This is a genomic window from Verrucomicrobiia bacterium, from assembly GCA_035577545.1.
In the GTDB taxonomy this organism is placed as follows: Bacteria; Verrucomicrobiota; Verrucomicrobiia; order Palsa-1439; family Palsa-1439; genus Palsa-1439.
Map to the genome: position 1 here is coordinate 1 of DATLVI010000022.1, position 57,021 is coordinate 57,021.

Annotated in this window: 57 protein-coding genes and 1 tRNA gene (1 of these 58 only partly in view); 20 read left to right on the forward strand and 38 right to left on the reverse strand. The window is 58.5% G+C overall.

Annotated elements, in window-relative coordinates; translation table 11 throughout:
* The 11 genes from VNL17_06845 to VNL17_06895 all read left to right on the forward strand — a co-directional run.
* A partial coding sequence (locus tag VNL17_06845) for an ROK family protein (protein HXI83792.1) occupies positions 1–815 on the forward strand: 815 nt, incomplete at its 5' end.
* A gap of 8 nt (positions 816–823) precedes the next feature.
* Positions 824–2,443, forward strand: coding sequence for an HD domain-containing protein (locus tag VNL17_06850; protein HXI83793.1), 1,620 nt, complete (start codon positions 824–826; stop codon positions 2,441–2,443).
* Entirely contained in the window at positions 2,436–4,559 is a 2,124-nt protein-coding gene (ppk1, locus tag VNL17_06855; protein ID HXI83794.1) for a polyphosphate kinase 1, read from the forward strand. The genes VNL17_06850 and ppk1 overlap by 8 nt, the downstream gene beginning before the upstream one ends.
* 471 nt (positions 4,560–5,030) lie before the next feature.
* A complete protein-coding gene (locus tag VNL17_06860; GenBank protein HXI83795.1) occupies positions 5,031–5,384 on the forward strand; it encodes a hypothetical protein in 354 nt (117 codons plus the stop codon).
* 719 nt (positions 5,385–6,103) lie between these two features.
* A complete protein-coding gene (locus VNL17_06865; GenBank protein ID HXI83796.1) occupies positions 6,104–7,549 on the forward strand; it encodes an RtcB family protein in 1,446 nt (481 codons plus the stop codon).
* The gene (locus VNL17_06870; protein ID HXI83797.1) at positions 7,549–8,193 is read left to right on the forward strand and encodes a sigma-70 family RNA polymerase sigma factor; all 645 of its coding nucleotides are present in this window, start codon (positions 7,549–7,551) and stop codon (positions 8,191–8,193) included. Before VNL17_06865 ends, VNL17_06870 begins: the two co-directional genes overlap by 1 nt.
* Positions 8,190–8,819 (forward strand): hypothetical protein, encoded by a 630-nt coding sequence (locus tag VNL17_06875; GenBank protein HXI83798.1) that lies wholly within the window; start codon positions 8,190–8,192, stop codon positions 8,817–8,819. The genes VNL17_06870 and VNL17_06875 overlap by 4 nt, the downstream gene beginning before the upstream one ends.
* A gap of 1 nt (position 8,820) precedes the next feature.
* Positions 8,821–9,240 (forward strand): hypothetical protein, encoded by a 420-nt coding sequence (locus tag VNL17_06880; protein ID HXI83799.1) that lies wholly within the window; start codon positions 8,821–8,823, stop codon positions 9,238–9,240.
* Between the two features lie 38 nt (positions 9,241–9,278).
* Positions 9,279–9,722, forward strand: coding sequence for a GatB/YqeY domain-containing protein (locus tag VNL17_06885; protein HXI83800.1), 444 nt, complete (start codon positions 9,279–9,281; stop codon positions 9,720–9,722).
* An 18-nt stretch (positions 9,723–9,740) separates the two neighbouring features.
* Complete coding sequence (locus VNL17_06890; protein ID HXI83801.1) at positions 9,741–11,294, forward strand: tetratricopeptide repeat protein; 1,554 nt, start codon at positions 9,741–9,743, stop codon at positions 11,292–11,294.
* A gap of 22 nt (positions 11,295–11,316) precedes the next feature.
* Positions 11,317–12,855, forward strand: coding sequence for a hypothetical protein (locus VNL17_06895; protein HXI83802.1), 1,539 nt, complete (start codon positions 11,317–11,319; stop codon positions 12,853–12,855).
* 24 nt (positions 12,856–12,879) lie between these two features.
* Here the strand turns inward: VNL17_06895 and VNL17_06900 are convergent, their stop codons facing one another.
* The 21 genes from VNL17_06900 to VNL17_07000 all read right to left on the reverse strand — a co-directional run bounded on the left by VNL17_06900 (position 12,880) and on the right by VNL17_07000 (position 31,861).
* A complete protein-coding gene (locus VNL17_06900; protein ID HXI83803.1) occupies positions 12,880–13,593 on the reverse strand; it encodes a carboxypeptidase regulatory-like domain-containing protein in 714 nt (237 codons plus the stop codon).
* 16 nt (positions 13,594–13,609) lie between these two features.
* Positions 13,610–14,041, reverse strand: coding sequence for a DUF420 domain-containing protein (locus VNL17_06905; GenBank protein ID HXI83804.1), 432 nt, complete (start codon positions 14,039–14,041; stop codon positions 13,610–13,612).
* Positions 14,038–14,661, reverse strand: coding sequence for an SCO family protein (locus VNL17_06910; protein HXI83805.1), 624 nt, complete (start codon positions 14,659–14,661; stop codon positions 14,038–14,040). The genes VNL17_06905 and VNL17_06910 overlap by 4 nt, the downstream gene beginning before the upstream one ends.
* Entirely contained in the window at positions 14,658–15,470 is an 813-nt protein-coding gene (locus VNL17_06915) for an ABC transporter permease (protein HXI83806.1), read from the reverse strand. The genes VNL17_06910 and VNL17_06915 overlap by 4 nt, the downstream gene beginning before the upstream one ends.
* Positions 15,467–16,399 carry an ATP-binding cassette domain-containing protein gene (locus tag VNL17_06920; protein ID HXI83807.1) on the reverse strand — a complete coding sequence of 311 codons (933 nt, stop codon included), beginning with the start codon at positions 16,397–16,399 and terminating at the stop codon, positions 15,467–15,469. Before VNL17_06920 ends, VNL17_06915 begins: the two co-directional genes overlap by 4 nt.
* Positions 16,400–16,411: 12 nt before the next feature.
* On the reverse strand, positions 16,412–17,269 hold the full coding sequence (gene cyoE / locus VNL17_06925; GenBank protein HXI83808.1) for a heme o synthase: 858 nt from the start codon (positions 17,267–17,269) through the stop codon (positions 16,412–16,414).
* Complete coding sequence (locus VNL17_06930) at positions 17,266–18,192, reverse strand: COX15/CtaA family protein (GenBank protein HXI83809.1); 927 nt, start codon at positions 18,190–18,192, stop codon at positions 17,266–17,268. Before VNL17_06930 ends, cyoE begins: the two co-directional genes overlap by 4 nt.
* A gap of 32 nt (positions 18,193–18,224) precedes the next feature.
* Complete coding sequence (locus VNL17_06935) at positions 18,225–19,172, reverse strand: hypothetical protein (protein ID HXI83810.1); 948 nt, start codon at positions 19,170–19,172, stop codon at positions 18,225–18,227.
* A 25-nt stretch (positions 19,173–19,197) separates the two neighbouring features.
* Complete coding sequence (locus tag VNL17_06940; GenBank protein ID HXI83811.1) at positions 19,198–19,446, reverse strand: hypothetical protein; 249 nt, start codon at positions 19,444–19,446, stop codon at positions 19,198–19,200.
* Between the two features lie 4 nt (positions 19,447–19,450).
* A complete protein-coding gene (locus VNL17_06945) occupies positions 19,451–19,651 on the reverse strand; it encodes a hypothetical protein (protein HXI83812.1) in 201 nt (66 codons plus the stop codon).
* A gap of 2 nt (positions 19,652–19,653) precedes the next feature.
* Complete coding sequence (locus VNL17_06950; GenBank protein HXI83813.1) at positions 19,654–20,010, reverse strand: cytochrome C oxidase subunit IV family protein; 357 nt, start codon at positions 20,008–20,010, stop codon at positions 19,654–19,656.
* 16 nt (positions 20,011–20,026) lie between these two features.
* Positions 20,027–20,638 (reverse strand): cytochrome c oxidase subunit 3, encoded by a 612-nt coding sequence (locus VNL17_06955; GenBank protein HXI83814.1) that lies wholly within the window; start codon positions 20,636–20,638, stop codon positions 20,027–20,029.
* On the reverse strand, positions 20,639–22,438 hold the full coding sequence (locus tag VNL17_06960) for a cbb3-type cytochrome c oxidase subunit I (protein HXI83815.1): 1,800 nt from the start codon (positions 22,436–22,438) through the stop codon (positions 20,639–20,641).
* Between the two features lie 94 nt (positions 22,439–22,532).
* Positions 22,533–23,255 (reverse strand): carboxypeptidase regulatory-like domain-containing protein, encoded by a 723-nt coding sequence (locus tag VNL17_06965; GenBank protein HXI83816.1) that lies wholly within the window; start codon positions 23,253–23,255, stop codon positions 22,533–22,535.
* Positions 23,256–23,372: 117 nt separating this feature from the next.
* Positions 23,373–26,948 carry a c-type cytochrome gene (locus VNL17_06970; protein ID HXI83817.1) on the reverse strand — a complete coding sequence of 1,192 codons (3,576 nt, stop codon included), beginning with the start codon at positions 26,946–26,948 and terminating at the stop codon, positions 23,373–23,375.
* Between the two features lie 4 nt (positions 26,949–26,952).
* Complete coding sequence (locus VNL17_06975) at positions 26,953–28,188, reverse strand: hypothetical protein (GenBank protein ID HXI83818.1); 1,236 nt, start codon at positions 28,186–28,188, stop codon at positions 26,953–26,955.
* Positions 28,189–28,218: 30 nt separating this feature from the next.
* Positions 28,219–28,998 carry a cytochrome b N-terminal domain-containing protein gene (locus tag VNL17_06980; GenBank protein HXI83819.1) on the reverse strand — a complete coding sequence of 260 codons (780 nt, stop codon included), beginning with the start codon at positions 28,996–28,998 and terminating at the stop codon, positions 28,219–28,221.
* Positions 28,999–29,004: 6 nt separating this feature from the next.
* Complete coding sequence (locus VNL17_06985; protein HXI83820.1) at positions 29,005–29,607, reverse strand: ubiquinol-cytochrome c reductase iron-sulfur subunit; 603 nt, start codon at positions 29,605–29,607, stop codon at positions 29,005–29,007.
* Positions 29,608–29,609: 2 nt separating this feature from the next.
* Positions 29,610–30,581, reverse strand: coding sequence for a HEAT repeat domain-containing protein (locus tag VNL17_06990; protein ID HXI83821.1), 972 nt, complete (start codon positions 30,579–30,581; stop codon positions 29,610–29,612).
* A gap of 9 nt (positions 30,582–30,590) precedes the next feature.
* Positions 30,591–31,055 (reverse strand): 4Fe-4S dicluster-binding protein, encoded by a 465-nt coding sequence (locus VNL17_06995; protein HXI83822.1) that lies wholly within the window; start codon positions 31,053–31,055, stop codon positions 30,591–30,593.
* 732 nt (positions 31,056–31,787) lie between these two features.
* Positions 31,788–31,861, reverse strand: a tRNA-Gly gene (locus VNL17_07000).
* Between the two features lie 85 nt (positions 31,862–31,946).
* On the opposite strand from VNL17_07000, the gene clpS reads away from it, so the two are divergent.
* Genes clpS through VNL17_07015 form a run of 3 tightly spaced genes read left to right on the forward strand, consistent with a single transcriptional unit; the run spans position 31,947 to position 32,969 of the window.
* Positions 31,947–32,255 carry an ATP-dependent Clp protease adapter ClpS gene (gene clpS / locus VNL17_07005; GenBank protein HXI83823.1) on the forward strand — a complete coding sequence of 103 codons (309 nt, stop codon included), beginning with the start codon at positions 31,947–31,949 and terminating at the stop codon, positions 32,253–32,255.
* Complete coding sequence (locus VNL17_07010; protein ID HXI83824.1) at positions 32,252–32,770, forward strand: DUF2017 family protein; 519 nt, start codon at positions 32,252–32,254, stop codon at positions 32,768–32,770. Before clpS ends, VNL17_07010 begins: the two co-directional genes overlap by 4 nt.
* On the forward strand, positions 32,748–32,969 hold the full coding sequence (locus tag VNL17_07015; protein ID HXI83825.1) for a hypothetical protein: 222 nt from the start codon (positions 32,748–32,750) through the stop codon (positions 32,967–32,969). The genes VNL17_07010 and VNL17_07015 overlap by 23 nt, the downstream gene beginning before the upstream one ends.
* Here VNL17_07015 and VNL17_07020 read toward each other — a convergent pair.
* The 8 genes from VNL17_07020 to tmk all read right to left on the reverse strand — a co-directional run bounded on the left by VNL17_07020 (position 32,966) and on the right by tmk (position 41,125).
* Positions 32,966–33,874 (reverse strand): PfkB family carbohydrate kinase, encoded by a 909-nt coding sequence (locus tag VNL17_07020; GenBank protein ID HXI83826.1) that lies wholly within the window; start codon positions 33,872–33,874, stop codon positions 32,966–32,968. The genes VNL17_07015 and VNL17_07020 overlap by 4 nt on opposite strands.
* Complete coding sequence (gene thiE / locus VNL17_07025) at positions 33,871–34,554, reverse strand: thiamine phosphate synthase (GenBank protein HXI83827.1); 684 nt, start codon at positions 34,552–34,554, stop codon at positions 33,871–33,873. Before thiE ends, VNL17_07020 begins: the two co-directional genes overlap by 4 nt.
* Positions 34,554–35,615: an ATP-dependent 6-phosphofructokinase gene (locus VNL17_07030; protein HXI83828.1), complete on the reverse strand. Its 1,062-nt coding sequence runs from the start codon at positions 35,613–35,615 to the stop codon at positions 34,554–34,556. The genes thiE and VNL17_07030 overlap by 1 nt, the downstream gene beginning before the upstream one ends.
* Positions 35,616–35,639: 24 nt before the next feature.
* The gene (gene accC, locus VNL17_07035; protein ID HXI83829.1) at positions 35,640–37,046 is read right to left on the reverse strand and encodes an acetyl-CoA carboxylase biotin carboxylase subunit; all 1,407 of its coding nucleotides are present in this window, start codon (positions 37,044–37,046) and stop codon (positions 35,640–35,642) included.
* A 43-nt stretch (positions 37,047–37,089) separates the two neighbouring features.
* A complete protein-coding gene (gene accB / locus VNL17_07040) occupies positions 37,090–37,563 on the reverse strand; it encodes an acetyl-CoA carboxylase biotin carboxyl carrier protein (protein HXI83830.1) in 474 nt (157 codons plus the stop codon).
* A gap of 112 nt (positions 37,564–37,675) precedes the next feature.
* The gene (locus VNL17_07045; protein ID HXI83831.1) at positions 37,676–39,475 is read right to left on the reverse strand and encodes an O-antigen ligase family protein; all 1,800 of its coding nucleotides are present in this window, start codon (positions 39,473–39,475) and stop codon (positions 37,676–37,678) included.
* Between the two features lie 23 nt (positions 39,476–39,498).
* The gene (gene holB / locus VNL17_07050) at positions 39,499–40,509 is read right to left on the reverse strand and encodes a DNA polymerase III subunit delta' (GenBank protein HXI83832.1); all 1,011 of its coding nucleotides are present in this window, start codon (positions 40,507–40,509) and stop codon (positions 39,499–39,501) included.
* The gene (gene tmk / locus VNL17_07055; GenBank protein HXI83833.1) at positions 40,499–41,125 is read right to left on the reverse strand and encodes a dTMP kinase; all 627 of its coding nucleotides are present in this window, start codon (positions 41,123–41,125) and stop codon (positions 40,499–40,501) included. Before tmk ends, holB begins: the two co-directional genes overlap by 11 nt.
* Positions 41,126–41,257: 132 nt before the next feature.
* Between tmk and VNL17_07060 the strand changes: the two genes are divergently transcribed.
* Entirely contained in the window at positions 41,258–41,737 is a 480-nt protein-coding gene (locus VNL17_07060) for a response regulator (protein ID HXI83834.1), read from the forward strand.
* A gap of 208 nt (positions 41,738–41,945) precedes the next feature.
* On the opposite strand, the gene VNL17_07065 is transcribed toward VNL17_07060, so the two are convergent.
* The 3 genes from VNL17_07065 to VNL17_07075 all read right to left on the reverse strand — a co-directional run bounded on the left by VNL17_07065 (position 41,946) and on the right by VNL17_07075 (position 45,703).
* On the reverse strand, positions 41,946–43,097 hold the full coding sequence (locus VNL17_07065) for a hypothetical protein (GenBank protein HXI83835.1): 1,152 nt from the start codon (positions 43,095–43,097) through the stop codon (positions 41,946–41,948).
* A 90-nt stretch (positions 43,098–43,187) separates the two neighbouring features.
* A complete protein-coding gene (locus VNL17_07070; GenBank protein HXI83836.1) occupies positions 43,188–45,026 on the reverse strand; it encodes a HAMP domain-containing sensor histidine kinase in 1,839 nt (612 codons plus the stop codon).
* Complete coding sequence (locus tag VNL17_07075) at positions 45,023–45,703, reverse strand: response regulator transcription factor (GenBank protein HXI83837.1); 681 nt, start codon at positions 45,701–45,703, stop codon at positions 45,023–45,025. Before VNL17_07075 ends, VNL17_07070 begins: the two co-directional genes overlap by 4 nt.
* A 108-nt stretch (positions 45,704–45,811) precedes the next feature.
* Between VNL17_07075 and VNL17_07080 the strand changes: the two genes are divergently transcribed.
* Positions 45,812–46,372 (forward strand): macro domain-containing protein, encoded by a 561-nt coding sequence (locus tag VNL17_07080; GenBank protein HXI83838.1) that lies wholly within the window; start codon positions 45,812–45,814, stop codon positions 46,370–46,372.
* Here VNL17_07080 and VNL17_07085 read toward each other — a convergent pair.
* Positions 46,339–47,151, reverse strand: a complete 813-nt coding sequence (locus tag VNL17_07085; GenBank protein HXI83839.1) for an SDR family oxidoreductase — start codon at positions 47,149–47,151, stop codon at positions 46,339–46,341. The genes VNL17_07080 and VNL17_07085 overlap by 34 nt on opposite strands.
* 76 nt (positions 47,152–47,227) lie before the next feature.
* On the opposite strand from VNL17_07085, the gene VNL17_07090 reads away from it, so the two are divergent.
* From VNL17_07090 to VNL17_07100, 3 genes are all read left to right on the forward strand, one after another.
* Positions 47,228–47,617 (forward strand): response regulator, encoded by a 390-nt coding sequence (locus VNL17_07090; GenBank protein HXI83840.1) that lies wholly within the window; start codon positions 47,228–47,230, stop codon positions 47,615–47,617.
* 62 nt (positions 47,618–47,679) lie between these two features.
* Positions 47,680–48,207: a hypothetical protein gene (locus VNL17_07095; GenBank protein HXI83841.1), complete on the forward strand. Its 528-nt coding sequence runs from the start codon at positions 47,680–47,682 to the stop codon at positions 48,205–48,207.
* Entirely contained in the window at positions 48,207–48,434 is a 228-nt protein-coding gene (locus VNL17_07100; protein HXI83842.1) for a hypothetical protein, read from the forward strand. The genes VNL17_07095 and VNL17_07100 overlap by 1 nt, the downstream gene beginning before the upstream one ends.
* Before the next feature lie 32 nt (positions 48,435–48,466).
* Here VNL17_07100 and VNL17_07105 read toward each other — a convergent pair whose 3' ends face one another.
* On the reverse strand, positions 48,467–49,417 hold the full coding sequence (locus tag VNL17_07105) for a UDP-glucuronic acid decarboxylase family protein (protein HXI83843.1): 951 nt from the start codon (positions 49,415–49,417) through the stop codon (positions 48,467–48,469).
* Between the two features lie 164 nt (positions 49,418–49,581).
* Between VNL17_07105 and VNL17_07110 the strand changes: the two genes are divergently transcribed.
* On the forward strand, positions 49,582–50,286 hold the full coding sequence (locus VNL17_07110; GenBank protein ID HXI83844.1) for a hypothetical protein: 705 nt from the start codon (positions 49,582–49,584) through the stop codon (positions 50,284–50,286).
* 137 nt (positions 50,287–50,423) lie between these two features.
* Here VNL17_07110 and VNL17_07115 read toward each other — a convergent pair whose 3' ends face one another.
* The 4 genes from VNL17_07115 to VNL17_07130 form a co-directional block, all read right to left on the reverse strand.
* The gene (locus tag VNL17_07115) at positions 50,424–54,047 is read right to left on the reverse strand and encodes a DNA/RNA non-specific endonuclease (protein ID HXI83845.1); all 3,624 of its coding nucleotides are present in this window, start codon (positions 54,045–54,047) and stop codon (positions 50,424–50,426) included.
* Positions 54,048–54,454: 407 nt separating this feature from the next.
* The gene (locus VNL17_07120; GenBank protein ID HXI83846.1) at positions 54,455–55,873 is read right to left on the reverse strand and encodes a sugar transferase; all 1,419 of its coding nucleotides are present in this window, start codon (positions 55,871–55,873) and stop codon (positions 54,455–54,457) included.
* Positions 55,874–55,948: 75 nt separating this feature from the next.
* The gene (locus VNL17_07125; GenBank protein ID HXI83847.1) at positions 55,949–56,734 is read right to left on the reverse strand and encodes an exosortase-associated EpsI family protein; all 786 of its coding nucleotides are present in this window, start codon (positions 56,732–56,734) and stop codon (positions 55,949–55,951) included.
* 13 nt (positions 56,735–56,747) lie between these two features.
* A protein-coding gene (locus tag VNL17_07130) for an exosortase/archaeosortase family protein (protein HXI83848.1) crosses the window boundary here: on the reverse strand, positions 56,748–57,021 show its end. Its footprint extends 869 nt past the window's final position; only the last 274 of its 1,143 coding nucleotides appear in the window; its start codon lies beyond the right edge, outside the window; it ends in the stop codon at positions 56,748–56,750.

Consider the following 57,021-nt stretch of genomic DNA (forward strand, 5'->3'; position numbering starts at 1 on the left):
TGCAGGCCGCGCATTTGGACCACCGACAGCTCAGCGCCATCGGCATCGGTTGCCCGGGTTGGCTCGACATTGACCGCGGCGTCGTTCTCAATGCGCCGAACCTTGGTTTGCACAACGTGCCGCTGAAGAAGGAACTGACCAAGGATTTCGGCTGTCCGGTCGTCGTCGCCAACGATGTCGATGCGGGCACGTACGGCGAATACCACTTCGGCGCGGGCAAGGGCATGCGCTGCCTGCTCGGTGTGTTTCCCGGTACCGGTATCGGTGGCGGGCTTGTGTATGAAGGGAAACTTTTTCGCGGCAGCACCGGTTCTTGCATGGAGATCGGCCATATCCACATGCAACCGAAAGGCCGGCTGTGCGGTTGCGGGCGGCGCGGTTGCCTGGAAACCGTCGCCAGCCGCCTGGCCATCGCCGCGGAAGCCGGGGCAGCGGCATATCGCGGCGAAGCGCCACACCTGTTGGAGCTCGCTGGCACGGACGTGGGAGGGATTCGCAGTGGAGCGCTGGCGTCCGCGATCAAGGCGGGCGATCATGCCGTTGAGGAAATCGTCACCCATTCCGCAAGAGATCTCGGGATTGCGATTGGCAGTGTTGTGAATCTGCTCGCACCTGATATGGTTGTCCTCGGCGGCGGCCTCGTCGAGGCCATGCCGGGCCTGTACGTCCAGCAAGTCCGCGCTTCGATCAAAAAACAGGCGATGCGTCCGTACACAAAATCATTGAAAGTGGTCGTCGCGAAACTCGGTGATGACGCGGTCGTGATGGGCGCCGCGGCGCTGGCCGCCGAATCCAAGCGCAACCCACGGGATTGATGGGAATCATGCCCGATCCTGAAACCAAAGCAACGCGACCGGAAATTACCCCACACACCACACCGGGCGCACGGCCCGTGGCGGTCATCGACATCGGGGCGAGCGCCATTCGCATGCGGATTGCCGAGATCGGCCCACAGGGGGAAGTGCGCAACCTCGATTCCCTCCAGCAAGCCGTGCGGCTCGGCAAGGACACGTTCAGCACCGGCCGGATCCAGGCCGCAACCATCGAGGACTGCATCAAGGTGCTGCTCGGTTTCCGGCGTGTGATGGTCGAGTACGGGATCACGCGCGATGACCAGATTCGCGCCGTCGCCACCAGCGCGGTGCGCGAGGCCGAGAACCGTTACGCCTTTGTCGATCGCCTCTACATGTCCACGCAGATCAATGTGGAGGTCATCGAAGGCACCGAGGAGAACCGCCTGACGTATATCGCCGTGCAGGACGTGCTGCAACAGGACGGCTCCCTGAAAAATGCCAACGCCATCATCGTCGATGTCGGCGGTGGGAGCACGGAGCTGGTGCTGACACAAAGGGGCAGCGTTACCTTTGCCAACAGCTACCGTCTTGGCTCGCTTCGCATGCGCGAGACGCTGGAGACGTTTCGCGCGCCGGCCGAACGCGTGCGCACCATTCTCGACCAGCACATTCATCGCATGGTGGACCAGGTCTACCGTAATGTGCCCGTCGACAAGGTCCACTACCTGGTCGCGATTTCGGGCGACGCCCAGTTTGCGGCCTCGCTGCTTTCTCCCAAGTGGGCCGATGTGCGGATCAGTTCCGTGAACGTGAAGACGTTTTCGGCGCTCACCGAGCAACTCGTCCCGGCCACTGTTGACGAACTCGTGCGCAAATACCGTATCCCCTACCAGGAGGCCGAAACCGTCGGCCCCGCCCTGCTGGCGTACTCGCATTTGGCGCGCGTGTTCCACGTGAAGCAAATCCTCGTCCCCAAATCGAGCCTGCGCGAAGGCTTGCTCAAGGAAATCGCCGCCGGGGGCACGTGGACCGAGGCGTTTTCCGAACAGGCTGTTCAATCCGCGCTCGCGCTGGGGGAGAAGTTCGGCGTCGATGAGAAGCACTCGAAGCAGGTCACCGAGCTGAGCATCCGCCTGTTTCATGAACTGCAGCCGGAGCATCGCCTCGAAAAGCGTTTTGAGCTGCTGCTGAAGATCGCGGCGTTGCTGCATGAGGTGGGCATGTTCATCGGCGACCGCAGCCATCACAAGCACTCCATGTACATCATCATGAACAGTGAGTTGTTCGGGCTGACGCGGAAAGACATCGCGCTGATCGCCCTGGTGGCCCGTTACCATCGCCGCGCCACGCCACGCCCCTATCATGAGGAATATACGACGCTCGACCGCGACAGCCGGATTGCGGTGGCGAAGATGGCGGCCATCCTGCGCGTGGCCGACGCGCTGGACCGCGACCACATGCAGCAGGTGCGGGCGATGACTTTCTCCCGCGAGCCCGGCCAGTTTGTCATCTCCATCGGCGACGCCGTTGACCTGACACTGGAGCGGCTCGCTTTGAAGGAAAAGGGCAACTTGTTCGAGGAGGTTTTTGGGATGAAGGCCGTCGTCCGCAACGCGGAATCGACGAAAGGGCTGGTCGCCGATGGCTAAGGGCGGCGAATTCTTTCTCAACCGGGAGTTGAGCTGGCTTGAGTTCAATCGGCGGGTGCTCGAAGAAGCCATCGATCCGTCGGTGCCGCTCCTTGAACGGCTGAGGTTTCTCTCAATCACCAGCGGGAACCTTGATGAGTTCTTCATGGTGCGCGTGGGTGGGCTGCAGCAGCTGCTCAAGGAAGGCAAGCGGTTGTTCGATCCCGCGGGCCTGACCACGCGCGAACAGCTCCTGGAAATCAGCCGGCGCACCCACCAGCTCGTGGCGGAACAATGCGCGTGTTTTACGCAGGACATCGAACCCAAGTTGGCGGACGCAGGAATCCGCCGCCTGTCGCCCGAGCAGATCGGACCAGAATATGCCGAGTATCTGGAACGACTTTTCGAACGCGAAATTTACCCGATCGTTACCCCGCGGGCGGTTGACGCGACCGATTTTCCGTTGTTGACCGGTCTTGGCCTGGAACTGCTGGTGCGGCTCAATCCTGCGACCGCGCGCGCGCACAAGCCGCGCTTCGCTATTGTCACCCTGCCGAAACGCCTCAGCCGCCTCGTCACGGTGCCCGTGCAGCAGGATGGGTACGATTACACGTTGCTCGAAGATGTCGTTTCGATGTTCCGGGAAAAACTATTTCCCGGCGAATCCATCAGTGAATGCATCCCGTTCCGCATCACGCGCAACGCGGACCTCCTCGTGCGGGAAGATCTGGCAGGCGATCTTCTCTCGCAAATGCGCGAGGTGCTGGATGCCCGCAAGCGCAGTGGTTGTGTGCGCCTGGAAGTTGGCCAGAACATTTCGCCAACGTCTTTGGCTTTCCTGAAACAAGCGCTGCAGGTCAATGACGACCAGATTTATCTGATCCCCGGGCCGCTCGACCTGGCCGCGTACCGCGAACTGGCGGGACGGGCCGGCTTCGAGAAATTGAAATACGAGCCATGGTTGCCGCAACCGTCCCCGCAGATCGCGCCGAACGAATCGATGTTCGAGGCCATCGCGCGTCGCGACATTCTGCTGTTTCACCCGTACGAAAGTTTCGAGCCCGTCGTGCGCCTGTTGGAGCAGGCGGCTGACGATCCCGACGTGCTGGCCATCAAGCAGATTCTCTACCGCACCAGCGGCAGCAGCCCGATTGTCGCCGCACTGGCGCGGGCGGCGGGGAACGGCAAGCATGTCACCGTTGTCGTCGAATTGAAGGCCCGCTTCGACGAGGCCCGCAACATCGATTGGGCGCGGGCGCTGGAACAGTCCGGGGTGCAGATCATCTATGGGCTGCGCGGATTGAAAGTGCACGCGAAAATCTGCATCGTGGTCCGGCGCGAGCCGGCTGGTATCCGTCGCTACGTCCACTTCGGCACTGGTAACTACAACGAGGTCACCGCCCGCCTGTATAGCGACGTGAGCCTGATGACCTGCAACGAGGACTTCGGCGCGGACGCGACACAGTTCTTCAACACGATCACGGCCTACTCGCAGCCGATCAAGTATCGACGCCTCGAAGCGGCTCCGCTCGGGTTGCGCGCGCGGTTGCTGGCCCTGATCGAAAGCGAAGCGCAACGCTCCAAGGAGGGGCAGCAGGGGCACATCATGGCCCGGCTCAACTCACTCGTGGACGCGGACATCATCGAGGCGCTGTACCGCGCTTCGCGGCAGGGCGTGCGGATCCAGCTCAACGTTCGCGGCATCTGCTGTCTGCGGCCCGGCGTGCCGAAACTGAGCGAGAACATCCGGGTCGTCAGCATCGTGGACCGTTTCCTGGAACACAGCCGCATCCTCTATTTCCATCATGGCGGTGAACCGCTCGTTTTTATTTCCAGCGCCGACTGGATGCCGCGCAACCTTGACCGCCGTGTCGAGTTGCTGGTGCCGGTCATCGACCCGGCGTCCCAAGTCCGACTGATTGCCATCCTGCGGACAGCCTTCCACGATAACGTCAAAGCGCGCCAACTCATGTCCGACGGTCGCCATGAAAGGTTGCATCCATCCGGCGACGCCAAGCCAGTACATTCCCAGCGGGTCTTCTTCGAGCAAGCCCGCGAAGCCGCCAAACAGGCCCAGCAGGACCGTTATCAAACCTTCGTCCCGCAACGACCCACCGCGCCGCCGTCTGTGAGTTGACATTCCCGCCGTCTAATTCTCTCTTGTGTTTTTCCATGTGATTTGTATCATCGGGGGTGGAGAGTCGAGACGCTCTCTCGCTGGGAAATCTCTAAGGCGAGAGGTCGCATTTAGTATGCGGCTTGGGGGTAGTAATCCGAGATTCGAGCCTCGACTCTCCACTCTTCATTTCTCCGCCCTCTGCCCTCGCCTGATCCGCCGCCTAGTACCCCATGATTCCCGCCCCTGGAATCTCCAAAAAACTATCACCCTGACACTCACCCGCCTGGGTCGTTTGCCTATTTTGAGTGAGTGTTTTGACAATGGGAACTGCTAAAATCTGATTCACGCCTTCCTCTTCCCATCTGAAATGAGCGTGTTCCCAAGTACCGGCAAGTCTCCAACCGCGAATGGCTTTAACTCGAAACTTCCTGTTTGACACCCCCTCAGTATGACCGAATACTGATGTTCTGCGAAAAGGAAAGGGCTGTCATGAAAATAAAAGGACTCGTTGTGCCCGTTCTGGTTATCGTGCTGGGGGTCACTTGGTTGCTCAATATCCTTCAGGTTCTCCCCGGAGTAGATTGGATTTGGACGGTCGGACTCGCTGCCGCAGGAGTGCTCACGCTTCTGGTTGGCGGTATAAACAAGCTCACGGTAGTCGTCGGTCCCTTCCTGATGGTCGGGTCGATTTGTTCCCTCTTGCGTCAGTTGGATGTACTGCCAATTGATCGCGAAATTCCCATTCTAACAATCGTTTTGGGAATACTCATGCTGATCGCTCAAATGCTCAGTCTTCCCGCACCTGAGATTCTCAAGACGGAGGATGTTCAAGAGAAGAAATGATTGCAGCCCGCCAAAAACCATCACCCTGACACTCACCCGCCAGGTCATTTTGCGGTTGTTTTGACTGCGTAGCCGTCGGAATTGGGCAACAGTCCCGCCGCCCAGAATAGCCGCCGGATCAACAAAAAACTGACGGGAGTGACGGGCTAGAACCCGCAACCTCTGCTGTGACGGGGCAGAGCACGAAACTAATCAATCTACACCCCCTGAGCTCTGCCCTTGGGGCGATGAGATTTCCCCGCACATATCGTTAATCGATAATTTAACTCGACACGGACGATGGCGTGGAGTAGGGTCCGGGAAACAAATGAACATTCAACGTTCAAGAGGCGGAGGGAAGACAAATACTACAGCAAACGGAGCGCTTGCCCTACAAATCGGACGTGCAGGCGCGGACGGCTGTGACAGCCGTCCTTACCGACGACCGGCAATGGCGCGACACGCTATTGTGCGCGGCTTGGGGTCCGCCTTCGCCAAGGCTTCGGCACGACTCGCGGGCCCTACATACGATTCTGCGAAACGAACCCATTTCATTTTCGCGGAGTTTTTATTGTATCGATCATGTTCACAGAAGCTTATGACGCTTGCAGGAGCGTTTGCAAATGGGTTCGTTCTGGAAAAACGAACCCATTTTGGGGGTGTTTAAAGGGGGTGAAAGGCAAAAGCATGAAGATATCCACCTCCTTGCGGGACCAGTGTGCGGAGGGTAAGTTTTTCTCGTGAATCCCCTGCATAAGATCAATGAATGTCTTTGGGAGCTGCCGGTGTCTTACAAGGCGGGGATGCGGGTGCCGGGGCGGATTTATGCGACGGAAAAGATGCTGGCCAACATCGTTGGGGACAATTGCCTGGAGCAGGTGGCGAACGTCGCGTTTTTGCCGGGCATCCAGAAGTATTCGCTGGCGATGCCGGATATTCATTGGGGGTACGGCTTTCCCATCGGGGGGTGTTGCGCGACCGACCCGAATGAAGGCGGCGTGATCTCTCCGGGCGGGGTCGGCTACGACATTAATTGCGGCGTCCGCCTGATGCGCACCCACCTCAAGCGCGAGGATGTCGCGCCGAAGATTCACGAATTAGTCGCGCAACTGTTCCGGGACATCCCGTGCGGACTGGGGCGTGGCAGCGATTTGAAAATGTCGTACTCTGACGAGCGCCAGTGCGTCCACCAAGGTGCCCGTTGGGCGGTCGAGCATGGTTTCGGCAAGGCGGAAGACCTGGATTTCATCGAGGAACAGGGCCGGCTGGCCGATGCCGAACCGTCGAACATTACCGACCGCGCGCTGGAACGCGGCAAGGGACAACTCGGTTCGCTGGGCAGCGGCAATCACTTCCTTGAAGTGCAGGTTGTTGACGAAATCTTTTACGAAGACGCCGCGGATGTGATGGGATTGTTCCTGGGCCAGGTCACGGTGATGATCCACTGCGGCTCGCGCGGGTTCGGCTACCAGGTGTGCGACGATTACCTGAAAATCCTGCGCGATGCGCCGCAGAAATACGGCATCCAACTGCCCGACCGACAACTGGTGAGCGCGCCGGTGAATTCGCCCGAGGGCGAGGAGTATTTGTCGTCGATGCGTTGCGCGGCGAATTACGCCTTTGCGAACCGGCAAGTGCTGATGTCCAAGACAGAACAGGCGTTCCTCCGCGCGTTGGACATCTCACCGCGCGAACTGGGCATGGAACTGGTGTACGACGTTCCGCACAACATCGCCAAGCTGGAGCAGCACAAGGTCGATGGCCGCGAGAAGACCGTCTGCGTGCACCGCAAAGGCGCGACGCGCGCGTTTCCACCGGGTCACACGATGATACCCGAACGTTACCGGTCCATCGGCCAGCCGGTGCTGGTGCCGGGCGACATGGGACGTTACTCCTTCATTCTCGTGGGCACGGAGGGCGCGATGAAGCAGACCTGGGGCACGGTTTGCCATGGGGCAGGGCGGATGATGAGCCGGGCCCGCGCGAAGAAGGAAAAGAGTTTCCAGGATTTACAACGGGAAATGAGCGAGCGCGGGGTGGTCATGATGGCGCAGGGACGCAGCACAGCGCTGGAGGAAGCGCCGTGGGCCTACAAAGACGTGGAAAACGTGGTCGATGTCTGTCATAATGCAGGCATTGCGCGCAAGGTGGCGCGGTTGCGGCCCATAGGGGTGGTGAAAGGCTAATGGAAAACGCGGCCAAAATTCCTGTGAATATTTCGACGGCGCGTGCGTCGAATCCGGCGCATGAACTTTCTCAGCCTGAATTCAGCGACCGCGACCTGGTCGAGCAATGCCAGCGGGGTAAACTTGAGGCCTACGAGGCGCTGGTTGGCCGCTACCGCAACAAGGTGTACGGACTCGCGTTTAGCATGCTCCGTAACGAACAGGATGCGACCGATCTGTGCCAGGAAGCTTTCGTCCGCGGCTGGCAGGCGATCCGCAAATTCCAGAAGAACGCCTCCTTCTATACGTGGATTTACCGGATCACGACCAATCTTGCCATCGATTTCGTGCGTCGCCGAGACCGACGTCCCACCACCCCGTTCGAAGAGGGAATTAGTCCTGAGACGGACGCGAGCGTCCAACAAGCGCCGTCCACAAACCCGTCGCCGGTGGACGAAGTACAACGGCGGGAATTGCGCGAGCAGATTGACGCCGCGTTGCGCGAGTTATCGCCTGAGCACCGCGCGGTGGTCCAACTCCGCGAGTTTGACGGCCTGGATTACGCGGCCATTGCGAAGGCCACCGGTTGCACAATCGGTACGGTCATGTCTCGACTACATTACGCCCGGAAACATTTACAAAAGTTGTTGAAGGAAGTGATATGAGGCATCACAACACAACGTTGGTTACCGGATTGGTGGACGGCCAACTGAAAGGGCTGCGCCTTTGGCTGGCGAAGCGGCACCTCAACAGCTGCCCGGTGTGCGCGTTGGAATATCGGCACCAGCAGCACGTGCGGCGCCTGTTGCAGGCCAACCCACCGTCGGCGACGATGAGCGATTCGGCTGAGTTTTTCTGGTCGAAGGTGAAAACGGAGATCCGTCGGCGCGGGGAGGAACCTGTCGAGGTTTCGTCGCCGCAACGGGCGCTGACTAATTGGCTGCGGCGACATCAATTTGCGATGGCGACGGCAACGGCTTTGATCATCGCCGCCTGCGGCGCGGTTTGGTTCATGCAGCCAGTTCATCGCGCGCCGGAAGTGACGGTTTCCGTGGCCACCCCGGCCACTCCGCACGCGCCCAAAGTGGCGGTTTCCGTGCCCACTCCGTCCACTCCAACTACTCCGCCGGATTTTGCCCAGGTCGAGGAAGTGAAGACCCCGGTCCCACGTTCGACCGCCACGACGTTCGATTCCGAGGAAGCTGGCGTGACTGTGATCTGGGTTTCGGGATTGCCCTGGACGCCCGACATGAATGGGATGAAGACGGAATTTGCGAACCTGGACACATAACGTGCGTTGGCTGTTAGCCGCCTTACTCGGCGTTGTTTTGAGCGCGAGCGTTCAGGCCGCGTCGATTGAGGCGCGGCTGATCCGCGCGTCCAACGAGACCGACAAACCGGACGAGCAACTAACCAAGCTTGAGCCCAAACTGAAGAAGGTTTTTGGCTACAAGCACTATCAGCAACTCGGCCTCAAAGGAGGACCGCTCAAGGAGAATAGCCAGCTTCGGTTGGATCTGGGCGAAGGCATCGTGATTCTCATCACGCTCAGGCCTCCCGAGAAAAAGCAACAAATGATGGATTTTGAAATGTATTCCGGTCGCGCGGCCCTTGTGAAGTCGAGCGTCCGGGTCGGCCAAAGTGAACTTCTCGTCAAGGGCCCCGAGGTCGGCAACACGCTGCTTGTTGTCTCCCTCGCCGTGGTCGAATGAGTTGACAAGCTGCGCGTTGCCCGCCTAGTCTTGGCCGCATGTTGATGGACAAAATCGCAGCCGACATGAAGGACGCGATGCGCGCCAAAGATGCCATCCGCCTGTCCACGTTGCGCCTGCTCAAATCGGCGGTCGAATACCACAAGATCGAGAAGAAACAGGAGCAACTTACGGACGCCGACGTTGCCGCCGTCATCAAGAAGCAGATCAAACAGCGGCAGGATTCCATTGAGGGTTTCGAGAAGGGCGGGCGCGCGGATTTGGTCGAGAAGGAGAAAGCGGAGTTGGTGGTGCTGAAATCCTACCTGCCGGAAGAGCTTTCGCAAGCGCAGGTGGAAGAGGTCGTCAAGGCCACGATTGCGGAACTGGGAGCGTCCACCAAGACGGAGATGGGCAAGGTGATGAAAGCTGTCCAGGTCAAACTGGCGGGTCGCGCCGATAACCGTCTGGTCAGCCAGATCGTCTCCGCCAACCTCGCCTAGCGCCGGCGCCCAACGGGCATGAACGAGCGTTCCGAGTCCAACAAGTTACTCTGGCTGGGCGCACTGCTGGTTCTTGCGCTCACGATTACCGCGCACCTTCGCGGGTTGCAGGGACAATTCGTCGAATGGGACGACACCAACCATATCACGCGCAACGTCGCCATCCGCGCCCTGACCGTGGAGAACCTGGGCCTGATGTTTGCGCACCCGATTGCCAAGTTGTATTGCCCGCTTACGTGGCTCTCGTTCGCCATCGACTACCAAATCTGGGGCCGCGACCCTTTTGGTTATCACCTCACCAATCTTCTGCTGCACCTCGCGAATACCCTGCTCGTGCTGGTGTTCGTGCGGGAAATCCTCCGCGACCGATTCAAATACGCAACCGCCGCAGCGCTTCTTACCGCGGTGTTTTTTGGCGTTCATCCGTTGCGCGTGGAATCAGTAGCTTGGGCAACGGAACGCAAGGACGTGTTGTTCGCGTTCTTCTATCTTTGCGCGCTGATCGCCTATTGGCGCTGGCTGGGTACCCAAAAAGCGCGGACGTACTGGACGTGCTTCGGCCTCTTCGTTGCGTCCACGCTCTCCAAGTCTACCGCGGTGACATTCCCGCTCGTCCTGCTGGTCATTGACTATTGGCTCGCCAGGCGCAAGGCTTGGGGAGAGAAGGTTCCGTTCTTCGCTGTCAGCTTGGTCATCACCGCGATCACGTTTATGGCGCAAGCCGGCGGGACAGGAGAAACCGTAGCGACCCCGGCAATCATCCCGCTTTGGGCGAGGCCGGGGTTGGCCGGGTATTGCTCACTGTTTTACGTGAAAAAGTTCTTCTGGCCCGCCCATCTCTCGGCGGTCTACCCGAGCTTCGACGAAATGGGTTGGACTCCGTTCATAAGCCTCGGGTACCTCGCGGCACTGGCAGCCGTGACGGCGATGGTCGTCATCGCCCGGCGACGCTGGCCGGCGTTATTGCCCGCCTGGTTGTTTTATCTCGTCACGCTTTCGCCGACAATCGGGCTCATTCCAGTCGGCATTCATATTGTGGCTGATCGCTTTTCGTACCTGCCGCTGATCGGGTTGGCATTGCCTCTAAGTATGGCAGTGGTCGGGGTGATGTTTTCACTGCCGAACACAACATTGCGATTTGCCATGAGCCTGACTACCGTTGTTGTCCTCGTGATATTGACTTTCCTGACAGACCAGCGCGGGACCGTGTGGAAGGACACGGGGACGCTCTTCGGCAACGCTTTGCTGGAGAACCCAAAGTGCTTGCCGGCGCACATCAACCTCACAGTATGGCACACGACCCGCAAAGAATTTGATGAAGCGATCGACCAGGGAAAGCAGGCAGTCGAGATTGCGCCCGACGGCATTCCGGGTCGCAAGAACCTCGCCTACGCGCTGATCAACAAGGGCGATCGGCGCGCGGCCGTCGGCGTCCTGCGCCCGCTCGCCCAACATGACGTTCAGGACCCAGATGTGTGGCGTGCGCTTGCCGAATGTTTCGAGGCACTGGGAGACACCAATAACGCGAAACTGGCGCGGACGTCCCAGCGTCGCTGCGAGGGTAAACTATGAGAACGCCTCTCGTGCGGCTCTCATGAATGAAGATACGCGTACGGATCGGTGGTTGTGGATCGGGGGCCTGCTGGTCGTTCTGCTGACGATCGCCGCGCACGCACGAGGCTTGGGGGGACAATTCCTCCAATGGGACGATTACGGCCATATCACGCAGAATCCCGCGATCCGCTCGCTTTCACCGGCGAATCTCTGGTCGATGTTCACGGAGCCGGCCGCGAAATTGTATGTCCCGCTCACCTGGCTCTCGTTCGCAATCGATTATCAGGTCTGGGGTCACGACCCGTTTGGTTATCACCTCACCAATTTGTTGTTGCACGTGGCAAACACCTTGCTCGTGCTGCTCCTGGCGCTCCGGCTTCTCCAGGGACGATTCAAGCACGCGCAAGCGGCAGCGGTTTTGACGGCAGCCATTTTTGGCGCCCATCCGCTTCGCGTTGAATCCGTCGCCTGGGTGACAGAACGCAAGGATTTACTCTTCGCATTCTTCTATCTGCTCGCTCTACTCGCGTACCTGCGGTGGGTTGTCCGGGGGAACCAGCGTGACTATTGGGTGTGCCTGCTGTTGTTCGTCGGCTCCGCGCTCGCCAAGTCAACAGCCGTCACGCTTCCGCTCGTGCTGGTTCTTCTCGACGCATTTTGGAAACGGCGCGTGGCGGTTTGGGAGAAAATTCCGTTCTTCGCCGTCAGCCTGATCATCGGCGTCGCAACGTTGGTTGCGCAAGCCGGCGGCAACGGCGAAACAGTCGTAGGCACGGGAGTCATCCCGCTGTGGGCGCGGCCAGGGTTGGTCGGCTACTGTACGCTGTTTTATGTGGGGAAGTTTTTCTGGCCGCTCCACTTGTCCGCATTGTACCCAACATTCGAGGACTTTGGTTGGACACCGCTGTATGCGGTTGGTTATCTGCTGGCGTTCGTCATCCTGCTCGCGGTGGCCTTTGCTCTTCGTACGCGTGCACCCCTCGTCCTACCGTCCTGGTTGTTCTACCTGATAGCACTCTCGCCAACGATCGGACTGGTTCCGGTCGGTGCGCACATCGTGGCCGACCGTTTCACGTACCTGCCGCTCATCGGGCTGGCACTGCCATTGAGCGTCGGCATCATCAGCCTGGCAAACAATCGGCGCCACGCCTGGCCGATCCTTCCCACCGCGACCGTCACGCTGCTGGTCGCGTTGGCGATCCTGAGCGCGAAACGTTCAGCTGTCTGGACAAATACCGAAACGCTGTTCCGAAACGCGCTGATTCAGGATCCGAACTGTTATCCGGCGCTCGTGAATCTCACAATCTATTATACGGAGACGAAGCAACTCGACGAAGCCATCGTGTATGGGACGCGCGCTGTCGCGATCGCGCCCAATGGGTTGGTCGGTCGTAAGGTCCTTGCGAACGCATTCACGAAAGCCACGCGTTATCGCGAGGCGATCAAGATATTACAGCCGGCGGTCGAGCACGGGATCGATGACCGCGCCGTTTGGCGGACACTGCAGGAGTGCTTCACCGCTCTTGGAGACGAGAAAAATGCGCGGCTGGCCGAAAGGCGAATGTTGCGCAGTATGTAGGATCTGCGGCGGGCCTATTGACAATCAACGCGCCGTCGAAAACAGGAAATCCGCCGTGGTATTGCCTTCACTGTTGACGCGTACCTCGCGTGCCATTGTGCCCAGCGCTTCGTGCCACACATAGATCCTGTGTGTTCCCACGGGTACGTTGTGCAGCGTGAACCGCCCATTCTCGTCGCTGAGCGCGGCCCAGGGGTGCGGCAAGACGGCGATATAGGCGGCCATCCATTCATGACCGTTGCCGGAGGTCACTTGTAACAACGTCGGTTCGCGAAAGTTAGCGAGTTGGTAGATCTTCTCGAAGCCGATGTAAGGCGTCGCGGCTTTTAAGAGTGTCCGCTGCCCGTTGGTGCTACTCATCGAATCGATGCGCACGACGTGCAGGATGGGATCGCTGTTCTTCAGGATCAACGGCGCTCCAGTGCGGGCGATCTGGATGCGCGGAACGAACTCGCAGTCGCGTTGATCGAGAACGATGGCATCGTTGGTCCCATTGCCGGGGCTATTCTGTGCGTAACCCGCCAGGTACACGATGACGTTGCGGACGGCCTGGTTTGCGCCCAACAACAGTGATTGTGTCGGTCGTGCCACCGAGCCGCACATATCGAAATCCATCCTGGGCTGCACGGTGGGGATGCTGGGAGGAGGACCGACCAGGCGGATCGTACCCGAGATGGTGCCCTGGCCGCTCTCCGCGCCCGTAGCGATCGTGGTGAGAGCCACGAGAGCAGCCAGCATCAAGAAAGGGATCGGCTTACGCAGGCGCATACCAGTGGTAAAGCATGAAGTAGATCAGCACACCGGTCACCGATACATAAAACCAAATCGGCAACGTCCAGCGCGCAATCCGTTTGTGTTGGTCAAATCGTTCGCGCAAAGCACGAACCAGCGTGACGGGCGCCAGGTAGAGGGCCACAACCATCGCCAATACGGTGTGTGTGAAAAGAATCGTGTGATACACCGGCTGGGCCAATCCCTCGCCCGTAAAATGTTTCCGACCAGCGTGCGCATGGTATGTAACATATGAAATGAGGAATAGCACCGACACGACCGTCGCCACAATCATGCAAACGCGATGTGCCGTCACTCGCTTCTGACGGATGAAACCATAACCCAGCCCAAGAAACACTGCGCTGGTTGCATTCAGCGTTGCGTTAACGGTCGGTAGATCTGACAAACTGATCATGACCGCTCCGCCAGCACCTGTCGCACGTCGCGGATGAGTTTCTGCATCTCGATCGGATCCGAGCTGTCGTAATAGCCGCGAATCGCGCCGCCGCGGTCCACCAATACCAGCTTCGTGCTGTGCAGGATCGGCATTTCCTTCGTGGGATCAGCGTCCAGGGCAGCCAAATGGAACCCATCGCTGGCCAGGCGATACACCTGCTTCTTGTCGCCGGTAAGAAACAACCAGCGGCTCCGGTCCGCACCAAAGGTGCGAGCGTACTCCGTCAACACTTTCGGACTGTCCCAGTCCGGATCGACGGAAAAACTCACGAGCCGCAAGTCATCGCGCAGCGGCAGGTCCGGCTGCAGCCGCGCTTCATGCTGCATCATCAACGGACAAGCCTCACCACAACGCGTAAAAAGAAAGCTGGCAACCCAGACTTTGCCGAGCAAGTCAGCCCGTCGCAATACCGTGCCGTTCGCCTCCATCAGCGAAAATTCCGGCACCGACCCGAGCACGGGCACTTCCATCGCCGAGGCCCTCGTGGGGGCGCCCCGCATGACAATCATTAGAATTGACCCCACGATGATGAAAAAGGTGCTGATCACCCCAATATTCAAAATGGTTTTTACTTTCATTGCAAATCCCCTCGCGTGGTCCGTTGTGCCGCCAACCATGATAATAGAAACATGACCACCGCAAACACCACGGTCACCAGCAAGCTTATCTCACGCGACGGCATCCCCGTAGTCGCCAATGGTGTATTCCAGTACAGCCCGTGACGGATCGCAATCACGCCGTAGGAAACGGGATTGCATACCATGATCCAACGCATAATCGACGGCGCACCCGAAGGCGGAAAGACAGCTCCGGACAAAAGCCACAGCGGAATCAAAAACAGGTTCATGATCGCGTGAAATCCCTGGGTGGAGTCCATCCGCCACGCAAGCAGGAATCCCAAGCCGGTCAACGCAAAGGACAACAAGAACATCACCACGACCAGCCAGATCACCGACGCAATGCTGAATGATATGCCCACAAACGGCGCCAATAACAAAAACATTAATCCTTGGATGAGCGCGAGCGACGTCCCGCCAAGGATCTTCCCCAGTACCAGCGCGAATCGCCCGACCGGCGCCACGAGCACGGCCTGTAAAAATCCTTCGCGGCGGTCCTCAATAATCGAAATCGTCGAGAAGATTGCGGTGAACAACAGCACCAGGACAATCGTGCCCCCGAAAAAGTATTCCAGATATCCATGACCCGAAGGCGCTGACGGCGCGCTAAAGGATTTGCCGAGCCCCGACCCGAGCAACAACCAGAACACCAACGGTGTCCCGAGCGCGCCGACAATGCGATTGGTCTGGCGGAAGAATCGCACCATCTCACGCCACCAGAGTGTGAGCGCGGGCAAAAGGAAGTAGTTCGCCTCAGATTTCGTGCTCACGCCACCGCCTCCTCAAATCGACGCCCGGTACGACAAATAAACACATCTTCCAGCGTCGGCTTGTGAATGCTGATAGCGTCGATCTGACCGGGGAACGCCTCGACCAACTCCGCAATGAACTTATGGCCGTTTATCCGCTCGACGCGCACGCTACCGCTCAAGGTCCGCGCCTCGATGCCAAACCGTTTGCCAATCTGTTCGGCCAATGCTTGGGGTTGACGGGTTTCCACCGAAATCACGTCACCGCCAATCTGTTCCTTCAATTCGCGCGGTGTACTGAGTGCCACGAGTTGGCCGTGATCCAATATCGCCAGACGGTCGCACCGATCCGCTTCCTCCATCAGGTGTGTCGTCAGCAAAATGGTCATGCCATCTTCATCACGCAAACGTTCGAGATAATCCGACAACTCCCGCCGCACGCGGGGATCGAGTCCCGTGCTCGGTTCGTCGAGTAACAGCAACTGCGGCTTGTGCAAGAGGCCCTTCGCCAACTCCACCCTTCGTCGCTGGCCGCCCGAAAGGGTTTCTACGAGATCACCCTTGCGATCCGCCATACCAAACCGCGAAAGCAACAGATCAATCCGTGATTGCAATCCCTGTCCGCGAAGATTGTAGAGATGACCCTGATGGCGGAGGTTCTCAAGCACGGTCAGTTTGCGGTCCAAGCTTGGCGATTGAAAGACTACTCCGATGCGGCGGCGAATCTCGCCCTGCTCGCGGACCACGTCGACACCGAACATGCGTACGCTTCCCTGGCTGGGCGCAACCAGGGTGCTGAGGATTCGGAAGAGCGTCGTCTTGCCACCGCCATTCGGGCCGAGCAGCGCGAAGATTTCGCCCTTGGCGACCTGGAAACTGACATTATTGAGGGCCGTGCGATCACCGTAGCGGTGTGTCAGCGCTTCGACCACGAGAAGAGAGTCGCTCATGGGAATCAACTTCTAAAAGCCGGCATCGATGATGATGAGTAGCAGCAATAGCGGAAGATAGATGACGGAGGCCTTGAGCAACCGTCGCGCGTCGAGAAACGATTTCGAGCGGGTGAACAGCACGCCGACCGCCAGCAGCGCCAGGCCAATCATGAGCGCTCCGATGCAGTACACCCTGCCCGTCATGCCGATGGTGGTGGGGAGTACCGATACCCCTAGCAAGAGGGTGGCAAACAAAATCGTCTGGCGGAATGTACGTACGCCACTTGGATCGACGACGGGCAACATTTTGAAACCCGCATCGCGATAGTCGTCCTTGAACATCCACGCGATCGCGTAGAAGTGAGGGTGTTGCCATGCGAAAAGAATCAGGAAAAGCACCCACGCGCCGGCGTCGAGCCGGCCGGTCGCGGCGGCCCAGCCGCACAACGGTGGAATTGCGCCGGGAATTGCCCCAAATGTCGTATTGAGCCACGTCAAGCGCTTCATCGGCGTGTAAACCAGCACGTACAGGAACGCCGCGAGCAGGACGAGAAAGCCGGTGAGTAGGTTAATCGCCCAAACTAGGATGAATAACCCGAGCAGCACGAGGCTGATGCCGAAGGCCAGAGCGTTCGCCGGTTGGATCAAGCCCGCAGGTAAGGCGCGATCGCGAGTGCGCACCATTCTACCGTCCACGTCGCGTTCCAGATAGTTATTCAACGCCGCCGAACCGCCCGTCGCGCAACCCACGCCGAGCAGCGTCAGGAAAAGAGTCCCTAACGGATGAATCCCCTTCGCCGCGAGAAAATAACCGATGGTCGTCGTCACCAACACCATCGATAGGATGCGCGGCTTGGTCAACTCGATATAGGAGGAGAGACTTTTCATGAGAGCGCCCCTGCTGCAAATGGCAATGCCGCTTCCTCCCTCGGCAGAGCGAGGAACCGGTAGGCCTTCAACGTGATCACCAAGCTTGTCGCCAAAATCAGCGCGCCGAACGCAAGGTGCAGTGTCGGCACGATTACCTGGATCGCCGACAATTGACCGTCGACATTCTTCGGCACGCGTACCATCAATGTCACCAATCCCAATGCAACCTGGGCTGTAACCAGCCCGAGTAATAAAATCGCCAGCCGAACGAATTCCTTTTGCTTTTGCGTGAACAGCACGATCACCATGCTGGTGATGACACACCCAAAGACCACGACGGCACCGATGATGTGCGCGAGAACGCCCGATTCGGAATGACGAATCGTCGCCCCGAGGATGATCTGCAGGTAGATCGCGAACGTCGAGATCAGCGCCAATCGTCGAATCAACCCGGCGTTAGCGGTTTCATAAGCCGGTGGCGCCTGCATCCAGCACTCGGAGGTGACCAGCGCCAAAGCTATCGTGATGCAGAAAAACACCTCCGCCAGGCTCGCGTGGGCGATGGAGATTGGTGGCGGGAGCATTAGTTTCACCGTCAATCCGCCCAAAACCCCTTGGGCAATCACCACGCCCAAGGCGGCGATGCCGAGGCGGCGCACCCAGCGGCGTTGTTCCCTCCGCACCAGCCAAAATGTCAGGGCGACGGTCAACATCCCGACCACGCTAGCGATCAGACGGTGAACGTGTTCATAGCGGATGTTGCCGACCCACTTTGATATCGGGAAGGAGAACATAAAGCTGCCGTATGTGGTTGGCCAATCGGGAACCGCCAGGCCCGCGCGGTGACTGGTCACGCTCGCGCCCGCGCAAATGAGGAGGAACGTCGCAAAGGCCAACAAACAAGCGAAGCGGTGCAGCCAACGGTGGAAGTGATTGTTCATCTTGATCAGCGCAAACAATGAGTCGCCGGAGGCTATTCCTCCAACGAATCCTCCTGGTCTTTCACCCACGCCGCGTAATCCTTTTCACTATCGATTGTGAGATAACCACGCATGCGATAATGGCTCAAACCGCAAAGCTGGGCGCAGGCAATTTCCGCCGGGTAATGCGGCCCGAGGCGGACCGTGGTAATGCCACTGGCAACCAGCTTCGCCGCCGCATCCTTGCTGATGAGGCGTCCCTTTTTCGCCAATACCGTGCCATCGGCAGCCTTGTAGTCCTCCATCGAGACATAGGGGTCGAGGTCCTTGGTGGGAGGAAGTGTAAGGCTGAATGCCTCTTCCTCGCGCATTTCTTCGGTGGTCTTCGTGGGGACAAAGTGAATAGGGATGAGCATGCCTGGGATGGCATCCTGCTTCACGCGCATGACGGGCAGGAAAAAGCTGTGAATCACGTCCTTGGTAGTAATGTCGATGACTGCAGGGCGGTTCACGGGAAGGTGAAGCTGGTTCAGCGTCACGATGTCGTCTTTGGCACGTGGGTCACCTTTGCGATCGATACCGATTGGATTCGACTCCTCATTGACCAGCTTGATGTCGGTGTGTCCATAAACGCCGTCGGGACCGGGATATTGGACGTTCCACGCGAACTGTTGGGCGATCACACGCACGTGTACCGTGTTCGCTTCGGTCGGGAACGCGCTGACTTTCCACGACCAGAATGGAATCGAGATGCCAACCAACAGGACGACTTCAATCGCGGCAATGGCCACCTCCAAGTAGGAAGAGGCGTGCGTCTTGACGCCGGTGTAATCCGCCCGGGGGTTGCGCCCCTTGCGGAAGCGAAAAAGCGTATATAGGAAAAACGCAATCCATCCCACGAACAGCACGACCATCAGGATGTGCACGTACAAAATCAACCAGTCCATATCCGCCCCACGGTCGGAGGCATTGATCGGTAGTCCTAAAAGCTTCTGCAACATGGTTCAGTCCTTTTCGCTTGAATCGTTACGGTGTCAGCTCCGTACTGTGACGGCGCGCCCGTCGCGCAAAACGGAAAAACAGGCCGCCGAACCCGCCCAGCACCACACCCGTGACACCCAGCATCGTGAAAATTCCAAAATTCATGCCGCGCGTCTGCGCCGCACCGGGCGCCCCATAGCAGACGGCGCACGCCAGCAACAGGCGTGGCGACAAACCCATCGCGGCAACCAGCGCGAACACCGCCAATTTCCTGGCCCGGTGAAAGACGTTCATCGCCCTATTTCTTCTCCTTCAAATTCTTGAGAAACATGATCTCGTACAACACCAGCAACACGCCAAAGCCAAAAGAGACGTATCCAGTAATCGCATACCCCGCGCGTCCTTTCGCGTAATCGGAGTTGAGACACCAACCGCCAAAAACCAGGCACAGCAGGACGGCCATTGTGACGAAGATAATATGGAACGTCTTCAGTGACATGTTTACTCCGCCGGATGCGCCGGCACGTGTCCTTGTGGCACGACGAAAATCCCCTGTTGACGTCCCTGCTGGTCCTGACGGGCAAACATGATCAACCCCACCATCACCACCACAAATGTCGCCGTGAGCACGAGCACCCAGTAGATCATTTTTCGCTCGGCAGAGAGATGCATGAAAAAGGCCGCTACCAGCGAACCTTTGACCGTGGCGATGATCAACGCCACAATAATGCCGAGGATGATGCCAAGGTGGATGTTGGAGGCCAACACAGTGATCAGCGTGCCGACCGCCAGCGCAACAAAGACTTTGATGTAGGTCTTCACGTGGCTTTGAACGTCTTCGTGATGCGTGTCGCTCATGATATCTCGATCCATTCTATTTGCCTGGCAAAAGGTAAAGGACGGGGAACAGGAAAATCCACACGAGATCGACGAAGTGCCAATACAAACCGGCGACTTCGATCCGATTCGTGAAGCGTTCCGGGTCGGTCTGCCACATCTTGCTGCCGGGCCCCCAGAGGTAACTATTGACGATCATGCCGCCGATGACGTGCAACCCGTGCAGCCCGGTCATCGTGAAGTAGATCGCCATGAATGTGCTCGTCGACGGCCACAGGCCGGTCTCGAATTTATGCGCGTACTCAAATCCCTTAATGACCAGGAAGATCGCGCCGCACAGGATAGTCAGGCCCATGTACAACTTGTACCGGCCGAGATTCTTCATCTTCAACGAGGCCCAACTCATGACCATCGTCACGCTGGAGATAATCAGCACCAGCGTATTGATCGTGGCCAGTGGGACGTTGAGGAATTCCGCGCCGTGTTCCCACGTCTCCGCGCCCGTGCGCAACAGCACGTACGTCGAGAACAATGCGCCGAACAGCATCACTTCCGAGGCAAGAAAAAGCCAAATGCCCAGTTTGGCATTGTACAGGCCGGTATCCGGTCGCTCGGTCGAGTTGTAAGGAATCTCAATGGCAGTAGACATCTATTTCTTTCCTGGGTTGTTCGGGTCGCCCGGTTTCTTGTCGGGTTCATTCTGGGGAAGAAAATCCTTTTCTTCACCTGGCACGCTGTACTCGTAGGGGCCGCGATAGACTTCCGGGATCTTTAGAAAATTCCCGTGCGGCGGCGGAGTCGGCGTGGCCCATTCGAGGGTCGTGGATTCCCACGGATTATCGCTCGTCACCTTTCGACCGGCGAACAGGCTCCAGAAGAAATTCACGATGAAGAACAGTTGAATAATCGCCAGGCCCCACGCGGAGTGCGACATGACCTTGTTCAGGAAGAGGACGTTCTGGGCGTGAAGATAGGAACTGCCGCCGTCGTACAGGCGCCGTGATACACCCGCCATGCCCACGATGAACATCGGCATGAAGATGCCGTTCATGAAGACGAGCGAACCCCAGAAGTGGAGTTTGCCGAGGAACTCGTTCATTTGTTTGCCGCTGACTTTCGGGAACCAGTAGTAGATGCCCGCGAAGAGCGCGAAGAGCGTCCCCGGCGCGACAACGTAGTGGAAATGGCCGATGACGTAGTACGTGTCGTGCAAATGGATGTCCGCGCTTGCCAAACCGAGCGGCAGGCCTGTCAGGCCGCCGATGCCGAACATCGGCAGAAACGCGAGGGCGAACAACATGGGCACGTTGAACCGGATGGAACCGCCCCACAGCGAGAGGATCAGCGCCGTCAGAATGACGATTGACGGGATCGAGATGATCATCGTGGTGGTCTGGAAGAAGGCGTTGATGGCCGTGCCCATGCCGGTCAGGAACATGTGATGAGCCCAGACGACGAACGACATGAACCCGAGAAAGATCACCGAATAGACCAGGGATTTGTAGCCCCACAGCGGTTTGCGCGTGTTGTTGGCGATGACCTCGGCGACGATTCCCATCGCGGGCAGGATCAACACGTACACTTCCGGATGCGCGAGAAACCAGAAAAGATGCTGCCAGAGCAACGCGCTGCCGCCGCCACTGACGTTCAGCGCCTTGCCGCCGACCACCAGCCCGCTCGGCAGGAAAAAGCTGGTGTTCGCCATGCGATCCATCAACTGCATCACGCCCGCCGCTTCCAACGGCGGAAACGCCAGCACGAGCAGGAAGCCCGTGACCAACTGTGCCCAAACGAAAAATGGCAACCGCATCCACGTCAGTCCCTTTGCTCGTAACTGGATGATGGTCGTGATTGTATTGACCGAGCCGAGGAGCGAAGAGGTGATGAGGAACACCATGCCGGTCAGCCACAGGGATTGGCCCGTGAAAAGTGAATGGCTGAGGGGGGTGATAACTGAAAGCGGCGCATACGAGGTCCAGCCGGACTGCGCTGAGCCGCCGGACACAAAGAAGCTGCCGAGCATGACCACGCCGCCGATAAAATACACCCAGTAGCTGGACATGTTGAGCTTGGGGAACGCCATGTCCTGCGCGCCAACTTGCAGCGGTACCAGGTAATTGCCGAATGCGCCCACGGCCAGCGGCACCACGCCAAGAAAGACCATGATGGTGCCGTGCATCGCGCCGAGTTGGTTGTAAAACTCGGGCGCCATCACCCCACCGGGCATCCGGGATTCCCCGAGCCAATTTGTCAGGAAGGCAATCGGCAGCGGCTTGCCGGGATAGGCCAACTGCCAGCGCATCAACAACATCAGGCAGAAGCCGAAAAACAAAAACACCAGAGCGGTCAGCCCGTACTGAATACCGATGATTTTGTGGTCCGTCGAGAAAATATAGTGCCGCCAAAACGGCAATTCATCGTGATGCTCTTCATGATGCGCTTCTGTCATTGATCTGCTTCCCCTCCAAAAACAAACCGTTCGAGCGTGCGGTCGGCGTTTCCAACCACACCCTCAACGGACAAGCTATTACGCCAGGCCCGCCCTATTCGGCGGGCTTTGAAAACTTGAAGTCGATGGTCTTGGCCTCACCGTCACCGACTTTGATCTTTTGGACCTGTTCGCCATACTTCTCATGCCAGGCAGCCACTTCGTATTCGCCCGCCGGCAATCCCTTGATCGAGAACGTACCATCATCGCCGGTCGTGCTGTAAAACGGATTGCTCATCACGCCGACATACGCCGACATCCACGGATGCACGTCGCACTTGAAGTGCACCATGACCTCGGGCTCAGCGAAGGTGCGCATGGTCTTCATCCCCTGGTTGGGCTGGCCTACATTGAATTCCTTGCTCTTCGTCGGTTGAGCGTGAATGTTATGCAACGTGTCGTCCGCATTCACAATTTCCAGCGGCTGCTTGGCCATCATGCCAAACACGTGCGGCGCATAGTGGCACTTCTCCTGCGTCAGGACGACGGGATTCTTCGGCGTGTCGTAGGTCTTTCCGTCCGGCAGGCCGCTCTTGATGTACACGAACACATTCTTCAGCATGCCGTCAGCATTGACCACCACTTCTTCAGTCATGAGCGGCGAATCCTCGTGCATCGCGGCGCACTTGGGATCCGCATCGGTCGGGATCTTCTTCGGCTTCGGGGCCTTGCCATCAAACGTGATCTTGCCGGAGATCGACGCCGAATCTGCGGCTTGCGAAACTGTGGCGACCAGTAACGATGCGGCAACCGTCATCAATAACTTTGATAATTTCATTTCCATTCTCCTTCAGTCGATAATTGACCAGTCTTCTATTGGAACCAACCTTTTTCAAGGCCAAAGTTGATTCGTTTTGCTACTACTGAGACGCTCTCCGCCGCACGAAAATTCACGCTATGGCCGCGCTTGCGGCTGCGTCGGCGCCGCCACCGGCGCGGGGGCGGGCGCTGCCTGAGCGGTCTCCTCGTATGTGCCCAATGTTAGCACGTAATCCACCAGGGCTTCGATTTGTTTGCGTCCATCGCCACCGAGGATATTCGGCGCAATGGCCGTGCCGTATTCGAACTGTGGCATGCGCGTCCCCGGCTGCTGCGCCAACGGCTCCACGAGCCATTTATTTACCAGCCAGTCGCGTTGCAGGCGTTCGTGCGCCTGGGAAAGATTCGGCGCCAATCGTGGCAGGTCTTCGTCGGGAATCTCGGCGACCGATTTGCCCAATGCTTTGCCCTCGACAATGTGGCACAACGCGCACTTCAACTGATCGAACAATTGTTTGCCGGCGGCCAGGTGTTCCGGCGACGTATTGATCTTCGGTGACTGATACGGGAACTGCGCCTCGCCTTGCAGCGCAAAATACTTCACGAGCACGTTGGCCTCGCCATCCGACAATCCGAAGGTCGGCATGCGGACGTGTAGCCACGGGCGAATCTGGCCGGTTTGCGGCGCTTTGATAAATTGGAACAGCCAATCGGGCTGTGTGCGCTGCCCCTGATGCAATTGTGTCGGCGTGCCGCTCAACAGCGGCGGCTCCATGCCCGTCGCAAGGCCCGTCGCGCGAACCGCGCCGCCTTGCGCCTCGACGATGTGACAGCCGATGCAGTTCAATTCCTTCACGGTCCAGCGGCCGCGCTCGATCTGGAATTCCGCCGGCGTCAACTGTCGCGCTTCATTCGGCGTCAATTTCTCGTCGGTCATGCCGGAGACGACGGTGACGATCTGGTCAATCTGCTCGTCGGTCAGGTTGAATTTCGGCATCTTCAGCAATTCCTGCGGCATGCGCGTCACGTCGATACGTCCGTTGTCAAACGAACGCGGCGCATGAAGTTTCTGCTTCAGCCAGGAGAGTCGGTTCTTCTCGATGTCCACCAGGCCGAAATCCAGCTTATCGACCGGCTTGCTGCCCCACTCGCTCAATTCGGTGCCGATGGGCTTGGCGGTTTCGAACCCATGGATGTCGTGGCAAGCGTAGCAACCGTACCGAGAAATCAGCTTGCTGCCCAGGTACACGTTCTTTTTCTCGGTGAACGGCATGGCGGCAACCGTCTGCTTGGCAGCCTGCATCTTCGACTTTACCTGTTCGATCTGCGCGGCCAGCTTCTTCGCCTTGCGGTCCACCGCGTCGTCGAATGTCTCCTCAAATTCCTTCCGCAGGGCTTTGAGTTGGACCTCCTCGCGGGCGAGCCGCGCGGGATCCTGATAGTACTTCATCGTTTCTTCATCGACGAAATACAACTCAATGAGATCGTCGAGGTTGTTGATCTTCTGCTTCGCTTCTTGCACCGGCAATGTCACCTGGAGGTACTCGACTGTCTCCCTGTCGAGAAGATCGGCTTTCGTTTCCGGCAATGTTTCCTGGTCAGTCTTTTCGTTGTGAAGACTAGCGAGGTACGCGGCGACGTCTGATGCCTCCTGGTCGCCAAGACGCAAATTCGGCATCTTCGTCCGCGGATGGTATTGCTTCGGGTCCTTCAACCAGGCGAAGAGCCAGTTGACGCTTGTCTTGCTGCCCACGCCAGCCAATTGCGGCCCTTGCGAGCGCAACCGCCGGTACTGCCAATCATCCATGTATTGCTTGAGCGACCCCGGCACCTTGATGTCCATCAACTTCTCGTCGATGGCGTGGCAACCCATGCAACCGAGTTGACCGATGAGCTTTTTTCCATTCTCGGTGTCACCCTGGACCGTCGGCTCGGGATACTTCGATTGGTCGCTGACGGCAAAAAGATATTCTGCGATCGCGTTGATCTCGACGGCATTGCGGGCATCGCGATCGGGTGTGCCTGAGTTATTGTCGAGTCCCCAGAAACGCGGCATGTAGGTGTTCGGGCGGAAATCAACGGGATTGGCGAGCCACTTGCGCATCCATTCTTTGTTCGTTTTGCTGGCCACCTTGTAAAGGCTTGGGCCCGGCTTGCGCAACGTGCGGATGGGGATATATACTTCCTGCCCAATCGTCAACGAAACTTCCTGCGGGAAGCCATTCAGCCGGCGCACGTCGTCGGCATTCACGTCGTAAAACTTACAAAGGCCTTCGAAGTCTTCGCCTGCGGCGACGTGGTGCGTCGTGTAGGTTTCCATTTGCCTCATCTTATGGCACGACCAACAGCCGAGTTGCTCGATGAGGCGGCGGCCATGATCCAGTTTCTCGCCGCCTTTCAGGTTGGTCTGCGCATTGTGGCATTTCAGGCAACTGGCTTGCACATACTTTGCCGAACGCATCGGCTGCATGAGAAATTCTTCCTCTTCCCAGTTGTGATTCTTCTGCCACGCAACCTTCTGGGTCATTTCGACGACGTTGGCTTTCGGCACTGCCGTCTTTTGCGCCTTCGCATCCTCATCCTCGTCATCCTCCCTTTTCGAGGCTTTCACCCACTGTTTCGTCAAGGCGTCGAAGATGTACGGCTGTTTCACTTCCGCATCCGGTGTGTGGCCGGAACGCGAAAAGGTTGTTTCACGGTCCCAGCCCCAATGGCAGACGGTGCACCCATAGGTGCTGGCCGGATGCGGCGAGGTGTCGCCGACAAACAAATCCATTTGCGGATGGTTACGAAGTGGTTGTGGCTGTTTCGACCACTCGATAACGTCGATCTTGTTCTTGGCACGCCAGTCGCGGTCTTCCGGTGTCGGGTCCTTCCGGTCGATGCCCTTGTGGCACATAATGCAGCGATCCACGCGCGGGACGGTGGCGAAGTTCACATCGGTGTGATGTTTATCGGCGATGATCTGTTCGACCTTGATAGTCCCCGCAGCGAATTCGATGACGGGTGCATTGACGACGCCTTGAACCAATGCGCTGTCGAGTTGCTTGTAGCGGGTGGTCAGGAGTTTGATGCCGTCGTCAAGGCGCTTGATGTTGTGCTGCAGCTCACTTTCGTGACCCATCAGCGCGGCCTGATTGTCCTTGGCCGCTTGGAGTTTGGCATCGGCCTGCTGTTTGCGAAGATCGAGTTTCGCCACAAGTTCATTTTGCGACTCGGCTTTGTCCTTTGACTCACGCACTTCGGGTGCGTCCATATTCATGTTGTTGCGCTCAAGCGCCTCTTCGTACAAGGATCGATACTGGTCGCGCAGGGCCTTATCCATGGTAAACTGGCGCGTAATCAGGTCGTCCTCCACCTTTGCCTGGTCCACGGCGGCCTGCAACTTCGCTTCCTCAGGCTTTTTTCCCTCCAACTCCCGTGTCGTCTTGGCCAGGTCGTCCTGCATCTTGGACAGGCCGGCCTCGTTAGCCTTGACCTCGGCGGCCTTGGCGTCCGCCGCTATGCGTTTCATATCCAGCGCGTAGAATTGACGCTGGTAGTTTTTCCACTCGCGATCACCATGTAGGGCGAGCCAGGGAGCATAGCCGCCGGAGTAATCGACCCAAATCATCAATACGAGGCTCAAGAGGAACACGAAACCGCTGAGCAGGAACCACCAGTGCAGGCGCGGAATGCTGTACTCGTGGAGGGTTTCTGGTTGGTTTCTCATCGCCTCAGAACTTGATCCACGGAGTGTCCACGAAGTATTTCAGGGTCATCGTCCAGCGCAGCACCATTTTCAGCGGCAGCGTGAACATAGTGAGGAACAACATCACCAACACGCTGTAGCGCGCAAAATCCAACTGTTCGTAAAACTTCTTCAAAATCGTCTTGGCGAGGATGCCCGGCAGGGCGAGGAAATAAAAGGCCAGAAACAGGAGGCCGGCGAACTCGCGCTTGATGGCGTGACCAACTTCAATGACAAATGCGCGGCAGGTGCTGTCATGCCAACCGACTGTCAGGAAATCCGGCGGAAGCAATTGCGGGATCGCGTTGCGAACCTGGGGCAGCCCCTGGTTGAACCACTCGATGTGCGTCTTCTGGTAAATCCATTGGAACCATTTCACCCACACGTAGTCGGAAAGATTCACGTTATTGAGCGCGACGATCTTGTGCGGGTCCCAGTACTCGAATGGCCCGAAGAAATTCCAGCCCGGGCCGCGCAGGAAGGTGCCCGTGATGATCATGAACACCCACAGCGCGAGATAACCGAATAAGAAGATTCCAATCGAGAATTTCCGCTCGGCGAACGTGAAGTAGCCGCCGCCTTTCGGATTGGTGTCTATGTAGGGAATCGCCATCAATCCAACGACGATGATGCTCGGCAACACGACACCCGCGTACCAGGGATCGTAGTATACAAGCATTTCCTGTAATCCGAGGAAGTACCATGGCGCTTTGGATGGATTGGGCGTGGCGGCGGGATTGGCGGGTTGTTCGAGTGGCGCGCGCAGGTAAATTGCCCAAAGAATCAACACAATCGAGCAGATGATCAGGGAAATGAATTCAATGTAAAGCAGGTCGGGCCACACCCAGGTTTTTTGGCCGGAAGTTTCCTTTTCGTCCGGCGGCAGCTTTTGCTCTACGCGACGGTCGTTGTTCACGGCCTGCGTCATCGCGAGCCAGAGCACGAACGTGGAGATGAACAACATCGCCGTGATCGGCACGTTGTCCGGTTTGCCGACGATGAGCGCAAAGTTCGGGTCCTTCATCCCCCAGATAATCACGCCGCCCTCAATCACGAGAGCAAGGATGCCGATCCACCAGTTGAAAACGTAACGGCGGAAGCGCAGCAGGAGCAATAGCCCGACAGTGGTAAGGGAAAAGCTCAGCCACGGGGTGGCCAGCACATTGGCCACCGCCTTGAATGCCTCGAATAAAACGCCATGACTTGCCGCTGCTTGTTCCATTGAAAACTCTGACCGCTTTTGTTCTGACGTCTAGAGCGGCCCCGAGATGCCGCCATCCTTGCGGATGCGCCAAAAATGCACCGCCATCAACACGGCCGCAATGAGCGGGATGCCGACGCAGTGCAACACGTAAAATCGCAACAACGTGGTGCCGCCAAGCTCCTTGGCGCCAATCAGCATGAACCGCGCGTCATCACCCGGATGGACGAGCGGCACGCCGCCAATCTGTAAAAAGTCCGCGAACGGCCCGCCCGCGCCCATGAACGGCGTGGCCTTCGCCATGTTCGAACCGACCGTGATCGCCCAGATCGCGAGCTGGTCCCAGGGTAGCAAATAGCCGGTGAACGAAAGCAGGAAAGTAAGGACCAGCAAAAGCACGCCAATCGCCCAGTTGAACTCACGCGGTGGTTTGTAACTGCCCGTCATGAACACACGGAACATGTGCACCATGACCATGATGACCATGGCATGGGCGCTCCAGCGGTGCAATTCCCGCATGATGCCGAACGGGACCTGCGAACGGATGTCGAGCATATCCACGTACGCGCCTTCTACCGTGGGGCGATAATAAAACATCAGGAGCACGCCCGTCAGTGTGAGCACCAGGAAAAGAAAGAAACTCAGGCCGCCGGCGCACCACGTATAGCGTAGCTTCACACCGCTCGTGCGGACTTTCGTCGGGTGCAAGTGCAGGAACACGTTCCCGAGGACGATGAGCACGCGTTTGCGGTCGGTATTCGGGATGCCGACGCGAAAGATCGATTTCTTGATCTGCGAATCCAGGACTGCGTTCTTGAGTTTGTTGAGCATGGCTCTTTAAACGGTTACGAAAGCGCGCGGATCGTCGAACTCGCCCTTTTCCCAAAAGAACAACCGCCCTTCGTTCACAACGATTTGACCGTCGTCCGCCAGGGTGACTTCGTAGCGCCGCATCGGGAACGGCGCCGGGCCTTCAAAATTGATACCGTCGATGGTGTAGCCGCTGCCGTGACATGGGCACTTGAACTTGCGTTCGCCTTCCATCCAGTTCGGCGTGCAGCCGAGGTGCGTGCACACCGCTTGCACCGCAAAGATGCGGCTTTCGTGGTTCACGACCCAGACACGATGAGCCGCCTTGAACGATTCATCAACCGTGTTGGGCGCAAAATTGCTCGGTGGTCCAACCTTGAAGACATCGATGCGGGTAAAATCAATGCGCGGCACCATGAACGCAAAGAGCGCGGTCAACCCGCCTCCGAGCGCCGCGGCGAATGTCGCCCACGCGAGTGCAAGGCTGATAAAGAATTGCCGGCGCGGCATCGGCTGGCCCGAGGGATCAAGGATCCCTTTGGCCTTCAACCGCCGCACCGCTTCTTCACGCGGACTTAATGTCTGCCCCTGCTGGGGTTTGTCCGCTCCCACGAATTTCATCTCTGCCATGGCTACTTATGTCTCAGATTATTAAGCTGTTGAATCGCAGCATTGCGCACCCGCAAATCTGTTTCGCCGGCGCTCATCTTGTCCAGCAACGGGGCGGCCTTCGACGGATCCAGTTTCGCCACCCACATTACCGCCGCCACCCGATACCGCTGGATGTTCTCTGCCAGCGGGCGACCCTCCTTTGGCATCAACTGAGTAACACGGTCAACGTATTCCTTGTCAAGCAACCTCGCCAGCACATCCCACGCGGCGGCGTTGCCCTTGCTTGCCAGCCCGAAGGCTGCGTTCCACTTCACCAGTTCGTCCGGATCGTTGAGTGACGCCTCCAACACGCCCTGCGCCGCCGGACTGGTCATCGACCCGAGTACATAGACCGCCATCAGGCGTACCGACTGTTCGTCGCTGTGAGTCAACTCGATGATCCGCGTGGCCGAAGCTTCGTCGTCAAGCCGGCCCAGCGCCCACAGGCAATTCTTCACCGTTTCTGCGTCCCCGTCATCAAGCCCCGCGCGCAAGGTTGTGACAGCCTGGCGATCCCCCAACAAACCGAGGACCAACGCCAGGTACCGCCTCGTCTTCGGATCCTGACCTTTCGACTCGGTGAAGACCTGCACGATGTCGGCGACAGCGTGCGGGTTTTTTGCGAGAAACTGCTCGCGATCCGCGCTGATCTGGGCCGTGACGTCGAAAATCCCCTGCCAACGCTTCGAGTCCTGGATGTAATTCAACAGGTACTGCGCCTGACGGGTACGTTGTTCGCCCGAACTGGCGCGCAACGCGCCCAGGTAGTCATCCAGCCCCTTGCGCTCCGCAGTCAGCCACATGAACAGCCCGGCCACCGCCACGCAGAACAGCACGACCGCCAGCGGAATCACGAACAGTTGTACCGCCAGCGTAGCAAACGTCGACTTCTCCTCCGGGAGTTCCGCCACGCCCGACGAAGGCGCTTCCCCTGACTGCTTTGCGTCACTCATTTGAAAGAACTAATGCTTCTCCAACTGCGAGGGTAACATCGCCGCCCGATGCGTCGGAGCATTCGGCACGATGATGGCATCCTTGTCGCAGACGATCTCGCAAAGGCGGCATGCCACACATTCCTCCGCCACGACCTCGGCCACTTTATAGTGGCCCGACCCCGTGTGCGTAGGGTCTTCCTTCATGTAAATGCAGTCGAACGGGCAGATGTCCACACAGAACTCGCAGCCAGTGCAGTCGTCCACAATGACCTTCGCCTTCGGGATTTGGCTCGGCTTGATGCGGGTGACGAGATTGCCGTATTGGTCCTGGATACAGGAGACCGGGCAGTAAATGGCGCACACCCCGCAATCGATGCAACCTTCGGGATGAATGACGTACAATTCCTTGGACTTGCCGCTGATAGTGTCCACGGGACACTTCAACTCGCAGACGGTGCAGCCGATGCAAGTGTCTGTAATGAAATACGCCATGACCGTTGTCTTCTATTTGATCCAACCCGACGCGACCACTTTGAGAAAATTTTCACAAAGAATATAAGCAGCCGCGTTCCAAAGTGCAATAGCTTTTCTGGGGGCAAATTCTCTGAGAAAATCGACGCGGGCGATGACAGTTACACCAGGTTTCACGCGACGAACTTAAAGAACTCCCCGGTGCCAACCGCCGGCTGCGAGAATCTGCGGCTTCTGATAATTGAAGTGAGCAATGTATCAGTTGCTTTCCTGGTAATTGGGCTTAGGTTGCAGCGGAGAGTCGAGGTGGGGTAGTAGCGGGGATCAAATGGGCAAGTCTCGACTCTCCAATCCTTTGCCACTGCCGACTCCCAAGCTGCCGAAAAGTCCTAACGATGGGTCCCCATCCGTTCGGTTGATGCCACCAGTTTGCGCGCAACGGGAAGGGGTCTCCATTTCCAATCCCACCGCGAAAAATAAATGAAAGCGGCGCACTCGGTTGAATGCGCCGCCCTCAGTTTTCGACTGATCAGTCTTCAAGATGACGGGGTTGATGGTTTGTGGGCTCGACCACTGGAACCCCTGTTCCTCTAACCCGCCCGCCGAATCTCAAAGACCGAGAAGCTGCACTTAAGATAGAGCATTGAGAGTCCCAGTTCAAGGCTCATCTCACCAATCACCAAGGACGAGAACCGGGGTGAATCAACCAAACGCAGGGCCCATCAGAAGCGGCCATCTATGACTTATTGAAATTGGAGCGGGCGATGGGAATCGAACCCACCTAGCTGGCTTGGGAAGCCAGTGCATTACCACTATGCTACGCCCGCAAGACTTCACGTATTCTCGCCGTTTCTTCTTTCAAATCAAGCCAAAGTTGGTAAAGGCGGGCGGGTTTGGTATGGTACCGGGAATATGACGCCTTCGAACGCCACGGGACAGCCCGGTGTCATCCAAATTGTCGAGACCATTACCAAGTCGGAACTTTCCACGCCCTGGAACGTCGTCGTCCACAATGATCCCATCAACCTGATGACCTACGTCACCATGGTGCTGATGCGGGTCTTCGGGTACCCACGGGCCAAGGCGAAGAAAATGATGCTGGAAGTGCACAACTTGGGGCGTTCGCTGGTGTGGTCGGGCGGTCGTGAGCAAGCGGAACACTACGTCCACCAACTTCACGGGTATCAATTGCTGGCCACGATGGAGAAATCGGAAACGTGATCGACCTGCACATCGAACGGCTCGATGAAAAGCATGTCCGCATTGGTGGACTGACGACCATGCTGGCCGTGATGCTTCGCGAAATGCCTGAAATCCTGGAAATGCGCGATGGGCCGGGTGCGTCTGCCCGACTCTTCCCCAATCCCACCCTGGCCGACGCCGGGATCAACAAGGAATGGCAGCAGATGGTCAGTCCCGAATTGCGCCATCTGTTCGTCTCCGCGGCGGAAACCGTGACGCGCGACCTGACCACGCTGACGGGCAATCAGGGAGATCCCGAAGTTTACGAAGTTACGTTTCCCGTCGAGCATCTCAACGCGTGGATGAGCGCCCTTAACCAGACGCGCCTGATCCTCGCCGAAGTCCACAAGATCGACGAGGAGGATATGGAACGCCAGGATTTCGACCCGCAAGAGCCAAAGCATTTGGCCGCGCTGCGGATCCATCTACTCGGGTACCTGCTGCATCTTTTCGTGGAATTGGAGAACGGCAATGGGTCTACGGATTGTGTTTGAAGGCCAGGCCATCAAATCCGAAATGGTCGTGTTGGTGCTCGAGAAGTGGGATCTGCATCCGCAGATGGAAGAAAAGGACACCAAGCCAAACCTTGACGACCTGGCCCGTGACACACGCGTGGCCGTCCCGGAAGACGAATTCGAAAAGGCGCGTGAAATACTTTTTGGTGAAAGCGAGATCGAGCGGGCCGGGTTCTAAGCCACGTCGAAGTGGCTCATCGATTTAAACAGGCCGTAGCGCTCGTTGATTTGCGGTTCGGTGATCGACTCCAGGCGGGTGAGGCTGAAATCTTCCACGCAGTAGGAAGCGATGACACTCCCGTAGATGACCGCTTTACGGAGTGACTTGGGATCGATGTGATTCGCGCGCGCGAGGTAGCCCGTGAACGCGCCCGCGAAACAATCGCCCGCGCCGGTCGGGTCGTGTATATCTTCGAGTGGGTAGGCCGGCGCGCTGAAGAAGAAATCCTTCCCAAAGAGCAGGCAACCGTGCTCTCCTTTTTTGATGACCACGTATTTCGGGCCCATATTCAGGAGCAGGCGGCCCGCCTTGATGAGGCTGGCTTCCTTCGTGAACTCGCGCGCCTCGCTCTCATTCAGCACCAGGCAATCAATCTGGCGCAACAACTCGGTCAGTGCCTCGCGTTGCGTCTCGATCCACAAGTCCATCGTGTCGGCCACGATAAACTTCGGAGCCGCAACCTGCGCGAGCACATGCGCCTGTAGTTGCGGCGAGATATTCGCGAGAAAAACGTACGGCGTACGTTTGTAGCTTTCGGGCAGCCTGGGCTGGAACGACTCGAAGACGTTCAGGTTGACCGACAGGGTGCGCCGGTTGTTCAGGTCCCATTCATATTCGCCACTCCAGCGAAATGTTTTGCCGTCGGCTATCTGCAGGCCATCGATATCGATACCGTGTTTGCGGTAGAGGGCGAGATATTTTTCGGGGAAGTCCGTGCCGACAATTGCGACCATCTGGACGGGCCCAAAAAAACTCGCCGCTACCGAGGCGTAACTGGCCGATCCACCCAGTAGATCGCGATGTTCCTGAAGTGGCGTCTTGACGCTGTCCAGCGCTACGGAACCTGTAATAAGAAGACTCATCCTGATCTCCCTGGCGGCACCGAATTCATTCGGAGCTGCAGTTTCTCCAATCGTTTTCCAAATGCGGCAGCGGCTTCCGTTTTGTCGGAGGCTTGCAAGATCGCGGAGACGACTGCCACGCGCGTCGCACCCGCCTCCAGGACCTCGCCGATGTTGTCCAAGGTGATACCCCCGATCGCAAAGAACGGGGTTTTCACGCGCGCGGAGACTTCGCGCACCAACTCGACGCCCACGGGTTTGACGCCGGGTTTGGTGGCCGTTGGAAAAACGGGGCCAACACCGAGGTAGTCGGCGCCGTCTCGTTCGGCTGCGAGCGCTTGATCCAGCGAGTGCGTGCTGAGGCCAACGATTCGCATATTTGCCAGTCGTTCGGCCCGTTCTTCCCGTGGAATCGCAGCCCAATCCTCCTGACCGAGATGCACCCCGTCCGCACCCGCCTCAAAGGCCGCCTCGATGTCGTCGTTGATGATGACGAGTACCTTGTATTGAAACGCCGCGGAGACAACCTTCAGCGCAAGAGCGACACGATCGGCGTGCGACTTCTCCTTGGCGCGCACCTGAATGATGTCCACGCCGCCGGCGATCAGCTCGCGCGCGACGTCGCCGGGATCAAGGTCCTCGATATACGCCGTATCGATGAACCCGTACAAACGGCACGTGGCGAGACGGGTTTTTGACATCAACCAAAAAAGACCTTTGCGACATCGTAGAGTTCTTGCGGCACACAACGGTTGCGTACGCGCAGTTTCCGCTGGCCGGTTTTCTTATCGACCACCTCGGTGAGGATCGAATCGATGTCAATCCCGACAACCTCTGGACCGCGCAGGGAGACCATTTTGCCGAATTGGCCCTCCATCGCGAGATCGACCGCCTTCACGCCGTAGCGCGTGCCGAGCACGCGGTCGTAGGCGCTGGGCGTTCCGCCGCGTTGAATGTGGCCCAACACCACGCCACGGCTTTCGATGCCCGTGAGTCTCTCAATTTCGCGGCAAAGCACTTCGCCGATGCCGCCGAGACGGGCATGACCGAACGCGTCGAGTTCCTTGACCGCCGTGACCTCGGCGCCGTCGAGCTTGAAACCCTCGGCGACCGCGACGATGGAAAAATTCTTCCCGCCCGCCTGGCGCTGCTTGATGATCTTGCAAATCTCGGCCAGGGACATGGGGAATTCGGGCAACAAGATCATGTCGGCGCCGCCGGCCATGCCGGCTTCGAGCGCGATCCAGCCCGCTTGGCGTCCCATCAATTCCACCACCAGCACGCGACTGTGCGACTCGGCGGTGCTGTGGAGCCGGTCGAGCGCTTCGGCGGCAATGTTGATTGCCGTGTCAAACCCGAACGTCTGGTCGGTGCCGTCAATATCGTTGTCGATGGTCTTGGGCACGCCGATGACCGGAATGCCCCGCTTGTGCAGGCGCGAGGCGACGCTGAGGGTGTCGTCGCCACCAATGGCCACGAGCGCGGCGAGGTCCATGCTCTTGACATGTTTGGTGATCGTCTCGAGCTGCTCGTCAGTCGGGTTGGTGCGCGAGGTGCCGAGGATCGTGCCGCCGAGGTGCAGGATGCCCGACACGCGCTCGCGTGTGAGCGGGAAGTAATCGCCTTTGAGCACGCCGGCCCAGCCGTTGCGGAAGCCCAGCACCTCATAGCCTTCCACCAAGCCCTTGCGCGTCACCGCACGAATCACTGCGTTCAGTCCGGGGCAGTCGCCGCCCCCCGTCAGCATCGCGATCTTTTTCATAATATCCTGGTCAAACCCTTTCGATCATTCCGGGGTGCCCGCGCGCGCGGGTTTTGGTTCTTCCGGCTTCGGCGGCACCAACGGCTGGCTGGCCGCCAAGAGCCGTTCCACGAAACTCGTCGAGTAACGCCCCCGACGGAAATTCGGGTCCTTTAAGATCAGTTTGTGCAACGGGATTGTCGTTTTGATCCCGCGAATAATGAACTCATCCAAGGCTCGCGCCATACGATCCAGCGCCACCCGGCGGTCCCGACCGTAGCAAATCAACTTGGCTATCATCGAGTCATAATACGGCGGGATGACGTAGCCGGCGTAGACGTGCGTGTCCACGCGCACACCGTGGCCGCCCGGCACGTGGAGGAATTCGATGCGGCCGGGGCAGGGCTGGAAATTGTTAAAAGGATCCTCCGCATTGATGCGGCATTCGACAGCGTGTTTTGCAAATTGGATGTCCTTCTGGTCGTAACCCAGTTCTTCGCCGGCGGCGACGCGGATTTGTTCCTTCACGATGTCGATGCCCGTGACCTCCTCGGTGACGGGATGCTCGACCTGGATGCGCGTGTTCATCTCAATGAAGAAGAACGTGCCACTCGCATCGAGCAGAAATTCGATGGTGCCCGCGTTGATATAGCCGACAGCCTGCGCCGCCTTGATCGCCGCCTTGCCCATCCGTTTGCGAAGGTCGCTGGTGATAGCGGGTGAGGGCGATTCTTCAAGGAGTTTTTGGTGCCGCCGCTGTAAGCTGCAGTCGCGCTCGCCGAGATGGATGGTCCGTCCCTTGCGGTCGGCCAGGATCTGGAACTCGATGTGGCGCGGATTCTCGATATACTTCTCGATGTAAACGGCGGAATTGGAAAAGGCGTGTTCGGCCTCGGAACGGGCCGTATGATAGCCTTTGACAAGGGCCGGGTCGTTGTGGGCCACGCGCATGCCGCGCCCGCCGCCGCCGCCCGCCGCCTTCACGATGACCGGGTAGCCGATCCGGCGGGCAATCTTGAGAGCGTCCTGCTCATTCTCAACGGGGCCGTCGCTGCCGGGCACAACGGGGACACCAGCCTTGCGCATCGTTTCACGGGCGGCGACCTTATCGCCCATTGAACGGATCGATGGACTGGCCGGGCCGATGAACTTAATGTTGCAGTTCTCGCAAACTTCGGCAAAGTGCGCATTCTCGGACAGGAACCCGTAACCCGGGTGAATGGCCTCGACGTCGCCAACCTCCGCGGCGCTGATGATCCGGTCGATCTTGAGGTAGCTTTCCTTACTGGGTGCATTGCCGATGCAAATCGCCTCGTCCGCCAACTGCACGTGCAACGAGTCGGCGTCCGCCTTTGAGTAGACGGCGAGCGTGCGAATGCCCAGCTCTTTGCAGGCGCGGATGATGCGCACGGCGATTTCACCGCGATTGGCTATCAGGATTTTGTCGAACATGGCGACGTAAACTCGCTGGGACCGGGACAATGCGGCGGGCGCGCTATTTGACGCGCACCGCGAACAGCTTCTGACCAAATTCGACGGGTTTGGCGTTTTCGGCCACGACGCCAGTGATGACGCCCTTCACTTCGGCCTTAATCTCATTCATCACCTTCATCGCCTCAACGATGCAGACGACCGTCTCTGGGTCAACTTCCTGGCCGACCTCCACGTATGGCGGCGCGTCCGGTGATGGGGAGAGGTAAAAGGTGCCAACCATTGGCGACGTGATGTGCTCGATGTCGGCCGCGGGTGGAACTGTTGCGGGCACGGCGGGAGCGGGCGGGGCCGCTTGAACCGGAGTGGAAGCAGCCGCCGACTGGGCTGGAACGGACGGCGGGAGGGTCACCGTCTGTTGAAATTCATCGGGGCCGCGTTTGATGCGGATTTTCAACCCGTCCTGTTCCATTGAGAACTCGGAAAGGTCATTGTCCTTCATCATGGCGACTATCGCCTTTATTTGTTCCAGTTCCATGGTTCCATCCTCTTTCAGACCGAAAAGGGGCGACGTTTTATCCACTCGCTATCTATTTGTCAAACCAGCGCCTCGGCACAACGCCCAGCTTGCCATCACCAAGGTACGTCTATTACTTGGAGGATCCTGCTTCCTTGGCGGGTTCGGACTCTAGCAAAGCGGGACGGGATTGTCTAACGCTTTCCTCGACGGTCGCAAGTGCCCGACTATAGCGTGCATTCGTCGGGTTCAGTTCGACCGCCTTGCGAAGAAGCTGAAGCACTTCCGCATCAATCCCATGCGTCGCCCTTTTTGCCTCTGCGAGCCGCCACCAACCGGATGCCCGATACGGGTCGTCCTCAATGGCATCGCGGTAGGCGATGATGGCTTCGTCAGGTTTGCCAGCCAGAAACGCCAGGTCACCGACACCGGATTCAAAATGTGAATTCCAAGGCACCAGGTCTGCCGCACGCTTGGCTGCCTTGAGGGCTTGCAGCGGATTGGTAGCCGCTAATTCTTGGGCTCGTGCGCGCAAAAAATCCGCAGTTAGGGCCCGACCCTCCGTCCACAACACCGCAACCAGCACAGCAGTGCAGATCGCGCCGACGAACCAGTTTTCCCGCCGTCGCGGGGTGACCGAGTCGGTTCTTGGCAACTCCTTTAGACCTTGCACGGTACCGAGGAGTATAAAGGCGGGAAGCGCCACGCCGGGCGCGTACAGGTCAAAGTCCACCAACCCGTGTACGGACCAGCCCGTTAGGGCCCCACAGACCGCCATCGCCGCGGCGTCGCCGATTCGCTGCCGTGCCAGCCGGTACGAGTCCCGCACTGCGATAATCCACAACAAAGCAAAAGCGACAAACGCCAACACGCCCGAGTCCGACCACATCTGCAGGAAGCTATTGTGGACGGCCTGCGCATCCTCTGTCAGCGCGATTTTGTACTTCGGGTAAATTGATCCAAATGTGCCGGGACCGGTCCCCACCCATGGGTGGTCCCTGGCAATCGCAACCGCGCCCCGCCAATAATCCATCCGCGATTCCAAACTCGTGGTGCCGAAATGGAGAAACCCAGCGTGCTGCCCGAGCAGGAAGACAGCCGCCAGTGCCACGATGAGGCCAATGAGTACGCCTGCCGTCCGTTGTCCTCCTCCTGGAGACCAGCATAAGAAAACCGCCAGAGCCGTTGCGCCAAACGCCATGAATCCGCCCCGCGATCCCGTCAGCACGAGGCAAAACAGCATGACCCCAGCGGCGAATGTCAGTGCGATCCATTTTACCCGCGCATCCCAGCCTCGGGCCCGCACCCAAATCCACACCAGCGTTGGCGCGAAGGCCACAACGAGGAATCCGGCCAGTGCGTTCGGGTACACGAGCGATCCGAAGACGCGGTTGCTGGTCATGCGCAACAGGAAATCCCTGGGCACATGCGCCGGATCGATGTACAGCGCCGCGTACGCGCGCGATTCCGCCAGGCCGCCAAAATGCTGGCGCATCGCCAACAGGCACACGAACAACGTCGCCAGTGTCAATCCTCCGAAAATCTGTGCGGTCGCGGCGCCATCACGCACGTACCACGCACCGACATAAAACAGGAGAACCCCGGCCGCAAACAACAGCAGGGTGTCAATCGTCACTTGGGGGCAGATGGTTTCCGGCACCGCGAGCGCCTGCGTCAGCAGAAAGAACAATGGGAGGGTGAACAGCAAATCCACGTGCGCCAGCGTGCGACCGCGGTCGAGCACGAGCCAGATGAAGCTCGCGAAGATGAAGAGGATGATCAATTCATTCGGCCAGGGAAGGTACCGCCACTCAAAGCTGTCCTGCGGAAATGCGGCCGACGCCTGGATGATCACGGGCGTGCCAAATTTCAGCGGCGCCAGAAACGCCACTGTCGCCAGTCCAAACACAAACCAGTTCTTGAGCCGTTTCATTCCGTTGATCCCGACTTTGCGCTCTACTGCGCCAACTTCAGCAGGCCCACCTCGAACGCGAGGGTCTCAGAGATATTGCGGGAAAGCGAGTCACGGATTTGCTCGATGGCCTCGAGGTCCTGGCACGCTTGCGGGTAGGTCAACCCCGTCGCCACGCGTCGGACCGCAGGTGCTTGGTCTGGATGCGCAAGGAGTTTGTCGTCCGCGCTCTCGACGCACAGCAGCAGATGGCCAAACCAACTGTACATCTCCTCCAGTAACCGCTCCCGGGCGGCCCGGTATTCGCCCTCGACGCGCGCCTCCAATTGTTCGTCCAGGCGCTCACGCACTTTTGGCTCCAATTCCTCATACCGGTCCAGGTTCATCTCAGCCTCGACCCGGGCGCGCGTTTCTTTGCGGATTTCCTGCAGCAGTGCGGTTAGCTCCGCCAGCAATTGATAAGTGTTGGCGACCCTTTGCTCGCCGGTCGTTGAAAACTTGGCCAGGAGCGGCAGGAGTTGCGTACGGTAAGGCGATGTGGCGCGTTCGGTCGTCGGGCCGAACGAAATTCTCAGGCAACGCGACAGGATCGTGGGCAACAGGCGTTGCGGATCGGCGGTAAGCAGTACGATCACGGTCTGCGCGGGTGGTTCTTCAAGGGTTTTCAGGAACGCGTTGCCCGCTTCCTCGCCCAGGCAATCGGCGTCCACGATAATCCCGACCTTTACTCCGCCCATCGAAGAACGCAGATTCACGGCTTTCATGAACTCGCGCATCTGTTCGACCTGGATCCGGCGGCCCTTCGACTCGGGCCGCACCCAATACACATCGGGATGCGCGCCTTCGTCGATGCGTCGGCACGAATCACAGTGGTCACAGCTATCGTGGTCTTTTTCCGTGCAGTTCAGCGCCTTCGCCAGCGTCCGCGCCATGGCTTCCTTGCCGCTGCCGCGCGGCCCGGTGAACAAGTAAGCGTGCGCGAGACGTCCGCGCTGCAGGCTGCGGTGCAGTTGCTCGGCCACGGCCTTTTGTTCATGGAGATCGCTAAAGGACACTCTTCACCAAATCCCAAATTTGTTTCTCGATTACTTCGATGGATCGGCCGCCATCAATCACCTTGACGCGGTGGGCGTCGCGTTTGGCGAGTTCGAGGTAGCCCTGCCGGACACGATCGTAGAATTCCAACGACTGGTTCTCCATGCGGTCGAACAACTCGCGGCCGCGGGCCCGTTCCAAACCAATGCGCGGGTCGAGGTCGATCACGAGCGTGAGGTCGGGCAGATTCGCACCGATTGCAAACTTGTTGATTGCAGAAACGGCTGACGGCGCGATCTTCCTCCCGACGCCCTGATAGACAGTCGTCGAGTCGAAAAAACGGTCGCAGATAACGACGCGGCCGTCATTCAAGGCGGGTTCGATGACCTCGCGAACGAGCTGCGCACGGCTGGCGCAAAAGAGCATCAGTTCGGTCTCAGGAACCATGGCGGCAGACTGCTTGCTGTATTGAAGAATATGGCGAATTTGCTCGCCCACATCCGTTCCACCCGGCTCGCGGGTGACCAGGACCTGACAACCGTCTTGCCGCAGCCGAGTCACCAAACGGTCGATGTGCGTGGATTTTCCGCAGCCTTCGCCCCCCTCAAAAGTGATGAATGTACCTTTTTTGGCCATTTCTGTATGAATTTCTCGGGATGATAGTGTTCGGTGCTGCGGCGGTCAAGATTTGGCACCAACCCTGCTTATTTTGACGGTGCGATTGCCTATAATTGGCAAGGGGACAAATTAGAGAGGAAGGGTTTTAGAATGCCGCTAACAGTCAACGAAACGGGACAGGTGGAAACGACCAAAGTCAACGGTAGCAACACGGCCCAGGCGCTCGCGGCGGACGGTACACGTCTCCGCGTGCTGGCGATCGACGACAATGAGGAGTTCCGCACCCTTATCGCGGAATTGCTGGAGCCCTTCGGTTTCGAGGTGCATGCGGTCGGCAATCCCGTCAAGGCCCTCGAAAGCTTCACCCAGGAGAAGGACAAATTTCATCTGGTGTTGCTGGACTACTACATGCCGCAGCTTGACGGCGCCAAGACTTTCGAGTGGCTGAAGAAGCTCAACCCGGACGTGAAGGTCATCATCGTCTCGGGTGCCGAGGAACTGCGGTTGCGCCAGATTCTAGCCCAGCATCAGATCGACGGCTACATCCGCAAACCGTTCCGCATCCAGGAAGCCCTGCATATCATCCGCCACGTGATGAGCAAGCCAGCGGGAAAGCCCGGCGTCAACTAACCCGTCCACTCGCACATTTCCGAGGGGCAGACCATGCGTCTGCCCCTTTCGTTTTCGATCGCGAACGTGTGTTGATCGCCTCGAGGCCAACGTTCATCAACCTCGGCCCCCATGCTCCTCCCGTTATGAACTAATGGGAGTGACACCATGAGCATTGTTTTTGTTCCGTTTTGGCGTGTGGGCACACATTCCTAAACGACCCACGGTGTCACCCCCAAATTTCTTCGGCCAGGCCCGCATGCGCGGTATCGTTGTCTCCACGCAGCAACCGTTTTAAGACCGGCTCGGCAAAACGCCCGGACTGTCGCAACGCTGTCCGCGCAGCGGCACGCACCTGCGGCGACGGATCATCCAATCGCTTCAACTCGTCACGCATCGCGTTCTCCCTTTCGGGTGTGATGATTTCAATTCGACCAACCAGCACCCGTACGAGCTGTGTCGGCTGCGGGCTAATCGTGATCGGCAGTACGCTGTCGGTCACGTAGCGCGGTAGGATGTAAAATACGCGCAGTCCGTCCTCGAACCACGAATCGCGCCACGTCTCGATCATCGCTTTCGCCTCCTTCTCGTACAGGCCCTGGGAAACGAGCGTTTGCTGCATCATAGTCAGCAGCGCCGGGAGCGAATCGCCCAACGCCGGACGCTCGATGGTCGCCGTATTCGCCTTCACGGCAAGAACACGGAATCCGACGTTGCCGCCGTGATTCTCAAACACGACCACCTGCGCAATCCCGCCAAGGCCGGCGAGCTGGAGGCGGTTGCCGTCCAGCTTCACCGACACTGGCGGTTCGAATCCGCCCACGCCACGATAAAACAAAAACTTCTCGAACTCCGCCGGGCGTCCGTTCGTGTTGCAGACGCGCACCTCCGCGGCATCGGTCTCACGGGCTGCGTAATAGCGATTGGAACCCGTTTCCACCGGAAGATCCGCATTCGCGTGAGGCAGGACGGTGATGCGGCCCCAATCGATGCCCGAACCAACTATGCGCACGTTCGGATACCATTCCGTGATGGTGCCTTTCGGGAAATCGACCCGCACCGTCACGTCCGTGTCGCGGTCTGTGTAGAAGTAGAGCACGGGCGTCTCCATGCGGATTTTTCCGGTCAAATCGCATTTCACGCAGTCGTGGCGAAGCCCGCCAGCGTTGGCGGCGGCCACATTGTGAATGAAATGCGGCAGATCATTCGTAGCTGCAAGCGGCCTCCAATCAAGCGCCATCCCATCTTCGCCGGCAATCGAGGTGAACGTGCCCCACTCGTGCACGGTCAGTCCCGTTTCGCCCGTGTTTTGGATCGCGAAGCCAAAGGCAGCCAACCCGGATACCAAAGCCATTGCCAATAGCATGGCACGGAGCTTCATGCCGGCCTCCGATTGGCCTTTTTGTCCATGAGACAAGTGTAAGGCAGGTCGGCAATTTGTTAAGTAAAAGGCGTGTAAAACTCTGCCGCGCTATTGCGGGAGGAAAACCGCGAAAACACTGCCTCCGTCAGGCCCAGTTTCGTAGCTAACCGCACCCCCGTGGGCCTCCGCCAGGGCTTTCACCAGCGCCAGGCCAAGGCCGAGTCCCGCCGGCGCGTCGTCGCGACCACCGCGCGCAAAGGGACGAAAGAGCCGTCGCAGCATGTCCGCCGGAATGCCGGGACCATGGTCGCAAACAGAAACAATGGCTCCCGGCCCGGCGAATCGCTTGTCTTTGCACCCTTCGTGTCGGCGGTCCAGCGTAACTTTAATACTCCGGTCCTCGGCTGAACGGCTGTATTTTTCAGCGTTATCAATAAGGTTCTGGAGAATCTCCGCAAGAGCGTCACGGTCGAATCTTACCCCGGGTAGATCATTGGCAACCGAGAATTCGATACCAACGCCGCCGGCCTCCAGCGCGGGGCGCTGGCGTTCAACACAGTCCCGCACGAAAGCCGCGAGGTCGCCGGACTGGGGACGCACCTGCAGCGCGCCGCGCTCAAGACGGGTAAAGCCAAGCACGTTGGAAACGACACGGCCCAGCCGCGCGGCTTCTTCGGCCGCACGGTGGGCGTAGTCTTTCGCACGCAACGGGTCGCCCAATCCCTCGGCCAACATCTCACTGTACATGCGAAGCCCGGCGAGCGGTGTGCGGAGTTCGTGCGCGGCGGACGCCGCGAACTGCGAACGCTGGCGGGCAAGCCGTTCCGTATGCCACACCAGCACCACCACACACAGGCCCGCAACACTTGCGGCCCCGACGCCGGCGAAGAAAGACTCCAGAAAGTTGGTCTCCGAATGATGCACCCGCAGAAGGGCGGCATCGAATTCCTTCGCCGCGCTGACGACGATGTACCAGCCGGCGTTCCCAAGATGGGCGGCCGCCACGTAGGCTCCCGAGCTCACATTGGGGGAGAAACGGGCCGGCAGCGCGGCGTTCTTGAGAGATTCGGCAACAGCTTCATTGGAAATGACAAAACCCTGTACGAGGATGCCTTCGGGTGTGGTGACGTCGCGCAAAGCAACGAGGCTTTGGCCATTGGAGGTTTGCATCGAGCACCACCGGAACCCGCCGATGGCGATAGTGACCTTCTTCGGTTTTTCATCCTTTTGTGGCACCGCTCTCTGGGGAAGGTTGCCACCGTATTTAAGGTCCGAATAGATTTGGGCGGCTTGCGCGTTTTGCTCATACGCGTCGGATTCCATCACTTCGTAACGCGGCTGTGACACCGTTGACTGGGCGAATGATGAGGCCGAAGGCTGTGGCACGGATTGCTGCGAGGAAACTGCCAGAGTCAACGGAGGGGCCGGCACGGACTTCGTCGGGGATTGTTGCGCTTGTTGGAGGGACGCCACGCAGGCGGAAGCGCCCGCGACCGACTGCAACTCTTTTTGAATGCCATGTTCCCCAGCGGCCCGCAGTCGATCTGCAGCGTTCAAGTCGCCTTCGGGTAACGTGGGAAGCGTGACCCGTCCGGTGGGGTCGATTTGGAAATAAGCGCGGATAAACGGGTCGGTCGGTCCTTGCGCCAACGGTGAGGGGACGATGGACGCGCCTTCGGACACGCCTTTCGGATCGTGATAGAGGGACTGGTAGTGGTAAAAAGGGCGATTCGATTCCGCTTCCAGCAGCGCGTCGAGACGCTCTTGCAGACGACCCGCGAGTTGGGCGGCGGTGTCTTTCGCAAGTCGATGCGGGCCGGCCTCGATCTGCGCCGCATTGCGTTGCACCTCACGCATACCGAGGACGTACCAGGCACCACACGGCACAACGAGTGCCGCTATCGTCAACACCAGCGCCAGGGTCGTGCGGCTGTGCAAGAAACTCATCGTCGGCCCCACGCATAACCAATTCCTTTGACGGAAGAAACGATCTTCGGGTCGGAATGGTCGCGCTCAATTTTGTGGCGGAGGTTGGCAATGGTCACGTCAACGGTGCGCGTTTCCATTTTCGCGTCCGCGCCCCAGACCTGTTCGAGCAATTCGCTGCGCGAAATCGCCCGCGCCTTGTGGCGATGCAGCCAGCGCAAAATGCCAACCTCGCGCGCGGTGAGCGAAATAATCCTGCCATCGCGACGAGCTTCGCAATGCCCAAGATCAATGCGGCAGCCGTCGATCGCAATGATTTCTGGTTCCGCGGGCGCGGATTTCGCACGGCGTCCGAGCGCGGCAATGCGGGCGAGAAGTTCGCGCGCGCCAAATGGCTTGGTCACGTAATCATCCGCGCCGGTTTTTAGGCCGCGTACTTTGTCCTCCTCGGCGCCCTTGGCCGTTAGCATGAGAATCGGCAGGTCGGGGCGGGCTTTGCGGAGCCGGTGGCAGACCTCGATGCCGTCAAGCTTGGGCAACATGACGTCGAGCAGGACAAGGTCGAGTTCGGGATCCATGCCGCGCTTGGTCGCCGCCAGGCCATCGGACACCATATCAACTGTGTGGCCCGCCCCCTTGAGCAGGTCGACCAGCCCGTCCCGTAACAGCAAGTCATCTTCCACGACGAGTATTTTCATGGCGTTCCCAACGGGAGTGTAATCCGTCGCGCCGACAGGGCAAAGTAAAACGTGTGTAAAAACCGGCTAAATGCGGCGGCTGTCGGTAGAACGGAGCCGGATGATTTTATGGTAAAGTTGCATCTGGTGATGAAAACCATTGGCAAGGCGACGCTGGAACTGGCGCAGGGGGATATTACCGCGTTGAACGTAGATGCGATTGTGAACGCCGCGAACAAATATTTGGCACACGGCGGCGGCGTGGCATCGGCCATCGTGTGTAAGGGCGGGTTATCAATCCAGGCCGAGTCAGCCGCGCTGGTGGCCAGGCACGGGCCGTTGGCAACGGGCGAGGCGGTGATTACGACTGGCGGGAAATTGCCGGCAAAGTTCGTTATTCACACTGTCGGACCGGTTTGGAGCGAGCATGGCCCGGCAGAAGCCGACAATTTATTGCGCAAGGCGGTGCGGAGCAGTTTGGTACTCGCCGAAGAGAACAAAGTGAAATCAATCGCTTTCCCGGCGATCAGCACGGGTATCTACGGGTTCCCCATCGAACGCGCCGCGCCGCTGATGTTGCGGGAAGCGGCGGATTACCTGGGCGGGCAAACCAAACTCGAACGCGTGTTGTTCTGTCTCTACGACGACGCGAGCTATCAGGTTTTTGATTCCGCTTTCGCGGCCCTCTGACCTGTTTGGCGGATGATAAAGTCGAGGAGGCGCGGGGAGAACCGCTTCAACCAGATGGCAACGCGTGAGGACAGCGTCAACACCACCTGGCGTTTGTGCCGCGCGCAACCGCGCAGGATCGCGCGGGCGACTTTGGCGGGGTGCTGGCCCGGGAATGGGCTTATGCGGGCCGCGTTGCCGTAGCGGTACATGTTTTCGAAAAACGGCGTCTCTGTGTAGGCTGGCAAAACGGAGATGACTTCGATTCCCGTGCCGTGCAACTCCATGCGCAACGCGTCGCTCACCGCCAACAGGGCAAATTTGCTCGCGCAATAAATGCCGTTACGCGGTGCCACCACGAGACTCAGGATGCTGCCCACATTGACGATTTGGCCAGATCCCCGTTGCCGCATGTGTGGGAGGACAGTCTGGATGCAGCGAAGCGGACCGTAAAAATTCACTTCCATCAGGCAACGCGTGTCGTCCAGCGGTGATTCGGCGACAGGGGCGCGCATGCCGATCCCGGCATTGTTGACCAAAATGTCCACGCGGCCGAATTCCGCGATGGTGGTGGCAACAAGCCGCTGTACGTCCTCGTCCTTCGTCACGTCGGCGGGAACGACTCGCAGGCGATCGCGCAAATCGGGATGCGCGTCCACGACCTCTTGCAATCTTGTCTGGGTGCGCGCGGCGAGGACAACGCGGGCACCGGCCCTGGCAAAGCGGAGGGCGGTTTCCAAACCGATGCCACTGGAGGCACCAGTGACGATGACGATTTTGTCATGAAAATGCGCGCTCATTCCTGAATCGATTTCGCTTTCCGGCAGAGTCGGGCCATGTTACATGGGCGGTGCCCGGATTGGCAATGCTGGTGCTATGGATTTACATCCACACAGCCTTTCGAAGTTGATATTGGCCATTGATGATGAACCGGAAATCCTCGAGATCATCAAACAGTGTCTCGAGATGGAGGGATTTCAGGTCCTTACTGCGCTGGGGCCGAAGGAAGGGCTCAAGCTTTACGAAACACGCGGGACGGAGGTCGGCGTGGTCTTGTTGGACTATCTCATGCCGGATATGACGGGCGACCTGGTTTTCGAATGTCTCCGGCAGAAAAATCCCGACGCGCGGGTCATTTTGCTGACCGGCTGTGAGGATTCCGTGGCCCGCAAAATGTTCGAGGCGGGACTACGCGGCTTCATCCAGAAACCGTTTTATATCGATGACCTCGTGAACCGCGTCCGCGAGGAACTCAGCCAGGATTGACCGCGGAGGTCCTGGAGCGCAAATCCATTGGAAAGACCGTGGGAATGCGATTAGAGTAAGCCATGAGCAAGGCACAGCATTCAGAGGATCTCGTGCTCGTGCACCACGCGCGCGACGAATGGGACGGCAACATCATCGTCGGCTACCTGCGCGACAATGGCGTAGAAGCAACATTGCAGAACCCGCCTTCCATGCCGCCGTTGGATGCCATGGAGAGCCTCAGCGGCAGCGACAAGGTCAACGGTATCTTTGTGCTCGACCACGAAGCCAGTCATGCGCGCGAGCTGGTGGAGGAATTCGTGAACACAGTGACCGATGAGCAGGTGCTGGAGGAGGCTGCCGCGCAGAAGCTGAAGCTGGACAAGGAAACCGTCACGCAATTACGCGGCGCGTTAATGGAGGAGCGGCAGACGTTTGAGTTCCTCGGCTGGATTGGCGCGGCGTTCCTTGGTGCGGTCGCGTTGCTGTGGGCGATCTGGCCGGCCTGGCTGAAAATCGGGCCGCCCTCGCCGGAATTCCGTTGGGTTGTGGTGATTCTACTCTTGTTAGCGGCAGTGTTCGTCGGAAGTTTGACCAGTCGGCGGCCTTAATGAAACTGACCCCCAACATTGACGACCTCGGGCGGAAATCGCGGTTGATTGGCGGCATCATCGCGAGCCTGTGCGCCATCGGTTTGATCATTGGGTGGGCCTATACGGGTTCGCGAACCACGCTTGTTGTCGGAATTCTTCTAGGCATCACCGGCCCGTTTATGATTTTCGAGGCCGCGCACGGCTGGTGCGTGCTTCGCGCCATGGGCATGAAGACGCCGATGTGAGTTGGCAATCCTCGGCGTGTCCGATCATCGGCTCACACCTTGTTGCGGAAATATTCGATGGCCTGACGGAGGCCGGCTTCCAGGTCAATCTTCGGTTCCCAGCCGAGCAATTCTTTGGCGCGGGCGATGTTGGGGCGGCGTTGTTTGGGGTCGTCGATGGGGAGGGGTTCGTGGATGATCTTACTCTTGCTGCCCGTGAGTTTGATGATGAGCTTCGCGAAGTCGAGGATGGTGAACTCGGTCGGGTTGCCGATATTGACCGGTTCGTGGAAGTCGCAGCGCGAGAGACGGTAGATGCCGTCGATGAGGTCGCTGCAGTAGCAGAAGCTGCGGGTCTGTTGGCCTTCGCCGAAGACCGTGAGCGGTTCACCACGCAGGGCCTGGCCGACGAAGGCGGGGACGACGCGACCATCCTTGAGGCGCATACGTGGTCCGTAGGTATTGAAGATGCGAACGATGTGGGTATCGACCTTGTGATAGCGGTAATAGGCCATCGTCATGGCTTCGCTGAAGCGCTTGGCTTCGTCGTAAACGCTGCGCGGGCCGATGGGATTGACGTTGCCCCAGTAGGACTCGGACTGCGGGTGCTCCAACGGGTCGCCGTAGCATTCGGACGTGGAAGCCATGAGGAACTTCGCGCCTTTGGCCCTGGCGAGGCCGAGCGCGTTGTGCGTACCGAGCGAACCTACCGTGAGCGTTTGGATCGGAAGCTGGAGATAATCGATCGGGCTGGCCGGCGAGGCGAGGTGGAAAATGTTGTCCACCGCACCGGGAACATCGATGAATTGAGTTACATCGTGACGAATGAATTGGAACTTCGGATTGCCGGCGAGATGGGCGATATTGTCCGTGTTGCCCGTGATGAGGTTGTCGATGGCGATGACGCGATGGCCTTCGGCAAGGAGGCGGTCAGAAAGATGCGAGCCGAGGAAGCCGGCACCGCCGGTGACAACGGACACAGGAACAGATGAAGGGGATGTCATAGCTGCAGTGTGATTCGCAGAATTCATGCTGCTGGGCAACAAAAAAGCGCGAACATCCGGTTAACAAGGGAGATCGTTGCTCACGTCGACAAAATTGGCGGAGAGAGTAATATCCCGGTAATGCTGCTTCTGTTAAAAGGTAGCAACCAGAAGGAGAAAAGAAAATGCACAAAAGATTGATTTGCGCGATCGTGGGAATCGGGCTCTTGTGGTCGGCGATGGCCAATGCCGGTGAACCAGGGGCACAATGGCGGGACTCATTCGGCGTCAACGAGAAGAACCTCTCCCCGACGGGCCGAAACACCTACTTCATTCTCGAACCGGGTTATCAACTCGTATTCGAAGGAAAAGAAGATGGCGCGCCGGTGCAGCTGATCATCACCGTGCTCAATGAGACGAAACGGGTCGATGGCGTGGAGACGCGGGTCGTGGAGGAACGCGAAACGCTCAACGGAAAGGTCGCGGAAGTTTCGCGGAACTATTTTGCTTTTGATCCGACCACGCACTCTGTCTATTACTTTGGAGAAGACGTGGACATCTACAAGGACGGCAAGGTTGCCAATCACGATGGCGGTTGGCACTCGGGGGTGAGGGGCGCGAAATACGGGCTGGCGATGTCGGACGCTCCGCGGGCGGGTGAACGGTATTTTCAGGAAATCGCGCCGGGGATCGCGATGGATCGGGCGGAAACCGTCAGCACAAATGAAAGCGTCCGAACACCCGCCGGGGTTTTCGTCCATTGCGTGAAAACCGAGGAGACAACGCCGCTGGAACCACAGTCCAAAGAATACAAATACTACGCGCCCGAAGTTGGCCTGATCCAGGATGGCAGTTTAAAGCTGGTCAGGCATGGCCAAATGAAAGACTAGCTCCTCGTGGGGGCCGGCATTTTCTTGCGTGTGAGGATGGGTGCAGCAGCAGCGCCCCCCGCGTCAATCAAATGCAGGATGAAGAGATGCGATCTCTGCCTCAACAGGGTTCGGCTGGAATCGAAATCGAAGGCGGCCTACGGCACCAGCCGCACGCGGTAGTAACGAGCGGGGATATTGGTCGCGCCGCCATCATCGAGGTAGTTGGTGACCGGGCCAACCGTATTCGTGACCGTGAAAATGTCAGCAAAGCCGTTGGTGTTGTAGCCGCCGCTCCCATCTCCCCCCGTTGCCTGCAACGCATTCGTCCGGTTACTGCCCATCGTCCACGTCACGCGCAAACTGTTGCCGGTCACGGTGACTGAGACGACCCGGAACGACGACATGCTGTTCGTCGGGTCAGTGCCGGTAAGGAATTCCGCGAGGTTATTCTGGCCGTCACCATCGGGGTCGGAACTGGCGCCGGCCGGACTGTTGGTGGTGCCGAAGTATTGGATCTGCCAATTCTGAAACGCGGTAAGGGCGGTGATGTAATTTGCCTGGATGTTGGTACTGACACCCCCGGTGCCGGCAACCACCAACGTTACGGACCAGGTGCCGGCGGCGTAAATATGTGCCACGCTGTTGGTCGTGACATTGGTGGTGCCGCCGTCGCCAAAATCCCAGAAGCGATTGCTGATCGTGCCGGTCGAAGTATCCGTGAAGCTTACGTTGAGAGGTTCCACGCCGACGGTCGGGGCGCCGGTAAAGCTGGCGACCGGGGGCAGAGGACCGGTGAGGAAGTTGTAGACACTCGCGAAATCACTGGCCGCGCAGGCCTTGCTGATTCCCGCGCCTTCGGTGGGAAGTGAGCCGTTCTTGCTTTGGGTCAGAAGAAGTGAGCCAAGGATCGTGGCCGGGGTAATGCCCGCGCCAGCAGTGGCGGTCAAGTACGGAGTCTGGGCGCCAAGGACGCTGCTCGTCGGATTGACATACAGGATCATGTTGGTGCCTGCGGGGTCGGTTCGGATAATCACGCGATACGAGGTTCCGTAGGGGAGCCCGGCCGAGCCGTAGACGAACGGAGCATTGGTCTCGCCAGTGGTACGACCTCCGAAGACGTAGTTCGTATTGGCGGCGTCCGCGGCCTTCGCCGTCAACTGGTAGTCGGCCACGGAAGTGTCACTGACGCCGCCATTGGCACTGGCGAATGCGGCGAAGAACGACGGCGCCCCGGAGTTCGCCGGGGCCGCGTTGGTGACGTTTACCACGAAGCCCGCAAACACGGTCAGATTCGTCGTTGAGATGAAATCCTTCGAGGCATCCGGTTTGACACTCGTCTGACCGCCCGGAATCCATGCGACGCCGCCACTGATTTGAATTGGGGTGACGGGTGCCCGCGTCACCAGGAAATTATCGACGCGATCCGAGCCGGTGGCACCGATTGTTCCGCCACCGGCACTGGTGGTCGAATTATTGACCAAACGGAAATACACATTTGATTGATTGTCGAGTGCCGGGATGCTGCTGAGATCCACGTTGGTGTGATAGGCGCCGTCATACACTCCGCTTTGCCAATTCGTCCGGCCTCCGGTTGCGGTATTCACCAGCACGGTAAATGTCCCGCCGAACTGTGTGAAGGTTGTGCCGTTCGTGCTGTATTTTAACACGAAATCTCGGGGGCCGGTCGCACTGGAGGTTTGATCCCAAGCGAGCTGGATCCCGGCTATTCCCAAGGTGCTCAGTTGGAATTGGAAGTAATCGCCTACACCCCAGTGATTAGCATTCCAAGAGTCCGGCGAGCCATCCCCCACCGCCGCGGTCCACGCAGTAGAGGCGCTAACATGAACTCCTGTCGCAACGCCTGAGCCGATGTCAGCCGCAATATTCCCCACCGTGGTCGCCGTAATACCGGCGAAAGCATTGGTATTATCGCTTTCAAAACTCCACAGGTCATTGGTAGTGCCACGCTCCTGCCAGCTTGCCTGGCCGACAAGGTTGCCGGAGGCGAAGCTGCCAAAGTCGTCGAAGAAACCGAAGCTGATAACATTGAGAGCAACGGCGCGTGTTGTGTCGCCAGCGTGATTGGTCGTGTTGGTGAATCCGATCGCGTCGCTGTAGTTGCCCTGGGACAAGTTGACGGCGTTGCTGTTGATGGTAACGGTCACCACGGTGCTGGAGCCGCCGGCCAGTGTTCCGCTGGCCGCCGACAAGTTCAACCAAGGCATGGTCGCGCCCGCTGTCCAGTTCAGCGAGATGCTGCCGGTGTTGCTCAGGGTATAATCTTGGGAGGACGGGCTGAACGGTCCACCGACCTGTTCCATCACGCTGTAGGGGATTACCGGATCGACTACCAGTTGGCTTGGTGCGAGCACAGCCAGGTTAACTCCGCGTGCTACCCACCCGCCGGTGGTCGAGTTACTAAAGGTGACCGCGGCAGAATAATTCCCGGCTGCGAGCGAATTGGCCGCCGCGTTGACGGTCACCGTGATGTCCGTGCTTCCGCCACCGGCGAGCGTACCGCCGGAAGCCGAGAGGTCAAGCCACGGGGCGCTCTTGTCGGCGGCCCAGGTCAACGAGGTCGCGTTGGTGTTGTTCAGCGTGTAGATCTGCGTGGACGGGCTGAAGGACCCGCCCTGGCTCCCACTGCTGGCAAAGACGGCGGTCGGCGCGACGGTGAAATCGGGGACGACCGGCGGGAAGACGGTGAAGCTGGAAACACTGGTTGCACTGCCGCCAAGTCCCCACACGGTGATCTGGCCGGAAGAACCGCCGACGGGAACGAGAGCGATGATTTGGTTGGTGGCGGTTATGGTGTAAGGAGCTGCGGTGCCGTTGAAGCTGACATTCGTGATCGTGTCGAGGATCGCGCCACTGATGGTGACGCTATTGCTTTGCGAACCACTGGACGGGGAGAAGCTGGCAAAGGACGGGGCGGCAGCGGCTTGACCATCTACCTTGCTTCGGAGCACCCACGCGAGGTTGTTCGGCAATGCATTGAAGAATGTGAAACCGGTCAATTGTTGGAGCTGTTTGGCGGAAGTAACAAAGCTTTGCCACGAATTGGTCTGTGGCGCGTTGGGAATATCGACGGCAATCACGCGAATGGAGGCGGCGGTGGCGTTCGTGAGGCGGCTGAAAGCGGTTCCACTGCCCAAAGGAGCGCAGACCACAATCTTCCACGTATTGGAAGGAATGTAGACATGACCGGCGGCGATCGTCGCGGTACCGAAGTTTCTCGGGCCGCATGTGATCAACAATTCCTGGGTGGAAATGAGCGAGCGGCAGTAGTCCTCGAAGTTTCCCCAGACAACCTGGTTTTCATTCGGGTCTTGGGGGATGATGTTGGTCATCAAGAAAACGAGGTTATTGTCTGTCGTGTTGTCCGTGCGGTCAGCGGAGGGGCACATGTGACCGCGATCCCAACCGGTGCCGGTGTAGGAGCTCGGTGATACCACGAAGAAGCCAGCGGGTAGGCTGGTGTCGGCGTAGAAACTCGAGGAGCGGTGACCGCCGACGACGTAGTCGCTCGCGGTCAAATCCCAACTCGCCCAATTGGGCACGCCGAGGCTATCATTGTAATCAATGGCCTCAACCGTGCGCTGAATCAGGTAGTGGCTGTGATTATTAGTGTCGATGGTAGCCCCGGTAGGGTTACCGAGTTGCATTTGCAGAGTAGCGTCGATGATGGCAAAGGCTTGAAAGACGGGTAGCAATAGCGCGACCGCACAGATAGCAAATGGGAACCATTTCCGCGCGCAAGACTTGCGAATAAATCTCATAGTGTTAATACCCCGTAGCACAAACCCCAAGCAGGCGCGCGAAGCGTCCGTCGTGCCCAGCTAACCAGCATCTTACGTCCCTTTTACTGGGCGCCAATTAACTTGACTTTATAATAGCAGAAATCACCCTCAAATACAAGGGGAAATGGGTGATTCGTGGAAAAGGGACAGGGAAATCTTGAAGCCTTCGCGGTTTGCAAGAACTCATGCGCTCCCAGCTGTTATCAGTTTCGCGATTTTCTAGCCGAGAATACACGCGAAGAGACGACAATCCGCTCCAATCTGGGATTAGAAGACGATTTCAACCTAAAAGGCCAATAATCGATAAGGGGCTTTTCAACAAGAACGAAGCAGGGTTAATCATATGGGGCCAAAATGGGATGCGGCAAAAAGAGTGCGCCAGGCCGTTAGCGGGCGCCGAGGCCGGTGAGGACTACGGGGACGGTGCGGGCGAGGATTTTCAGGTCGAGCCAGAGGGACCAGTTGTCGATGTACTGGAGATCGAGCTGCATCCATTGGTCAAAGCCGATCTGGTTGCGGCCGCTGATTTGCCAGATGCAGGTGAGACCGGGCTTCATGGAGAGGCGGCGGCGATGCCAGGGATTATAGTGCTGCACTTCGGTTGGAATGGGCGGCCGGGGACCGACGAGGCTCATGTCGCCGACAAGAACGTTCCAGAGTTGCGGAAATTCGTCGATACTGGTGCGCCGGAGGAACCGACCGACCGGTGTAACGCGCGGGTCGTCCTTCATCTTGAAGACGGGACCGCTCATCTCGTTGAAGGCCTCGAGTTCCACACGCAACATTTCGGCATTGGTGACCATCGAACGGAATTTGTACATTGTGAAGAGGCGTCCGTGCAGGCCGCTGCGTTTCTGTCCAAAGAGGATGGGGCCGGGCGAGGTGAGCTTGATAATGATGGCGACGGGCAGCAGGACCAGCGGCCCGAGAATCGCCAGCCCGATCAGCGCGCCGACAATGTCAATCAGCCGTTTGCAGGCGAGTTGCCAGGAAGTCTCGGGGGTGGTGCTGAAAATCAGCAGCGGTTTCCCGTAAAAATCGTCCACGGTCGCGCGGGCAATGGAGGTCTTTACGAAGTCGGCCACCAGCCAGGCCTCGACGCCTTCCACCTCGCAGGCGAGGATCGCTTTTTCAATCTCACTGAACGCAGTCTGGCTGACGTTGAAAATCACGCAACCGACCGGGAGGCGGTGCAACAGCACGGGAAGCTCGGTGAGGAGGTTGTTGTTGGGATCGAGCCGGGCGGCGACGCGCAGGCTCCACTCGGGATGCTCCTCCAGCAGCTTGGTGAATTCGGTGTTCCGGTCTTCCGATCCCACGAGGATGACTTCCGTCAGATCCTTCCCTCGGAGGGCGCGATTGCGCATATACATCTGGAAGAATCGGTCTTTGGCAAAAAGCGCAACGATGCTGAGGAGGGCGAAGATGACGACGACCATGCGGCTGAGCATGGCCAGCTTGAAGAAGTACATCGCGGCCATGACCGCCAGGGTGCAGATGGCGCAGCTTTTGAGGAGGATCCACACGGTGTTACGCCGTCGCAAGGTGTGGGCGCGGCTGTAAAAGCCGTTAAGATCGAGCAGAAACGGGTAGAGCGGTAGGATGATAAGATACAGCCATTTGTAGTAGCGGAACGACGCGATCATGACGAACTGAGTGGCGAAACCATGGAAGGACATTGGGAACGGAAACAGATACGCGAGTTCCTCGCGCAACGCGTGGGCCAGGCGAAAGACGACGGCGATCAACAACGCGTCGCCAATCTGGTTGGCCTGAATGATAAATTCTCTTCGTCGACTCGGCATTGGGACACCCAAACACTTCCGGACAGCGAGTTCGTGGACCCCACCAAATGCGGGCCGCTCACCCCGCGGTAACCGCTAGTTCGCGACCAAAGTGGGATAAATATCCTGCACAAATCGGGCCACGACCTTCATCGTCTCTTCTTCCGATTTGCCTGTGCCACCTGTTGCACCGTTTTTCGTCACGGGTATGTGGATCAAAATGTAGGCCCAGCGGTGGTTGGTGTTGTGCAACACTCGGTCCTTGGCCGTCCAATAAATGCGCTGCCAATGATATGGAGTCACCCGATCCTTGCCGATGAACCAATACAGAAAGATCGAACTTGCTCTCGCGACACGTCCGTCCGGTAGTTTTACGTCCCGGATGGCGTTCAAGCGCGAGACGGAGAGCGCACCGCCCTTCGCGGCAGGTGTGCGGATTTGCTCGACTTCGAGTTTCCCGAGGCCCCAACCCTGGCCGGTTAGGCAAAGTTCGGGACGGTGGATGCTGGTGACATCGCGGCCCGCCAGTACGATTGAGCAAAATAACTCGTCACCATCCTTGTCCTTGAACATGCGCCGTGACCCCATCGTGTCTTCCGGTAATATCCGCTTCTCCTCTTCCGTCAACCCCGACAAGTCTCCACCTGTCCAGTCGCCTGCCTTGTCAGTCAAAAATGGTTGTCCGTCCGGAGTTAGTTTCACACCTGGCTCGGAAACCTTCGTGACATCGGAAGTCATGGCCGTGAACAGCACCCCGCCGCCGAGAATTGCGACCACAATGGCGATTTGCCTTGTGCTCGGCCCGCGGCGCGTTGGCGTCGTGGCTCGCACGGGAGATGGTTCGGCTGCAGCCTGCGCCGTGTTTGCGTCTGCTTCGCTCATGCAACTCCTTCCGTCATAGCAAAGGCCTCTCATCGTGTGGGCCACCGTTCGTCGGGGGTGGCGGTGGCTTCAGCCAATTCTCAAAATAGCGGCGAAACGGGAAATTCAATAACAACCCGATAATCACCATCGTCGACAAGGCAACTCCGAAGACGATAAAACCTGAGTATTCGTGATACGCCTTGCTTGCAATCTCCTGCCCATAAACTTGGGCCACCAGGGCGATGGAAGTTACGCGCGCGATGTTACCCAACACTGCCAGAGGCATCGCGCTCAAAAATAACAAC

Coding starts and splice junctions, on each gene's coding strand:
- VNL17_06850 (HXI83793.1), top strand. CDS start 824: ATGCCCGATCCTGAAACCAAAGCAACGCGACCGGAAATTACCCCACAC.
- ppk1 (HXI83794.1), top strand. CDS start 2,436: ATGGCTAAGGGCGGCGAATTCTTTCTCAACCGGGAGTTGAGCTGGCTT.
- VNL17_06860 (HXI83795.1), top strand. CDS start 5,031: ATGAAAATAAAAGGACTCGTTGTGCCCGTTCTGGTTATCGTGCTGGGG.
- VNL17_06870 (HXI83797.1), top strand. CDS start 7,549: ATGGAAAACGCGGCCAAAATTCCTGTGAATATTTCGACGGCGCGTGCG.
- VNL17_06875 (HXI83798.1), top strand. CDS start 8,190: ATGAGGCATCACAACACAACGTTGGTTACCGGATTGGTGGACGGCCAA.
- VNL17_06885 (HXI83800.1), top strand. CDS start 9,279: ATGTTGATGGACAAAATCGCAGCCGACATGAAGGACGCGATGCGCGCC.
- VNL17_06890 (HXI83801.1), top strand. CDS start 9,741: ATGAACGAGCGTTCCGAGTCCAACAAGTTACTCTGGCTGGGCGCACTG.
- VNL17_06895 (HXI83802.1), top strand. CDS start 11,317: ATGAATGAAGATACGCGTACGGATCGGTGGTTGTGGATCGGGGGCCTG.
- VNL17_06900 (HXI83803.1), bottom strand. CDS start 13,593: ATGCTGGCTGCTCTCGTGGCTCTCACCACGATCGCTACGGGCGCGGAG.
- VNL17_06905 (HXI83804.1), bottom strand. CDS start 14,041: ATGATCAGTTTGTCAGATCTACCGACCGTTAACGCAACGCTGAATGCA.
- VNL17_06910 (HXI83805.1), bottom strand. CDS start 14,661: ATGAAAGTAAAAACCATTTTGAATATTGGGGTGATCAGCACCTTTTTC.
- VNL17_06920 (HXI83807.1), bottom strand. CDS start 16,399: ATGAGCGACTCTCTTCTCGTGGTCGAAGCGCTGACACACCGCTACGGT.
- cyoE (HXI83808.1), bottom strand. CDS start 17,269: ATGAAAAGTCTCTCCTCCTATATCGAGTTGACCAAGCCGCGCATCCTA.
- VNL17_06930 (HXI83809.1), bottom strand. CDS start 18,192: ATGAACAATCACTTCCACCGTTGGCTGCACCGCTTCGCTTGTTTGTTG.
- VNL17_06935 (HXI83810.1), bottom strand. CDS start 19,172: ATGTTGCAGAAGCTTTTAGGACTACCGATCAATGCCTCCGACCGTGGG.
- VNL17_06940 (HXI83811.1), bottom strand. CDS start 19,446: ATGAACGTCTTTCACCGGGCCAGGAAATTGGCGGTGTTCGCGCTGGTT.
- VNL17_06945 (HXI83812.1), bottom strand. CDS start 19,651: ATGTCACTGAAGACGTTCCATATTATCTTCGTCACAATGGCCGTCCTG.
- VNL17_06950 (HXI83813.1), bottom strand. CDS start 20,010: ATGAGCGACACGCATCACGAAGACGTTCAAAGCCACGTGAAGACCTAC.
- VNL17_06955 (HXI83814.1), bottom strand. CDS start 20,638: ATGTCTACTGCCATTGAGATTCCTTACAACTCGACCGAGCGACCGGAT.
- VNL17_06960 (HXI83815.1), bottom strand. CDS start 22,438: ATGACAGAAGCGCATCATGAAGAGCATCACGATGAATTGCCGTTTTGG.
- VNL17_06965 (HXI83816.1), bottom strand. CDS start 23,255: ATGAAATTATCAAAGTTATTGATGACGGTTGCCGCATCGTTACTGGTC.
- VNL17_06970 (HXI83817.1), bottom strand. CDS start 26,948: ATGAGAAACCAACCAGAAACCCTCCACGAGTACAGCATTCCGCGCCTG.
- VNL17_06975 (HXI83818.1), bottom strand. CDS start 28,188: ATGGAACAAGCAGCGGCAAGTCATGGCGTTTTATTCGAGGCATTCAAG.
- VNL17_06980 (HXI83819.1), bottom strand. CDS start 28,998: ATGCTCAACAAACTCAAGAACGCAGTCCTGGATTCGCAGATCAAGAAA.
- VNL17_06985 (HXI83820.1), bottom strand. CDS start 29,607: ATGGCAGAGATGAAATTCGTGGGAGCGGACAAACCCCAGCAGGGGCAG.
- VNL17_06990 (HXI83821.1), bottom strand. CDS start 30,581: ATGAGTGACGCAAAGCAGTCAGGGGAAGCGCCTTCGTCGGGCGTGGCG.
- VNL17_06995 (HXI83822.1), bottom strand. CDS start 31,055: ATGGCGTATTTCATTACAGACACTTGCATCGGCTGCACCGTCTGCGAG.
- clpS (HXI83823.1), top strand. CDS start 31,947: ATGACGCCTTCGAACGCCACGGGACAGCCCGGTGTCATCCAAATTGTC.
- VNL17_07015 (HXI83825.1), top strand. CDS start 32,748: ATGGGTCTACGGATTGTGTTTGAAGGCCAGGCCATCAAATCCGAAATG.
- VNL17_07020 (HXI83826.1), bottom strand. CDS start 33,874: ATGAGTCTTCTTATTACAGGTTCCGTAGCGCTGGACAGCGTCAAGACG.
- thiE (HXI83827.1), bottom strand. CDS start 34,554: ATGTCAAAAACCCGTCTCGCCACGTGCCGTTTGTACGGGTTCATCGAT.
- VNL17_07030 (HXI83828.1), bottom strand. CDS start 35,615: ATGAAAAAGATCGCGATGCTGACGGGGGGCGGCGACTGCCCCGGACTG.
- accC (HXI83829.1), bottom strand. CDS start 37,046: ATGTTCGACAAAATCCTGATAGCCAATCGCGGTGAAATCGCCGTGCGC.
- accB (HXI83830.1), bottom strand. CDS start 37,563: ATGGAACTGGAACAAATAAAGGCGATAGTCGCCATGATGAAGGACAAT.
- VNL17_07045 (HXI83831.1), bottom strand. CDS start 39,475: ATGAAACGGCTCAAGAACTGGTTTGTGTTTGGACTGGCGACAGTGGCG.
- tmk (HXI83833.1), bottom strand. CDS start 41,125: ATGGCCAAAAAAGGTACATTCATCACTTTTGAGGGGGGCGAAGGCTGC.
- VNL17_07060 (HXI83834.1), top strand. CDS start 41,258: ATGCCGCTAACAGTCAACGAAACGGGACAGGTGGAAACGACCAAAGTC.
- VNL17_07065 (HXI83835.1), bottom strand. CDS start 43,097: ATGAAGCTCCGTGCCATGCTATTGGCAATGGCTTTGGTATCCGGGTTG.
- VNL17_07070 (HXI83836.1), bottom strand. CDS start 45,026: ATGAGTTTCTTGCACAGCCGCACGACCCTGGCGCTGGTGTTGACGATA.
- VNL17_07075 (HXI83837.1), bottom strand. CDS start 45,703: ATGAAAATACTCGTCGTGGAAGATGACTTGCTGTTACGGGACGGGCTG.
- VNL17_07080 (HXI83838.1), top strand. CDS start 45,812: ATGGTAAAGTTGCATCTGGTGATGAAAACCATTGGCAAGGCGACGCTG.
- VNL17_07085 (HXI83839.1), bottom strand. CDS start 47,151: ATGAGCGCGCATTTTCATGACAAAATCGTCATCGTCACTGGTGCCTCC.
- VNL17_07090 (HXI83840.1), top strand. CDS start 47,228: ATGGATTTACATCCACACAGCCTTTCGAAGTTGATATTGGCCATTGAT.
- VNL17_07095 (HXI83841.1), top strand. CDS start 47,680: ATGAGCAAGGCACAGCATTCAGAGGATCTCGTGCTCGTGCACCACGCG.
- VNL17_07100 (HXI83842.1), top strand. CDS start 48,207: ATGAAACTGACCCCCAACATTGACGACCTCGGGCGGAAATCGCGGTTG.
- VNL17_07105 (HXI83843.1), bottom strand. CDS start 49,417: ATGACATCCCCTTCATCTGTTCCTGTGTCCGTTGTCACCGGCGGTGCC.
- VNL17_07110 (HXI83844.1), top strand. CDS start 49,582: ATGCACAAAAGATTGATTTGCGCGATCGTGGGAATCGGGCTCTTGTGG.
- VNL17_07115 (HXI83845.1), bottom strand. CDS start 54,047: ATGAGATTTATTCGCAAGTCTTGCGCGCGGAAATGGTTCCCATTTGCT.
- VNL17_07120 (HXI83846.1), bottom strand. CDS start 55,873: ATGCCGAGTCGACGAAGAGAATTTATCATTCAGGCCAACCAGATTGGC.
- VNL17_07125 (HXI83847.1), bottom strand. CDS start 56,734: ATGAGCGAAGCAGACGCAAACACGGCGCAGGCTGCAGCCGAACCATCT.